This window comes from Amycolatopsis sp. PS_44_ISF1, assembly GCF_032335455.1.
GTDB lineage: Bacteria > Actinomycetota > Actinomycetes > Mycobacteriales > Pseudonocardiaceae > Amycolatopsis.
The window spans coordinates 637,524-694,430 of sequence record NZ_JANUXO010000004.1 but is presented as its reverse complement, the minus strand read 5'-3'; the positions used below and the strand labels follow the sequence as shown (position 1 = coordinate 694,430).

At 69.8% G+C, this 56,907-nt stretch carries 50 protein-coding genes (2 of these 50 running past the window's edge); 29 read left to right on the top strand and 21 right to left on the bottom strand.

Annotation, left to right across the window (positions count from 1 at the left end; genetic code table 11):
- Positions 1-593, top strand: partial view of an acyltransferase gene (locus tag NYF13_RS33040; RefSeq protein WP_315661849.1) — the 3' portion only. It extends 163 nt beyond the left edge of the window; the window shows 593 of its 756 coding nt (coding positions 164-756); its start codon lies beyond the left edge, outside the window; it ends in the stop codon at positions 591-593.
- A gap of 231 nt (positions 594-824) precedes the next feature.
- Here NYF13_RS33040 and NYF13_RS33035 read toward each other — a convergent pair whose 3' ends face one another.
- Together NYF13_RS33035 and NYF13_RS33030 are read right to left on the bottom strand one after the other, a co-directional pair.
- Positions 825-2,159, bottom strand: a complete 1,335-nt coding sequence (locus NYF13_RS33035) for an APC family permease (RefSeq protein ID WP_315661848.1) — start codon at positions 2,157-2,159, stop codon at positions 825-827.
- Positions 2,156-3,037 (bottom strand): carbon-nitrogen hydrolase family protein, encoded by an 882-nt coding sequence (locus NYF13_RS33030; protein ID WP_315661847.1) that lies wholly within the window; start codon positions 3,035-3,037, stop codon positions 2,156-2,158. Before NYF13_RS33030 ends, NYF13_RS33035 begins: the two co-directional genes overlap by 4 nt.
- A gap of 76 nt (positions 3,038-3,113) precedes the next feature.
- Between NYF13_RS33030 and NYF13_RS33025 the strand changes: the two genes are divergently transcribed.
- The gene (locus NYF13_RS33025) at positions 3,114-3,830 is read left to right on the top strand and encodes an FCD domain-containing protein (RefSeq protein ID WP_315661846.1); all 717 of its coding nucleotides are present in this window, start codon (positions 3,114-3,116) and stop codon (positions 3,828-3,830) included.
- Between the two features lie 570 nt (positions 3,831-4,400).
- Positions 4,401-4,745 carry a nuclear transport factor 2 family protein gene (locus NYF13_RS33020; RefSeq protein WP_315661845.1) on the top strand — a complete coding sequence of 115 codons (345 nt, stop codon included), beginning with the start codon at positions 4,401-4,403 and terminating at the stop codon, positions 4,743-4,745.
- Positions 4,746-4,909: 164 nt separating this feature from the next.
- Here the strand turns inward: NYF13_RS33020 and ilvA are convergent, their stop codons facing one another.
- Positions 4,910-6,166, bottom strand: a complete 1,257-nt coding sequence (gene ilvA / locus NYF13_RS33015) for a threonine ammonia-lyase IlvA (protein WP_315661844.1) — start codon at positions 6,164-6,166, stop codon at positions 4,910-4,912.
- Between the two features lie 120 nt (positions 6,167-6,286).
- Positions 6,287-7,711, bottom strand: a complete 1,425-nt coding sequence (locus tag NYF13_RS33010; protein ID WP_315661843.1) for a short-chain fatty acyl-CoA regulator family protein — start codon at positions 7,709-7,711, stop codon at positions 6,287-6,289.
- A gap of 228 nt (positions 7,712-7,939) precedes the next feature.
- Here NYF13_RS33010 and aceA point away from each other — a divergent pair, with 228 nt between their 5' ends.
- Positions 7,940-9,247 carry an isocitrate lyase gene (aceA, locus tag NYF13_RS33005; protein WP_315661842.1) on the top strand — a complete coding sequence of 436 codons (1,308 nt, stop codon included), beginning with the start codon at positions 7,940-7,942 and terminating at the stop codon, positions 9,245-9,247.
- 81 nt (positions 9,248-9,328) lie between these two features.
- Positions 9,329-10,936: a malate synthase A gene (gene aceB / locus NYF13_RS33000; RefSeq protein ID WP_315661841.1), complete on the top strand. Its 1,608-nt coding sequence runs from the start codon at positions 9,329-9,331 to the stop codon at positions 10,934-10,936.
- A gap of 440 nt (positions 10,937-11,376) precedes the next feature.
- Here the strand turns inward: aceB and NYF13_RS32995 are convergent, their stop codons facing one another.
- The gene (locus tag NYF13_RS32995; protein ID WP_315661840.1) at positions 11,377-11,910 is read right to left on the bottom strand and encodes a TetR/AcrR family transcriptional regulator; all 534 of its coding nucleotides are present in this window, start codon (positions 11,908-11,910) and stop codon (positions 11,377-11,379) included.
- A gap of 94 nt (positions 11,911-12,004) precedes the next feature.
- Here NYF13_RS32995 and NYF13_RS32990 point away from each other — a divergent pair, with 94 nt between their 5' ends.
- Positions 12,005-12,463 carry a nuclear transport factor 2 family protein gene (locus tag NYF13_RS32990; protein ID WP_315661839.1) on the top strand — a complete coding sequence of 153 codons (459 nt, stop codon included), beginning with the start codon at positions 12,005-12,007 and terminating at the stop codon, positions 12,461-12,463.
- Positions 12,464-12,609: 146 nt separating this feature from the next.
- Here the strand turns inward: NYF13_RS32990 and NYF13_RS32985 are convergent, their stop codons facing one another.
- Positions 12,610-13,890: a glycosyltransferase family 4 protein gene (locus tag NYF13_RS32985; protein ID WP_315661838.1), complete on the bottom strand. Its 1,281-nt coding sequence runs from the start codon at positions 13,888-13,890 to the stop codon at positions 12,610-12,612.
- Between the two features lie 79 nt (positions 13,891-13,969).
- Between NYF13_RS32985 and NYF13_RS32980 the strand changes: the two genes are divergently transcribed.
- Complete coding sequence (locus NYF13_RS32980; RefSeq protein WP_315661977.1) at positions 13,970-15,859, top strand: sugar-binding domain-containing protein; 1,890 nt, start codon at positions 13,970-13,972, stop codon at positions 15,857-15,859.
- Between the two features lie 631 nt (positions 15,860-16,490).
- Here the strand turns inward: NYF13_RS32980 and NYF13_RS32975 are convergent.
- The 4 genes from NYF13_RS32975 to NYF13_RS32960 all read right to left on the bottom strand — a co-directional run bounded on the left by NYF13_RS32975 (position 16,491) and on the right by NYF13_RS32960 (position 20,337).
- Positions 16,491-16,979: a glutathione peroxidase gene (locus tag NYF13_RS32975; RefSeq protein WP_315661837.1), complete on the bottom strand. Its 489-nt coding sequence runs from the start codon at positions 16,977-16,979 to the stop codon at positions 16,491-16,493.
- Positions 16,980-17,046: 67 nt separating this feature from the next.
- Entirely contained in the window at positions 17,047-18,561 is a 1,515-nt protein-coding gene (locus tag NYF13_RS32970; RefSeq protein WP_315661836.1) for a glycoside hydrolase family 57 protein, read from the bottom strand.
- Positions 18,558-19,328 carry a class I SAM-dependent methyltransferase gene (locus NYF13_RS32965; protein ID WP_315661835.1) on the bottom strand — a complete coding sequence of 257 codons (771 nt, stop codon included), beginning with the start codon at positions 19,326-19,328 and terminating at the stop codon, positions 18,558-18,560. Before NYF13_RS32965 ends, NYF13_RS32970 begins: the two co-directional genes overlap by 4 nt.
- 169 nt (positions 19,329-19,497) lie before the next feature.
- Positions 19,498-20,337, bottom strand: coding sequence for a DegV family protein (locus NYF13_RS32960; RefSeq protein WP_315661834.1), 840 nt, complete (start codon positions 20,335-20,337; stop codon positions 19,498-19,500).
- 243 nt (positions 20,338-20,580) lie between these two features.
- On the opposite strand from NYF13_RS32960, the gene NYF13_RS32955 reads away from it, so the two are divergent.
- The 4 genes from NYF13_RS32955 (at position 20,581) to NYF13_RS32940 (ending at position 24,224) form a co-directional block, all read left to right on the top strand.
- The gene (locus NYF13_RS32955; RefSeq protein ID WP_315661833.1) at positions 20,581-21,366 is read left to right on the top strand and encodes an electron transfer flavoprotein subunit beta/FixA family protein; all 786 of its coding nucleotides are present in this window, start codon (positions 20,581-20,583) and stop codon (positions 21,364-21,366) included.
- Positions 21,367-21,394: 28 nt separating this feature from the next.
- On the top strand, positions 21,395-22,354 hold the full coding sequence (locus NYF13_RS32950; protein WP_315661832.1) for an electron transfer flavoprotein subunit alpha/FixB family protein: 960 nt from the start codon (positions 21,395-21,397) through the stop codon (positions 22,352-22,354).
- 152 nt (positions 22,355-22,506) lie between these two features.
- A complete protein-coding gene (locus NYF13_RS32945; protein WP_315661831.1) occupies positions 22,507-23,289 on the top strand; it encodes a GNAT family N-acyltransferase in 783 nt (260 codons plus the stop codon).
- The gene (locus NYF13_RS32940) at positions 23,286-24,224 is read left to right on the top strand and encodes a lysophospholipid acyltransferase family protein (protein ID WP_315661830.1); all 939 of its coding nucleotides are present in this window, start codon (positions 23,286-23,288) and stop codon (positions 24,222-24,224) included. Before NYF13_RS32945 ends, NYF13_RS32940 begins: the two co-directional genes overlap by 4 nt.
- A gap of 208 nt (positions 24,225-24,432) precedes the next feature.
- On the opposite strand, the gene NYF13_RS32935 is transcribed toward NYF13_RS32940, so the two are convergent.
- A complete protein-coding gene (locus tag NYF13_RS32935) occupies positions 24,433-25,335 on the bottom strand; it encodes an NADP-dependent oxidoreductase (protein ID WP_315661829.1) in 903 nt (300 codons plus the stop codon).
- Positions 25,336-25,487: 152 nt separating this feature from the next.
- On the opposite strand from NYF13_RS32935, the gene NYF13_RS32930 reads away from it, so the two are divergent.
- The 4 genes from NYF13_RS32930 to mnmA all read left to right on the top strand — a co-directional run bounded on the left by NYF13_RS32930 (position 25,488) and on the right by mnmA (position 30,962).
- The gene (locus NYF13_RS32930; protein WP_315661828.1) at positions 25,488-26,774 is read left to right on the top strand and encodes a helix-turn-helix transcriptional regulator; all 1,287 of its coding nucleotides are present in this window, start codon (positions 25,488-25,490) and stop codon (positions 26,772-26,774) included.
- Positions 26,775-27,241: 467 nt separating this feature from the next.
- Positions 27,242-28,606: an MFS transporter gene (locus NYF13_RS32925; protein WP_315661827.1), complete on the top strand. Its 1,365-nt coding sequence runs from the start codon at positions 27,242-27,244 to the stop codon at positions 28,604-28,606.
- Positions 28,607-28,670: 64 nt separating this feature from the next.
- Positions 28,671-29,867, top strand: a complete 1,197-nt coding sequence (locus NYF13_RS32920; RefSeq protein ID WP_315661826.1) for a cysteine desulfurase family protein — start codon at positions 28,671-28,673, stop codon at positions 29,865-29,867.
- A 3-nt stretch (positions 29,868-29,870) separates the two neighbouring features.
- Positions 29,871-30,962: a tRNA 2-thiouridine(34) synthase MnmA gene (gene mnmA / locus NYF13_RS32915; protein ID WP_315661825.1), complete on the top strand. Its 1,092-nt coding sequence runs from the start codon at positions 29,871-29,873 to the stop codon at positions 30,960-30,962.
- Between the two features lie 8 nt (positions 30,963-30,970).
- On the opposite strand, the gene NYF13_RS32910 is transcribed toward mnmA, so the two are convergent.
- The 4 genes from NYF13_RS32910 to NYF13_RS32895 all read right to left on the bottom strand — a co-directional run bounded on the left by NYF13_RS32910 (position 30,971) and on the right by NYF13_RS32895 (position 35,140).
- Positions 30,971-32,248, bottom strand: coding sequence for a DUF222 domain-containing protein (locus NYF13_RS32910; RefSeq protein ID WP_315661824.1), 1,278 nt, complete (start codon positions 32,246-32,248; stop codon positions 30,971-30,973).
- A gap of 140 nt (positions 32,249-32,388) precedes the next feature.
- Positions 32,389-32,853, bottom strand: coding sequence for a GNAT family N-acetyltransferase (locus NYF13_RS32905; RefSeq protein ID WP_315661823.1), 465 nt, complete (start codon positions 32,851-32,853; stop codon positions 32,389-32,391).
- A gap of 430 nt (positions 32,854-33,283) precedes the next feature.
- Positions 33,284-34,327: an MBL fold metallo-hydrolase gene (locus NYF13_RS32900; protein ID WP_315661822.1), complete on the bottom strand. Its 1,044-nt coding sequence runs from the start codon at positions 34,325-34,327 to the stop codon at positions 33,284-33,286.
- 105 nt (positions 34,328-34,432) lie between these two features.
- Entirely contained in the window at positions 34,433-35,140 is a 708-nt protein-coding gene (locus tag NYF13_RS32895; RefSeq protein WP_315661821.1) for a scramblase, read from the bottom strand.
- A gap of 133 nt (positions 35,141-35,273) precedes the next feature.
- On the opposite strand from NYF13_RS32895, the gene NYF13_RS32890 reads away from it, so the two are divergent.
- Complete coding sequence (locus NYF13_RS32890) at positions 35,274-36,311, top strand: methionine synthase (protein ID WP_315661820.1); 1,038 nt, start codon at positions 35,274-35,276, stop codon at positions 36,309-36,311.
- Between the two features lie 3 nt (positions 36,312-36,314).
- Here NYF13_RS32890 and NYF13_RS32885 read toward each other — a convergent pair whose 3' ends face one another.
- Positions 36,315-36,875, bottom strand: coding sequence for a DUF1349 domain-containing protein (locus NYF13_RS32885; protein WP_315661819.1), 561 nt, complete (start codon positions 36,873-36,875; stop codon positions 36,315-36,317).
- An 86-nt stretch (positions 36,876-36,961) separates the two neighbouring features.
- On the opposite strand from NYF13_RS32885, the gene NYF13_RS32880 reads away from it, so the two are divergent.
- Genes NYF13_RS32880 through NYF13_RS32870 form a run of 3 tightly spaced genes read left to right on the top strand, consistent with a single transcriptional unit; the run spans position 36,962 to position 40,476 of the window.
- On the top strand, positions 36,962-37,663 hold the full coding sequence (locus NYF13_RS32880) for a hypothetical protein (protein WP_315661818.1): 702 nt from the start codon (positions 36,962-36,964) through the stop codon (positions 37,661-37,663).
- Between the two features lie 11 nt (positions 37,664-37,674).
- Positions 37,675-39,930, top strand: coding sequence for an NAD-dependent DNA ligase LigA (gene ligA / locus NYF13_RS32875; RefSeq protein ID WP_315661817.1), 2,256 nt, complete (start codon positions 37,675-37,677; stop codon positions 39,928-39,930).
- A 51-nt stretch (positions 39,931-39,981) separates the two neighbouring features.
- The gene (locus NYF13_RS32870; protein ID WP_315661816.1) at positions 39,982-40,476 is read left to right on the top strand and encodes a GNAT family N-acetyltransferase; all 495 of its coding nucleotides are present in this window, start codon (positions 39,982-39,984) and stop codon (positions 40,474-40,476) included.
- Positions 40,477-41,059: 583 nt separating this feature from the next.
- Here the strand turns inward: NYF13_RS32870 and NYF13_RS32865 are convergent.
- Positions 41,060-41,713 carry an amino acid-binding protein gene (locus NYF13_RS32865; RefSeq protein ID WP_315661815.1) on the bottom strand — a complete coding sequence of 218 codons (654 nt, stop codon included), beginning with the start codon at positions 41,711-41,713 and terminating at the stop codon, positions 41,060-41,062.
- 262 nt (positions 41,714-41,975) lie between these two features.
- Between NYF13_RS32865 and gatC the strand changes: the two genes are divergently transcribed.
- From gatC to NYF13_RS32845, 4 genes are read left to right on the top strand one after another with little or no spacing between them, the layout of a single operon-like run.
- Positions 41,976-42,275 carry an Asp-tRNA(Asn)/Glu-tRNA(Gln) amidotransferase subunit GatC gene (gene gatC, locus NYF13_RS32860; protein WP_315661814.1) on the top strand — a complete coding sequence of 100 codons (300 nt, stop codon included), beginning with the start codon at positions 41,976-41,978 and terminating at the stop codon, positions 42,273-42,275.
- On the top strand, positions 42,272-43,789 hold the full coding sequence (gene gatA, locus NYF13_RS32855) for an Asp-tRNA(Asn)/Glu-tRNA(Gln) amidotransferase subunit GatA (protein ID WP_315661813.1): 1,518 nt from the start codon (positions 42,272-42,274) through the stop codon (positions 43,787-43,789). Before gatC ends, gatA begins: the two co-directional genes overlap by 4 nt.
- Positions 43,786-45,291, top strand: coding sequence for an Asp-tRNA(Asn)/Glu-tRNA(Gln) amidotransferase subunit GatB (gene gatB / locus NYF13_RS32850; RefSeq protein ID WP_315661812.1), 1,506 nt, complete (start codon positions 43,786-43,788; stop codon positions 45,289-45,291). Before gatA ends, gatB begins: the two co-directional genes overlap by 4 nt.
- A 1-nt stretch (position 45,292) precedes the next feature.
- Positions 45,293-45,814, top strand: a complete 522-nt coding sequence (locus NYF13_RS32845) for a hypothetical protein (protein ID WP_315661811.1) — start codon at positions 45,293-45,295, stop codon at positions 45,812-45,814.
- Between the two features lie 633 nt (positions 45,815-46,447).
- On the opposite strand, the gene NYF13_RS32840 is transcribed toward NYF13_RS32845, so the two are convergent.
- Positions 46,448-47,653, bottom strand: coding sequence for a PQQ-dependent sugar dehydrogenase (locus NYF13_RS32840; protein WP_315661976.1), 1,206 nt, complete (start codon positions 47,651-47,653; stop codon positions 46,448-46,450).
- A gap of 58 nt (positions 47,654-47,711) precedes the next feature.
- Between NYF13_RS32840 and NYF13_RS32835 the strand changes: the two genes are divergently transcribed.
- Both NYF13_RS32835 and NYF13_RS32830 read left to right on the top strand, forming a co-directional pair.
- Positions 47,712-48,620 (top strand): 2-hydroxyacid dehydrogenase, encoded by a 909-nt coding sequence (locus NYF13_RS32835; protein ID WP_315661810.1) that lies wholly within the window; start codon positions 47,712-47,714, stop codon positions 48,618-48,620.
- 148 nt (positions 48,621-48,768) lie between these two features.
- Positions 48,769-49,344: a DoxX family protein gene (locus tag NYF13_RS32830; protein ID WP_315661809.1), complete on the top strand. Its 576-nt coding sequence runs from the start codon at positions 48,769-48,771 to the stop codon at positions 49,342-49,344.
- 778 nt (positions 49,345-50,122) lie between these two features.
- Here NYF13_RS32830 and ilvD read toward each other — a convergent pair.
- Positions 50,123-51,976, bottom strand: coding sequence for a dihydroxy-acid dehydratase (ilvD, locus tag NYF13_RS32825; RefSeq protein WP_315661808.1), 1,854 nt, complete (start codon positions 51,974-51,976; stop codon positions 50,123-50,125).
- A gap of 72 nt (positions 51,977-52,048) precedes the next feature.
- Positions 52,049-52,591 carry a PH domain-containing protein gene (locus NYF13_RS32820; RefSeq protein ID WP_315661807.1) on the bottom strand — a complete coding sequence of 181 codons (543 nt, stop codon included), beginning with the start codon at positions 52,589-52,591 and terminating at the stop codon, positions 52,049-52,051.
- Positions 52,592-52,923: 332 nt separating this feature from the next.
- Here NYF13_RS32820 and NYF13_RS32815 point away from each other — a divergent pair, with 332 nt between their 5' ends.
- The 4 genes from NYF13_RS32815 (at position 52,924) to NYF13_RS32800 (ending at position 56,873) form a co-directional block, all read left to right on the top strand.
- Positions 52,924-54,816 carry an acetolactate synthase large subunit gene (locus NYF13_RS32815; RefSeq protein ID WP_315661806.1) on the top strand — a complete coding sequence of 631 codons (1,893 nt, stop codon included), beginning with the start codon at positions 52,924-52,926 and terminating at the stop codon, positions 54,814-54,816.
- Positions 54,813-55,319 (top strand): acetolactate synthase small subunit, encoded by a 507-nt coding sequence (gene ilvN, locus NYF13_RS32810; RefSeq protein WP_086842284.1) that lies wholly within the window; start codon positions 54,813-54,815, stop codon positions 55,317-55,319. Before NYF13_RS32815 ends, ilvN begins: the two co-directional genes overlap by 4 nt.
- A 90-nt stretch (positions 55,320-55,409) precedes the next feature.
- On the top strand, positions 55,410-56,423 hold the full coding sequence (gene ilvC, locus NYF13_RS32805; RefSeq protein WP_315661805.1) for a ketol-acid reductoisomerase: 1,014 nt from the start codon (positions 55,410-55,412) through the stop codon (positions 56,421-56,423).
- Positions 56,424-56,597: 174 nt separating this feature from the next.
- Positions 56,598-56,873 carry a DUF397 domain-containing protein gene (locus NYF13_RS32800; protein ID WP_315661804.1) on the top strand — a complete coding sequence of 92 codons (276 nt, stop codon included), beginning with the start codon at positions 56,598-56,600 and terminating at the stop codon, positions 56,871-56,873.
- A gap of 5 nt (positions 56,874-56,878) precedes the next feature.
- Here the strand turns inward: NYF13_RS32800 and NYF13_RS32795 are convergent, their stop codons facing one another.
- Positions 56,879-56,907: the final stretch of a LysR family transcriptional regulator gene (locus NYF13_RS32795; protein ID WP_315661803.1), read on the bottom strand. 895 nt of this gene lie beyond the right edge of the window; 29 of the gene's 924 nt are visible here — the last part of the coding sequence; the start codon falls outside the window, past its right edge; its stop codon occupies positions 56,879-56,881.

Here is a 56,907-nt window from a genome sequence, read left to right as displayed (position 1 = left end):
TGAAGTTCCGCCTGGCCCACCCGCACATCATCCTGCGCGGCATGCTGTTCCTGGGCAAGGACGTCGAAATCCACTGCCGCCCCGGCTACGGGCGGCTGGAGATCGGCCGCTGGGTGCACATCGGCGACGGGAACGCGATCCGCTGCCACGAGGGGTCCCTGCGCATCGGCGACAAGTCGGTGTTCGGCCGGCAGAACGTGATCAACTGCTACCTCGACATCGAACTCGGCGCGGCCACCCTCGTCGCCGACTGGGTCTACATCTGCGACTTCGACCACGTCACCGCCGACATCCACGTGCCGATCAAGGACCAGGGCATCGTGAAGTCGCCGGTGCGCATCGGTCCGGACACCTGGCTCGGCACGAAGGTGAGCGTGCTCAAGGGCACCCGCATCGGACGGGGCTGCGTGCTGGGCGCGCACGCCGTGGTCCGCGGCGAGATCCCGGAGTACTCGATCGCGGTCGGCTCGCCCGCCCGAGTGGTCCGCAACCGCAAGGACGACTACGCCGCCGACGCCGCCCGCCGCGAAGCCGTCGCCGACATGGCCCGCAAGGCGAACAAGGCCCTGCAGAAGACTCTCGGCGAGAGCTGACGGACGCTGTCGCCGTCCAGCGGCGACAGGCCGGTGGGACGCTTCTCGCCGCCGAGCGACGAGGCTTGACCAGCGTTGTCGCCGTCGCCCGGCAAGCCCGCGGAAGCGCCGTCGCCGCCCAGCGGCGAGACCTTGGCGAACCCGGTTGCCACGCAGCGGCGAATCATCGTTCGCGCAGCTCGAAGCGCCTGTGCCGCCGGCGGGGGATGGTCACCGGCGGCCCGGGGCCGGTCACTCCTCGAAGGTGATCTCCGGGGGCGGCCGGCGGAACCCGCGGGTCAGGACGGTCAGGTAGACGATTCCGATCCCCAGCCAGACCAGCCCGAACACCAGCGCGATCCCGTCGAGGTTGACCAGCAGCCACAGGTCGATCACGGCGCCGATCGCGGGGACGACCAGCCACGTCAGCACGTTGCGCCGGTGCGTGGCGCGGTCGCGGATCCAGGTGGCGATCACGCTGACGTTGACCATGGTGAAGGCCGTGAACGCGCCGAAGTTGATGAACGACGTCGACGTGGTCACGTCCAGCGCCAGGGCGATCAACCCCACCAGCCCGGTCAGCCCGATCGCGAACGCGGGCGTGTGCAGCTTCGGCTGGAGCCGGCCGAAGACCCGCGGCAGCACCCCGTCCCGGCCCATCGCGTACATCAGCCGCGACGCGCTGGCCTGCGCGGCGATGCCCGACGCGAACTGCGCGACGACCAGACCGGCCAGGAAGAAGCTGGCGAACAGATTGCCGCCGATGTGCGTCGCGATCTCGAACGCGGCGGACGATTCGTCGGTGAACACGCTGCCCGGGTGCACGAGCTGGGTGAAGTAGGCGAGGACGATGAAGATGCCTCCGCCGATCAACGCGGTCAGCAGGATCGCCCGCGGGATGGTGCGCCGCGGTTCCACGGTCTCCTCGGTCAGCGTCGTGACCGCGTCGAAGCCGAGGAACGAGTAGGTCGCCAGCGCGGCCCCGCCCGAGATCGTCGCGAACGTGCTGCCCGGGTGGAAGAACGGGTCGCCGCTGGCGAGCGAATGCCCGTCGGAGACCACCTGCGAGATCGAGAGCACCACGAAGAACGCGATCACCAGGATCTGGAACGCCATCAGGACGAAGTTGGCCTTCTCGGCGATCTTGATGCCGAGCACGTTCAGCCCGGTGGTGAGCACGATGAACGAGATCAGCCACAGCCAGCCGGGCACGGACGGGAACTGCGCGGACAGGTAGGCGCCGCCGATCAGCCAGATCACCATCGGCAGGAAGAAGTAGTCGAGCAGCACGGCCCAGCCCACGAGGAAGCCGATCCGGGAGTCGATGGCCTTGCGCACGTAGGTGTAAGCGGACCCGGCGACCGGGTGGGTGGCCGCCATCTTGCCGTAGCTCGCGGCGGTGAACAGCATCGCGACCAGCGCCAGCACGTACGCCGAGGGGACGGAGCCCCCGGTTGTGGTCGCGACGACGCCGAAGGTGCCGAGCACGATCAGCGGCGCCATGTACGCGAGTCCGAAGAGGACGACGCCGGGCAGGCCCAGCCGTCGTTCCAAAGCGGCCCCGGGGGCCGTGCTCGACGTGCTCATCGGGCTCCTCCTTGTCGCGGACGCCACCGGTCCGGCTCGATCCGGCCTTGGTAGAGCGGCAGTTCCAGCGGCGCGTCGGCCGCCGTGAACTGGTCCCACATCCGGTTGACGCCCGCCGTGCCCTCTCGCCGCACGCGGGCGACGTCGTCCAGGTCGATCGCGTGCGCGAGCACGCCGGACGCCTCACCCGGCAGCTCGTCGAGCACGGTGCCCTCGGGGCCGACCAGGATGCTGTCTCCCACCCCGACCGGGGCGGCGGCATTCACACTGGCCACGAAGACCTGGTTGGTGATCGCGTTCGCGCGGGCGAGCACCAGTTCCTGCGGGCGGTCGCGCGTCGTGGTCTGCACGGGGTTGAGCACGAGCTCCGCGCCGAGCCAAGCGAGGTGGCGGGCGACCTCGGGAAACCAGGCGTCGTAACAGATGGAGAAGCCCAGACGGCCGACACCGGCCAGGTCGGCGACCACGAAGCGATCGCCGGGTACGTACGGCTCGTAAGGCCGCCACGGGAAGACCTTGCGATAGCTACCGGCCAGCTCGCCTTCGGGAGAGAAGACGAGGGCGGTGTTGAAGAGCTCCCCGTTTTCGCCGCGTTCGCAGACACTGCCGGGGGCGAGCCAGACGCCGAGGTCGCCGGCCAATTGCGCCAGCTCGCGGGTGCGCGGTCCGTCCAGCGGTTGCGCGGTGGCGTTCAGCTGCTCCGTGCGTTCTTCGACCGTGCCTTCGACGCCGCAGAGGTGTAGCTCAGGAAAGGCGATCAGGCGGGTCTCGGGGTGTTCGGCCAGCAAGGCGCGGACTTCGCCCGCGTACGCCTGCACGGTGTCGGTGTACGGACGTGGTGGCAATTGGGCGAGCGCTATCGACAGCGGGCGGGACATGGGCGAAAAGTAGTCCATCCCGAACACGCAAACAAGAGTGTTCACTTTGAGCATTTTTGTGCGCTATCGTCGGGTCATGGCTGCCGATCTGCGCGCGCCCGCGCTGACGGGCATCCGGCGCCTGTCCGCGCTCGACACGGTGCGGGCCCGCATCGCGCTGGCGATCGAGCTCGGCCTGCTCGGCCCGGGGGAGCGGTTGCCGCCCAACGACGAAATCGCCCGGGCGCTGGGCGTCGGCGCCATCACGGTGCGGCGAGCGCTGGTTTCGCTGTGCGAAGCCGGAGTGCTCGAACGCCGCCGCGGCCGCAACGGTGGCACCCTCGTCGCCGCGGACGCGCCCACGGGCCGGGTCGGCGAAGTCAAAGTCTACGAGGAGTCGACGGCCGAGGTGCGCGAGCTGATCGACCACCGCCTGGTGCTGGAGTCGGGGCTGGCCCAGTTGGTGGCCGTGCGCCGCCCGGACGAGTCGATCGGCCGGCTCGGAGACCTCGTCCACCGCATGGACGCCGCGACCGACTGGGCCGGGTTCCACGACCTCGACGCCGAATTCCACCTGGCCGTGGCCGCCGCCGCGGGCGGACCGGCGCCGGCGGTGCGCCAGTACGGACAGGTGCTGCGCGATCTGCACCGCTTCTACCTGCCCTATCCGCTGCCCGCGCTGCGGGCGTCCAACCGCGAGCACGAACTGCTCGTCCAGGCCCTCGCCGATCAAGAGCCGGAGACCGCGGCGCTGGTGACGCGCGCCCATGTGGATGAGCTCCACCGGACGATGTTCGTCGGCCTGGAGCGGTGAAACGTCGGCGTTTCAATTTTGCCGCGGAGTCGCCGATTCTGAACCAGGCGCAGGTCGGAGCCATTCCGGGGACCGAATCGAGGGTCGGGCTGACCTCCAACGGCTAGCTTCGAGGCAATCGGCCGCGGTGCCGGGTTTGGACTCACAGAGGCGAGACCACCGTCGTCGCCAGTTCTTGAATTCCGGGCTGCTGACTCTCAACCGGCTCTGGTCCAGATGCGGTCAGCCCGAGACGGGCACCAATCCGGCCAGCCCTGACGCCTTGCTTCGGCGGGCTCCTGCCGTTCGGCCACTGGCCTCTGCCGATCGGGCGATCCCCCGGCTGCCTGTGGTCGCGAAGCCGGGCCGCACGCCGAAGTTCCGGTATCTCGCGGCTGCGCCGTCGCCAAGCGGTGGCGAATCGGCGGTGCGTTGATGCCGATCGACGACGACGTGCACGGTTCGCTCTCGTCGCTGCCCAGCACCGAGGCCGCCGCGACCTTCTTCGACACCGGACGCACGACCCCGTTGTCGTGCCCCGGCCCACGGACGTGACGGAAATCGGCTCGACGTCGCCGCTACGTTCGCGACATGAGCGAAGCCCTGCGAAGGCACGTTGCTGCTTTCAACGACCGTGACCTCGACGCGCTGCTCGCCGGCTTCACCGAGGACGCCGCCTGGGTCACGGGCACCACGGTCGTCCGCGGGATCGTCGAGCTGACCACCCTCTTCGCCGACGCCATGACCCAGCTCCTCCCGACCCTGACCATCCAGCACGTCCTGACCGACGGCGACCGCGTAGCCGCCCAGCTGACCGAAACGCTCACCCATGACGGCGAGGAGCACACCTTCGCCATTGCGGGCTTCTACCGATTCCGCGACGGCCACATCGCCTCGGCGAAGATCTACCGTGAGGGCAGCGCGGAACTCGGCTGATCACCGCCGCGGAGGCCGACCCCAGGTGCGTCGGCCCCAGACCCGAGCAAGCACGCGGGGCACGCGGTCCCCTTCAGGCTGCCCAGCCTGAAGGGGACCAGCACGGTCAGGACAGGCCGGATCGGACCGGGACAGATCACCACGAGGAGCCAGGTCAGGCTGGTTCACAACAGGTAGTGGAACAACGGGCTCCCCGACTCGACTCGCTCCACCTGCAGCGGGCTGGCGGCCAGGCGCGCCAGCAGACCGGGCAGGTCCGCCGGCCGGGCGATCTCGATGCCGATCAGGGCCGGTCCGGTTTCACGGCTGTTTCGCTTGACGTATTCGAAGCGGGTGATGTCGTCTTCCGGGCCGAGGATTTCGTCCAGGAAACGGCGAAGCGCGCCCGGCTCCTGGGGGAAGCCGACGAGGAAGTAGTGCTTCAGACCCTCGTGCACCAGGGACCGTTCGAGGATCTCGCTGTAGCGACTGACGTCGTTGTTGCCGCCGGAGACGATGCAGACCACCGTCTGGCCGGGTTCGACCTGGACGGCGGTGCCCAGGGCGGCCGTCGCGAGCGCGCCCGCGGGCTCCGCGATCACGCCGTCCGACTGGTACATCGCGAGCATCTCCGTGCAGACCGCGCCCTCGGGCACCGAGGTCAGCTCGACGCCGCTGTCGCGCACCAGCGGGTACGTCACGGAGCCTGCGAGGCGGACCGCCGCGCCGTCGACGAACGAGTCCACCGCAGGGATCCGCACGGGCTCGCCCGCCTCGATCGCCGCCGCCATGCACTTCGCCCCCGCCGGCTCGACGCCGACGACCCGGATCTCCGGATGCCGTTCGCGTACCCAGGTCGAGACGCCGGCGAGCAGCCCGCCGCCGCCGACCGGCACCACCAGGACGTCCGGCACGAACCCGAGTTGCTCGACCACCTCCAGCGCCACCGTGCCCTGGCCGGCGACAGTGCGTACATCGTCGAACGCCGGTACCAGCGTGGCGCCCGTGCGTTGCGCGTCTTCGTTCGCGGCGGCGAAGGCGTCTTCGTACGTTTCGCCGACGACGATCACCTCGATGTGCGCGCCGCCGAGCGTCGCGATGCGCTCGCGCTTCTGCCGCGGGGTGGTGCCCGGCACGTACACGCGGCCGTTCGCCCCTAGACGGCGACACGCGTACGCGAGGCCCTGCGCGTGGTTGCCGGCGCTCGCGCAGACGACGCCGAGGGCGCGCGTGGCCTCGGCGAGCTGGACGATGAAGTTGTAAGCGCCGCGGATCTTGTACGAGCGGACGGTCTGCTGGTCCTCGCGCTTGAGCCAGACCCGGGCGTCCACCCGCGACGACAGCCGGGCGTTGGGTTCCAGCGGCGTCCGGGTGATCACGCCGGCCAGCCGGCCGGCGGCCTGCTCGACCAGTTCCGCGTTCACCGTGTCGATGTCATGCACCCGGCTGAATGTACTTCGCACCCCGCGGCCACGTCCGGGGCACCGCTGCTTTTGAGACCCCGCTGCCTCTCAGACCCCGCTGCCTCTCAGACCCCGCTGCCTTTGAGACCCCGGTGCCTCTCAGACTTTGGGCACCGCCGGGTACGGGACGAACGTGCTGGTGTTCTCGTCGACGGTCAGCGGCTTGCCGATCGCCGGGAACGCGCGCTGCGAGCAGGCCGGGCGTTCGCAGACTTTGCACCCCATGCCGATGGGTGTCGCGGCGGCGGGTTCGTCCAGGTCGAGACCGGTGGAGTAGACGAGCCGCCCGGCGTGGCGCAGTTCGCAGCCGAGGCCGACGGTGAAGGTCTTGCCCGGGCTGCCGAAGCCGCCGATGTTGCGCGAGACGGTGCGCGCGACCCAGAAGTACCGCTTCCCGTCGGGCAGGGCGGCGATCTGGGTCAGGATCTTGCCGGGCGAGGTGAACGCCTCGTAGATGTTCCACAGGGGACACGCGCCGCCCACGCGCGAGAAGTGGAAGCCGGCCGCCGACTGCCGCTTGGACATGTTGCCCGCCCGGTCCACCCGCACGAACGAAAACGGCACGCCGCGCTGCTTCGGCCGCTGCAGCGTCGACAGCCGGTGACAAGCCGTCTCGAAGCCGACGCCGTAGTGGTCGCAGAGGCGTTCGATGTCGTAGCGGAACTTCTCGGCCGTGGCCAGGAACTGGCCGTACGGCAGGATCAGCGCGCCGGCGAAGTAGTTCGCCAGGCCGACCCGCGCGAGCGTCCGCGCCGCCGGGCCGGAGAACGCCCACGAATCGGCCAGTTCGGTGATCAGGTCGTCGTATTCGAGCAGGGCGATCTGCGACGCCATCCGGAAGGCCTGCTGCCCGACGCGCAGGCTCGGTGCGAGCCGCAGCACCCGCGTCGCCGGTTCGTACCGATGCTGCTGGCCGGCGGATTCGTCGATGCCTTCGGCGGTGACGTCCACGCCGTAGCGCTGCCAGAGCCGTTCCTTCAGCGAGCTGAGCACGGCGCCGCGGCGCAGCGGGATCTCGGCGGCCATGCGCTCGGCGCGCTCGTCCAGCTCGGCCACGTAGTTCTCGCGCTCGTAGAAGAAGTCCCGCACCTCCTCGTGCGGCAACGCCGCGGCCGCGCTGCCGTGCAGGCCCAGGCCGTTTTCCGTGGTCAGCACCGCGGTGCTCTCCACGGCGTTGCGGTAGCTGCGGTGCAGCTTGACCAGCGCCTGGGCGATGGACGGCAAATTGGTCGCCAGCTCGTTCAGCTCACCGGTGGTGACGTCGAGGCCGAGGACCTCGTCGAGCAGGGCCTCCTTGACGTCGGCGACCAGGCGCGCGGTGTCGTTGTTGGCGAAGAACTCCGTGTCGACGCCGAACGCCTGGGTGATCCGCATCAGCACGGGCACGGTCAGCGGCCGCGAGTTGTGCTCGATCTGGTTGAGGTAGCTGGGTGAGATCTCCAGCACACGGGCGAGGTCGGCCTGGCTCATCGAGCGGCTCTCGCGCAGGTGCCGCAGCCGTGCCCCGGCGAAAGTTTTGTCCATGGGTGCTCCGTCCGGCCGGAAGGTTTCCGGGCCTGAACGATTACGTGAACGATCAAGCCCGTGAATTTTCGCCCGGTTGCCAATCCGTAATTCGCAACCTTCGCAAGATGCTACGCAAGCTTCACACAAATTGGCAAATTGGAGCTATAGCCGCTGCTCTTGTGCTCGTGTGAGGGTCATGGCCAGGCAAGGCGAGCAATCGCAAACTTCGCAACACGGGAGAGTCCGATGACCGAGCAGGCCAAGCAGCTCGAGCAGGCGGCGGCCGGACTGGCCGAGCAGTGGAAGACCGACCCCCGGTGGGCGGGCGTTCAGCGGACCTACTCCGCCGCGGACGTGGTGAAGCTGCGCGGCAGCGTCGTCGAGGAGCACACGCTCGCCCGCCGCGGTGCGGAGAAGCTGTGGAAACTGCTGCACACCGAGGACTACGTCCACTCGCTCGGCGCCCTCACCGGCAACCAGGCCGTGCAGCAGGTGCGCGCCGGCCTGAAGGCCATCTACCTGTCCGGCTGGCAGGTCGCGGCCGACGCCAACCTGTCCGGGCAGACCTACCCGGACCAGAGCCTCTACCCGGCCAACTCGGTGCCCGCGGTCGTCCGCCGCATCAACAACGCGCTGAGCCGCGCCGACCAGATCGCCTGGGCCGAAGGATTCGACAGCACCGAAACCGGCGGTGAGCCCATCGACTGGTTCGCGCCGATCGTCGCCGACGCCGAGGCCGGTTTCGGCGGTCCGCTCAACGCGTTCGAGCTGATGAAGGGCATGATCGCGGCCGGTGCCGCGGGCGTGCACTGGGAGGACCAGCTCGCGTCCGAGAAGAAGTGCGGTCACCTCGGCGGCAAGGTGCTGATCCCGACCAAGCAGCACGAGCGCACGCTGAACGCCGCCCGCCTCGCCGCCGACGTGTTCGACGTGCCGTCGCTGATCGTCGCCCGCACCGACGCGCAGGCCGCGACGCTGCTGACCAGCGACGTCGACGAGCGCGACCGCCAGTTCCTCACCGGCGGCCGGACCGCGGAGGGCTTCTACGAGGTCACCAACGGCATCGACCCGTGCATCGAGCGCGGCCTGGCCTACGCGCAGTACGCCGACCTGCTCTGGATGGAGACCTCCAAGCCGGACCTCGAGGTGGCGCGCAAGTACGCCGAGGCCATCAAGGCGAAGTTCCCGGACCAGATGCTGGCCTACAACTGCTCGCCCTCGTTCAACTGGAAGAAGCACCTGGACGACTCGACCATCGCGAAGTTCCAGCGCGAGCTCGGCCACATGGGTTACAAGTTCCAGTTCATCACGCTGGCCGGCTTCCACGCGCTGAACTATTCGATGTTCGACTTGGCTCACGGCTACGCCCGCGACGGCATGACCGCCTACGTCGACCTGCAGGAGCGCGAGTTCGCCTCCGAAGAGCGCGGTTACACCGCCACGAAGCACCAGCGCGAGGTCGGCACCGGCTGGTTCGACCTGGTCGCCACGGCGCTGAACCCGGAGAGCTCGACCACGGCGCTCAAGGGCTCCACCGAAGAAGCGCAGTTCTGAGCCCTGCTCCCCACCGCGGGCCGGCGGTCTCTCCCGCCGCCGGCCCGCCCCCCCATTCCTTCCCGTTCGCGGAGGTACGAGATGGCCGACAAGCTGAACTACCGCATCGAGGTCACCGGGCCCGCCGGTGACCGGTTCGCCGAGATCCTGACCCCGGCCGCGCTGGACTTCGTGGCCAAGCTCGACAACACCTTCGCCGGCCGCCGCCGCGAGCTGCTGGACGAGCGTCGCCACCGCGGCGAGCGGCTGCGGACGGGCGAGGAGAGGCTGGACTTCCGGCCCGAGACCCGCCAGATCCGCGAAGACGACAGCTGGCAGATCGCGCCGGTCGCGCCGGGTCTCGAAGACCGACGCGTCGAGATCACCGGCCCGACCGACCGCAAGATGACCGTGAACGCGCTGAACTCCGGCGCGAAGGTGTGGCTCGCCGACTTCGAGGACGCGACCGCGCCCACCTGGCACAACGTCGTCGACGGCCAGCTGAACCTGTTTGACGCCATACGCCGCAACATCGATTTCACCACCGAGGCGGGCAAGCGCTACACCATCGGCGAGGAGCCGGCCACGATCGTGGCCCGGCCGCGCGGCTGGCACCTGGTGGAGAAGCACATCCGCATCGACGGCCGTCCGGTCTCGGCCAGCCTCGTCGACTTCGGCCTGTACTTCTTCCACAACGCGCGCCAGCTGCTCGCCCGCGGCAGCGGCCCGTACTTCTACCTGCCGAAGCTCGAGAGCCACCTCGAAGCCCGGCTGTGGAACGACGTCTTCCGGCTGGCGCAGCAGGAGCTCGGCATCCCGCGCGGTTCGATCCGCGCCACCGTGCTGATCGAGACGATCACCGCCGCGTTCGAGATGGACGAGATCCTCTACGAGCTGCGCGAGCACGTGGCCGGGCTGAACGCCGGTCGCTGGGACTACATCTTCAGCATGATCAAGAACTTCTCCTCGCACGGCGCCGACTTCGTGCTGCCGGACCGCGCGCAGGTGACGATGACGGTCCCGTTCATGCGCGCGTACACCGAACTGCTGGTGCGCACCTGCCACCGCCGCGGCGCCCACGCGATCGGCGGCATGGCGGCGTTCATCCCGAGCAGGGACCCAGAGGCCAACGAACTCGCGTTGCAGAAGGTCCGCCAGGACAAGGAGCGTGAGGCCGGCGACGGCTTCGACGGTTCGTGGGTCGCGCACCCCGGACTGGTCCCGGTCTGCCGCGAGGTGTTCGACGGCGTGCTCGGCGGCTGGCCCAACCAGCTCGGCAAGCTGCGCGAGGACGTTTCCGTGACCGCCGAAGACCTGCTGGACGTGGCCAGCGCCGGCGGCGAGGTGACCGAGGACGGCGTGCGCGCGAACATCAACGTCGCGCTGCGCTACGTCGACTCGTGGCTGCGAGGCACCGGCGCCGCGGCGATCCACAACCTCATGGAGGACGCCGCGACCGCCGAGATCGCGCGCTGTCAGGTGTGGCAGTGGATCCGCAACGGCACGAAGCTGGAGGACGGCACCGCGCTCACCCGCGAGCTGGCCGCCGAGTTCCTGGAGGAAGAGCTGGCGAAGGTCCGCGCGGACCTCGGACCGGACAGCCGCCTCGCCGACGCCCACGCGATCTTCACCGAGACCGCCCTCGGCGAGAAGCTACCGAGCTTCCTGACGACGGGCGCGTACGCCCGCTACCTCACCGACGCCCGGTGAGCCGGCTCCGGCCGCCCCCGACCTGACCGGGGGCGGCCGGTTTCCGCACCGAATGGGACGGTGCGGTGACGGGTCCGGTGGCGGAGGCTCCCCGCCGCCGGACCCGAGTACTTTCCGGCGGAGCGCTGGTTGCCGCTGCCGTCGCCGCTGGCGGGCGATGGCCCTGAGCGGGGCGTGGCCGCTCTCCGGCGAGGGCTCCGACCTGGTCGTAGCCGCCCTACCGCAAAGGTGCCCGACCCAACTGGAAGCGACGACTTCCAGGAGCCGATCTCCGGACGTCCGAAATCGGAATCCCGCTGCGATCGGCCGTGAAGCGTCGCGGTGCTCAGCGCCGGGCCGCCCGTTCGGAGTCGGCTTGCAGGCACCCTCAGCGTCGCCTCCGAACGGCGGTGAAGCGCACTTGGTCTCCCCACTGTCGAGCCATTCATCGGCGAATCCACTCAGCGGCGGCGGCTCAGCAGCGTCTCCGCGGCGGCTCGGGCGGTGCGCGCCTCCCTGGCGTCCCCCGTGATCGCGGCGAGGACCGTGGCGCCCTCCACCAGTGCGAAGAGCTGATCGCCGAGTATCGGCGACGGGACGAGGCCGCGCAGATAGCCCCGCACCTCGTCCTTGTGCTTCCGGATGGCCGCCGCAACGCCAGAGGCGGGTTTGCCGAACTCGCCGAACGAGTTGACGAACGCGCAGCCCCGGAAGCCCGGCTCCCCGAACCACTCGTGCAGCCAGTCGAAGACGGCCAGCGGATCGTCGCCGCGGGCGCGGACGAAGTCGCGCAGGGACTGCCGCCAGCGCTCGTCGCGCTTCAGCAGATAGGCGGTGACGAGCTCGTCTTTCGACGGAAACACCTGGTAGAGCCGTTTGAGGGAGACGCCGGACTGCGTGCGCACGGCGTCCATGCCGACCGCCTGCACGCCGTGCGCGTAGAAGAGGTCTTCGGCTGCTGCCAGTAGCTTTTCGGTGGCTTCGGCGGTGTCCACGTCACGTTCCTCTGGTGCGGAGAATGAGCGTTCTCTATCGTACGTGATCAGCAGCGGGGAACGCTCGTTCTCTGCCGGTCCAGGAGGAGCCTCGATGACACCGCGCCCGCCGTTCCCGCCGTTCGACGAGAGCACCGCTCGCCGAAAGGTCCAGGCCGCCGAAGACGCCTGGAACACGCGTGATCCCGAGAAGGTCTCGCTTGCGTACACCGAGGACTCGGTGTGGCGAAATCGCGATGAGCACGTCGTCGGCCGCGCGCAGATCGTCGAGTTCCTCGGCGCGAAGTGGGCGCGCGAACTGGACTACGCGCTGCGCAAAGAGCTGTGGAGCTTCCACGGCAATCGCATCGCGGTGCGTTTCCAGTACGAGTCGCGCGACGCGTCGGGCCGGTGGTTCCGCAGCTACGGCAACGAGTTGTGGGAGTTCAGCGACGAGGGCCTGATGCGCCGTCGTGAGGCGAGCATCAACGACCGGCCGATCGCGGAGAGCGAACGGCGGATTTTCGGCCCCCGCCCGAAATCCGAGCACGGCCGGGAGTTCCCGGTCTTCTGAGCCGGCTCCGCACGATCGGCTGCGGGCGAATCCAGGTGCCCCTCGGGTCGACCTCCTACCAAGGCTTGGGTATCACGCCACCCTCCGAGAAGCCGTCCTGACCGGAAGGTTCAGCTTCATCGTCACTGCCGCGTCCGTTCTCGCCGCTATCTACCGGGCGCGAGCTGCGGTACTTGCAGCTCGAAAGCGTTGCCCGTGGCGATCTTCGGACGCCCCAGCTCGACCGGTTCCGACCGCCGTGCGCGGCGGTAGACCTCGGCCGTCGCCTCGGCGATGCGGCCCCAGTCGAAGTCCGCGGCCAGGCGCGACTGGGCCACTCGCGCCCGGCGGGTGGCCGCCGCGGCGTCGCCGAGGACCGCGGTGACCGCGGTGGTCAGGCCGGTGACGTCACCGGGCTCAAAGGCCAGGCCGGTCTCGCCGTCCACGACCACCTCGCCGAGTCCGCCCGCGGTCGAGGCCACCAGCGGCGCCTTCGCGGCGGCGGCCTCCAGTGCGACGATCCCGAACGGCTCGTACCGGCTCGGCAGCACCACGGTGTCGGCCGCGGCGAGCAGGGCGCGCAGCTCCCGGTCGGGCAGATGCCCGGTGAAGTCCACCGCGCGCCGGATCCGCAACCGGCGGGCCTGCTCCACCAGCTCTTCGTGGTGTCGCCCCTTGCCGGCGACGACCAGACGGGTGCCCGGAAAACGGCGACGGATCCGCGGTAGCGCAGTGAGCAGATCCTGCACGCCCTTCTCCCATTCGAGCCGCCCGAAGAACAACAGGAACGGCGCTCCGTCCGGGCTGTGCTGGGCGCGCACGCGCGCGACCTCGGCCGCGGACACGCGCCAGCTCCGCTCCTCGATCCCGTTGTGGATGACCGTGACGTCGGCGGCGTCGATCTCGAAGAGGTGCGCGACCTCTTTGCGCATCGCCTGCGAGCAGGTGATCACGGCGTCCGCACGGGTTGCCAGCCACCATTCGACGGAGTGCACCTGCTGGTTCAGCGAGTGCGAGAGCCAGCCGGAGTGCCGGCCGGCCTCGGTCGCGTGGACGGTGCCGATCAGCGGTACGCGCGCGGCTTCCGCGATCGCGATGGCGGGGTGCGTCACCAGCCAGTCGTGCGCGTGGACGACGTCGGGCGGCCAGGTGCGCAGCAGGTCCTGCGCCGCGCGGACCATCGCGTGCCCCATGGCGAGCGTCCAGGCCACGAGGTCGCGCTCGAAGGTCAGGTGCATCGGGTCCTCGGCCACGCGGATCACGCGCACGCCATCGGTCACGCGGTCGCTGCGCGGGTGCGTCGAAGCGTCGGTCCCGGCCGTGTGGCGACAGAGAACCACCACGTCATGGCCCTGTTCCGCGAGGTGGCGGGCCAGCGCGTGCACGTGCCGGGCGAGCCCGCCGATGACCACGGGCGGGTACTCCCAGGACAGCATCAGCACGCGCATGGGCCGAGGTTACTCGTCAGTCGGTTCCGGTGGGCGGCCTGGCTGCCGCCGTCGCCGATCTCTGCCACCATCGGTGGTGATGACTTCCGGTCAGCCCGAGTGGCATCCCAAGGACCCATCCCTGACGACGCCGTGGACCGGCCTCGTCGACCCCTCCGCGGTGCTCCCCGAATACCCGCGGCCGCAGTTGAGGCGGTCTCGGTGGCTGAATCTCAACGGCCTCTGGGACTACGCCGGGTGGCCGTTCTCGACGGACGAGCCGCGGCCGGTCGGTTACGGCGAGCGCATCCTGGTCCCGTTCGCGCCGGAGTCGGCACTCTCTGGAATCGCGCGGCACGACGAGGTCCTTTGGTACCGGCGGCTGTTCGAGGTTCCGGACGACTGGCGAGGCGAACGCGTTCTGCTTCATTTCGGCGCGGTCGACCAGACCGCGAAGGTGTGGGTGAACAACCAGCTGGTGGTCACCCACGAGGGTGGGTACACGGCGTTTTCGGCGGACATCACGGACGTCCTGCGGGCGTCGGGGCCCCAGGAGCTGACCGTGCGGGCGGAGGATCGCACGGATATCGCGCCGTTCCCGGTCGGCAAACAGCGGAATGAGCCCAGCGGGATTTGCTACACGCCGGCGTCCGGGATCTGGCAGACGGTGTGGGCCGAGCCAGCGCCCGCCACGCGGGTTTCAGAACTCGAGATTACCTCGGACCTGACTGGGTTTACCGTATTTCAGCAGGTCGATGGCGGTTCTCGGGTTGAGCTGGTGGTGTCGTCGCCCAACGGCGACGAGGCCGCGCGGGTCAGCGGCGTCGCCGGTCAGCGGCTACGGGCGGAGGTGCCGGACCCGCATTTGTGGACGCCGGACGATCCGCACCTGTACGACCTGACGGTCCGGCTCCTGGACCATCGAGGACAGACCCTTGACGAGGTCGCGAGCTATGGCGGGTTACGCACGGTGAGCGTAATTCCGGACGAGGCCGGCCGGCCGCGGATAGCGCTCAACGACCGCATCACCTTCCTGCACGGCCCGCTCGACCAGGGGTATTGGCCGGACGGCGTCTACACGGCGCCCACCGACGACGCCCTTCGATTCGACCTTGAGCAGACGAAGGAGCTGGGGTTCAACTTCGTCCGCAAGCACGTGAAGGTCGAGCCGGCGCGCTGGTACTACTGGGCGGACCGGCTGGGTCTGGTCGTCTGGCAGGACATGCCGTCGCTGGTGGTGTCGTTCGACGGTCCGCCGGGGCCCGCGCCCGACCCGGTGCCGGAGGGCCAGGAGCGGTTCGAGGCGGAGCTGCGGGAACTGCTCGCGCAGTTGCGGAACGTGACGTCGATCGTCGCGTGGGTCCCGTTCAACGAGGGGTGGGGCGAGTTCGACACCGCGCGCGTCGCCTCGCTGGTCAAAAGTCTGGACCCGACCCGGCTGGTAGTCGCGAACAGCGGCGTGAACTGCTGCTTCTCCCGCTCGGACGTGGGCGCCGGCGACGTCTACGACGACCACACCTACGTCGGTCCCGGCGAGCCGCGCGAACGGGACCATCGTGCCCTGGTGGACGGTGAGTACGGCGGGATCGGCCTGGTCCTGGACGGTCACTGCTGGCCCGGGCCGCCGCAGGCCTACGAAATGGTGCCGTCCCCGGCGCGGCTGACCGAGCGCTACGTCGAGGTCAGCGAACGGCTGGAACGGCTGGTCGGCGAACTCGGCCTGTCCGGCGCGATCTACACCCAGACGACGGACGTCGAGAACGAGGTCAACGGTCTGCTGACCTACGACCGCCACCGCGTCAAACTCGACGCCGCCCGGGTGGCGGCCCACAACCGCGCGGTCATCAGGCGCGGTTCCGACATGGCCGAGGGGGCGTCGCTCGGAAACGGCGACGGTCGAAAAGCGGGCTCGACCAGCCAATCCGCTGAGTGGTCTAAAACCGGCGACAGCCTGGACCTCGGTCCGGACGGGGGCTCTGGCGCAACCTGAAGCAGACGGCAGCCCGCCTGTAGGCCGGAAACGGCGACGGTCCGGATGTTGGCGAAGAAACGGTGAGAGGGCGGGAATAACGCCAACCAGTGTTCCCGCCCCCGCGGCAGACGGCCGCCGGGACCCTCGCCGGATCGGCGGCCGGATCACCCACGACCCGCCATCCGGACCGCGGCAACCGGGACCGGCAATCGCCATCGGCGATCGCAACCGGGACCAGGACCGGCTTCAGATGGCCCGCGACCGGCAACCATGATCGGCAACCACGACCACGACCGGGACCGGCTCCAGATGGCCGGCAATCGGCGACGGCCACCGGCCACCGGCGACCGGCGACCGGCGACCGGCGACCGGCGACCGGCGACCGGCGACCGGCGACCGGCGACCGGCGACCGGCGACCGGCGACCGGCGACCGGCGACCGGCGACCGGCGACCGGCGACCGGCGACCGGCGACCGGCGACCGGCGACCGGCGACCGGCGACCGGCGACCGGCGACCGGCGACCGGCGACCGGCGACCGGCGACCGGCGACCGGCGACCGGCGACCGGCGACCGGCGACCGGCGACCGGCGACCGGCGACCGGCGACCGGCGACCGGCGACCGGCGACGAAACCGGATCCGACCAGTCCTCAGGCCGGCAACGTCGCTTCGATCGCCTTCACCACGGTCTCGTCCTCCGGCTCGGTCCGGGGGCGGAAACGGCCCACCACCTCGCCGGCCGGGTTGATCAGGAACTTCTCGAAGTTCCACTGCACGTCGCCCGCGGTGCCCTCGGCGTCGGGGGTCTCGGTGAGCGAGGAGTACAGCGGGTGGCGGTTTTCGCCGTTGACGTCGACCTTCTCGAACAGCGGGAAGGACACGCCGTAGGTGGTCGAGCAGAACGTCTGGATCTCCTCGGCCGTGCCCGGCTCCTGGCCCGCGAACTGGTTGCACGGGAAGCCGACGACGGAAAAGCCCCGCTCGCCGTACTGCTCCTGCAGCCGCTCCAGCCCGGTGTACTGCGGGGTCAGGCCGCACTTCGACGCGACGTTGACCACCAGGAGCGTCTTACCCCCGAGCGCGCCCAGGGTGGTGTCTTCGCCCGAGAGCGTCTTCAGCGGAATCTCGTTGATGCCCATTTCCTCACTGCCTTCCCTTGATCGGCCGTTCCCTGATCGGCCTTTCCCCTGATCGGAGCACTTGCGGCTAAACCAGCAGGGCCCGCGCGTCCAGATGTCCGAACGGCCCGTCGTCGCGCCGGTATTCCGCCGCCAGTTCGGCGGCGCGCGTCCGGTTGCCCGCGCGCAGCAGCCCAGCGAGCGTGTCGAAGCGCTCGGTGTGCACGTGGGCGCGCCGGCGGGCGTAGTCGGCGGCGGAATCCTTCGTGACCATGAACGCCCAATCGCTCGAAAGCGCCAGCATCGCCTCCGCGACGGCCTGATCGGCCACCGGGTCGCGAACGGACCGGTCAAGCTTCGAGACGAGGTCCAGCAGCCGCGTCTGCAGGGCGGTGTTGTCCTCGACCATGTCCGCGACCTGCTCGCCGTCCCACACGCGCCAGTCCTTGCCGGACCCCCAGGACGAAACCGGCAGATCGATCGCCGGGCCCAGGTGGCCGGCGTCCAGCGCGCCCTTCAGCGTCGTCACGCGCACGCCCGCTTCGGGCAACGCGCGCAGCACGCCCTCCAGCCAGGCCGGGCCTTCGTGCCACCAGTGCCCGAACAGCTCCGTGTCGTACGCCGCGACCACCAGCGATTCGCGCCCGTGCTCCGCGCGCAGCGAGCGCAGCCGGGTGACGACCGTATCCACGAAGTCCTTGACGTGCAGGCCGAGCACGTCCGCGGCCAGCGCCGGATCGTACGGCGCCTTGTCCTGCGGCTCGACTTGCTGACCCGTGACGCGCGACGCCTTGAGCCCCACTTCGTGCGCCCACGAGTGGAAGTCGCGGTAGGCCGCGTGGCCCGGATAGCCCGCTTTCGGCGACCAGACGCGGTAGGTCACCTCCAGGTCGCGGCCGAAGCAGACGACGTCGGAGTCACCGACCGTGCGGGCCGACGAGGTGTGGCCGCGCAGCGACGGGCCGTCGACCAGGAAACGGTGAACGCCGACGGCTGCGTAATCCCGCTCCATGCCCGGCGCGTAACCGCACTCGGGCGCCCAGATGCCCTCCGGCCGCCGCCCGATGCGCAACGCCGTGTCGGCTAGGCCCTCGCGCAGCGCGAAGCGGCGTACGCGCTCGTCGAGCAGCGGCTGGAACGGGTGCGCCAACGGCCCACCCAGCAGCTCGATGGTGTCGCTGTCCACAAGTGACCGCAGGATCGGCGAGAACCCGTGCCGCCAGTGGGATTCCAGATCTTCGGTCGCGCGCACGGCCGTGCGGTGCTCCGCGGCGGCCAGCTCTCGCAGCAGCGGGTCGCCGCCCCACAGCGTCGACGCGTGCTGCGCGCGCAACTGCCAGTGGCCGAGCCAATCGTGGCAAGCGCTGATCGCGTACGGGTCGTCGAGCTGGGCCGCGAGCACCGGCGTCATCCCGAGAGTCAGAACGTCGCGTCGCCCCTCATCGGCGAACCGCCGCAGCAGGTCGATCATCGGCAGGTAGGAGTGGGCCCACGCCTGGTAGAGCCACTCTTCACCGACCGGCCAGCTTCCGTGGTGCGGCAGCCAGGGCAGGTGGCTGTGCAGAACCAGGCAAAAAGTGCCCTCGTGCTCGGTCGAGGTCATGCGCGCACCGCCACGGCGACCAGGTCGAGGCTGGCGTCGAGGTCGTCGGCGTGGACGGTGAAGTCCTCCGCGCGGATCGCGGCGACGTCCGCGAGCAGCGCCTCGGGCCAGACGGCCTGGCCGGGCAGCTCACCCATCACGACGTCCAGTTGCGCGTCGATGATCGAACCGCCGTGCTGCCGTTCCACCGCGCGCAGTCCGGCGCCGTGGTGCAGGCCGAGCAGTTCGACGTCGAAGCCCGCGGTGCGCAGCAGGCCGTCCAGTTCGGACGGTGCCAGCTCCCGGGTGTGGTACGGGTTCAGCGGGGTGTCGCGGTCCGGCGTGAAGGTGAGCCGGTTGGGGGTGGTGACCAGCAGCTTTCCGCCGGGCCGCAGCACCCGGTGGCATTCGGCGAGGAACCCGTCCTGGTCCCACAGGTGCTCGATCACCTGGAAGTTCGCGATCACGTCGACCGAGCCGTGGCGCAGCGGCAGGTACGCCAGGTTCGCGCGGGCCACCGAGACGTTCGGGTAGCGGCGGGCGACGTGTTCGGTGGTCGGGACGTCGTAGTCCAGGGCCAGCACCCAGCGCGCCCGCGTGGCGATCAGGCCCGCGCCATAACCCTCGCCGCAGCCCGCTTCCAGCACTGTGGCGCCGGCGCAATGGGGGAGCAGCGCTGCGTACGCGGCCTCGTGGCGGCGAAACCAATAATTTTCCTCGGGGATGCCCGGGACGGTCCGTTCGCCGGTGAGGTGGAGAGCCTCGGACCGGGTGGCTGGGGTGATCACCTGCGCGACCCTAGCGCGTGCCGTGTTCCGAGCGGCCCTTTCGTTCCTCACCCGGTCAGCGAATCCGTGCTGCCTCGGCCCGGCCTCGACGAGACCTGCGTGCCGCCCGGCTTTGACCTTCAGCGGGCGACACCGCCGTGACCGGCCGCACCGCCGCAACCGTGGCACCTCAGTTCAGCGGGGACACCGTGATGCTCATCGCGCCGGGGCCGACGTGGGCTCCGATCACCGTGCTGGCGTCGCCGACGATCACATCGGACACGCCCGGGATCTCCTCCTTCAACCGCCGGGTGACCTCACGTTCGTCGGAGCCGAACCGCGTGATCGCGAGGTCCACCTTCCGGTCGCCGGCGGCCTTGACCGCCAGCTCGACGAGCCGGTTCATCGCCCGCTTCGTGCCCGGGACCCGGGCGACCGGGCTGATCTCACCATTGCGGACGGTGAGCAGCGGCTTGATCGAGAACGCGGCACCCAGCAGCGACTGGGCGGCGCCGACGCGGCCGGAGCGGCGCAGGTATTCGAGGGTGTCGACGTAGATCAGCTCGGTCGCACCGCGGACGCGCCGTTCGGCGGCGTCGAGCACCCGGTCGAGCTGGCCCCCGGCACCGGCCACGCGCGCGGCGGACACCGACGCGAAGCCCAGGCTCATGCTGGCCGTGCCGCTGTCGATGATGTGGACCGGAATCCGGACCTGCTGGGCGGCCTCGCGGGCGGCCTGGACGGTTTCGGAGAGCCGGCCGGAGATGTGCATGCTGACGATCGCGGTCGCCCCGCGTGCGGCGGCGTCCTGGTAGGCCCAGAAGAACGCGCCCGGATCGGGTGGTGACGTGGTGACGGGGCGGCCGGCCTTCATGGTGTCGATGAGCTGGCCGCGATCGAACCGGCGCTCGTCGTCCGTGACGTCTTCGGCGTGCAGCTGGACCTGCACGACTCCGATGCCCCAGCGGGCGGCGAGCTGATCGGGCAGGCACGAGGTCGAGTCGGTGACTACGGCGATGTGCGCGGACATGGTGGGGGAGGTTAGTGCCTGGGGGCCTACTGCCCGTAGCCCACCATTGCTCCGATCGGGCGAGTGGTGTGCCGGGCGGGTTAATCGACCAAATACCAGGACGATAGTCCCACTAGATTGCTCATCCAGGTGAATGCGGTCACCTCAAGGGGTCCTGCCGCTCGAATGGCCCTAATCTACTGGCCAGTAGAGCACTGTCCCGCGGCCGGAGGCCGTCCCCTACCGGGAGGTCGAAGAAGACCCATGACGAACATCGTTGTCCTGGTCAAGCAGGTACCGGACACCTACTCGGAGCGGAAGCTCTCCGGTGCCGACAACACCCTTGACCGTGAATCAGCCGACGCCGTGCTCGACGAGATCAACGAGAAGGCCGTCGAAGAGGCTCTGAAGATCAAGGAAGCCGGCGAGGGCGAGGTCACGGTGATCTCCGTCGGTCCCGACCGCGCCACCGACGCGATCCGCAAGGCGCTGTCCATGGGCGCCGACAAGGCCGTCCACGTTTCCGACGAGGCGCTGCACGGCTCCGACGCCATCGCCACCGCCAAGGTGCTGGCCGCCGCGATCGGCAAGGTCGAAGGCTACGACCTGATCATCACCGGCAACGAGGCCTCCGACGGCCGCGGCGGTGCCGTGCCGGCGATCCTGGCCGAGCTGCTCGGCCTGCCGCAGCTGACCTACGTGCGCCAGCTCACCATCGAGGGCACCACCGTGAAGGCCGACCGCGAGACCGAGGACGGCATCACCCACATCGAGGCGAGCCTGCCCGCGCTGGTCAGCGTCGGCGAGAAGATCAACGAGCCGCGTTACCCGTCCTTCAAGGGCATCATGGCCGCGAAGAAGAAGCCAGTCGAGACGCTGACCATCGCCGACCTGGGCGTCGACGCGGGCGAGGTCGGCCTCGCCAACGCGTGGTCCAGCGTGGTCGAGTCCTCCCCGAAGCCGCCCCGCACCGCGGGGGAGAAGGCCGAGGACGAGGGCGACGGCGGCACCAAGGTCGCCGAGTACCTGGTCGCGCAGAAGCTCATCTGAGCCACGGTTTCCGAGGAGGATCGCAGAAATGGCTGAAGTACTCGTCCTCGTCGACCACGTCGACGGCGATGTCAAGAAGGTCACGCTCGAACTGCTGACCGCGGCCCGCGCGCTGGGTGAGCCCTCCGCCGTGGTGGTGGGCCCGACCGGCACCGCGGCCAAGGCCAAGACCGCGCTCGCGGGCCACGGCGCCGCGAAGGTGTACGTCGCCGAGGGCGACGCCGCCACCGGCTTCCTGGTGACGCCGAAGGTGGACGTGCTGGCGAAGCTCGCCGAGCAGGTCTCGCCGGCGGCCGTGCTCGTCGCGGCCAGCGCCGAGGGCAAGGAGGTGGCCGCTCGCGTCGCCGTCCGGCTCGGCTCCGGCCTGCTCTACGACGCCGTGGGCGTGAACGCCGACGGCTCCGTGGACCAGTCCATCTTCGGTGGCGCGTTCTCGGTGAAGTCCAAGTCCGCCAAGGGTTCCCCGGTGATCTCGGTGCGCCCCGGCGCGGTCGAGGCCGAGTCGGCCGAGGGTGCGGCGGCGGAAGAGACCGTGGAGATCCCCGAGCAGGACGCGGCGAAGTCGGCCAAGGTGACCGGCATCGAGCCGATCGTCGGCGGCGACCGGCCCGAGCTGACCGAGGCGTCGATCGTCGTCTCCGGTGGTCGTGGCGTCGGTTCGGCGGAGAAGTTCGACGTCGTGGAGAAGCTGGCCGACTCGCTCGGCGCGGCCGTCGGCGCCTCGCGCGCGGCGGTCGACTCCGGCTACTACCCGGCGCAGTTCCAGGTGGGCCAGACCGGCAAGACCGTGTCGCCGCAGCTGTACATCGCGCTCGGCATCTCCGGCGCGATCCAGCACCGCGCCGGCATGCAGACGTCCAAGACGATCATCGCCGTCAACAAGGACGCCGAAGCCCCGATCTTCGAGATCGCCGACTTCGGCATCGTGGGCGACCTGTTCAACGTCTCGCCGCAGCTGACCGAGGCGGTCGACAAGCGCAAGGGCTGACGTTCTTCCCGCTCCGAAGGCCGCCAGGGTCCGCCCTGGCGGCCTTCGGCGTTCACCCGCCGGGTGGGAAAACCCTCAATTAACTCAACGTGCACTGATCGGTCACTGATTCGCTCTCTCCGCGGTTTCCGGGCGGCGGGTACACCTTGACCATGACGTCGTCACAGCTCCTCGTCAGCACTGATCGGGCCGGTGCCGAGCTTCCGGCCGACGCGCCGCGCTACTCCCTCCTCGTCGCCCACGAAAACCAGGAAGTGGTCGCCGCGCAGAAGTTGCGGTACCAGGTCTTCGCCGAGGAAATGGGCGCCCAGCTCAACTCCCCGAGGCCCGGTCTCGATGTCGACCACTTCGACGAGTTCTGCGACCACCTCGTGGTGCGTGACGACCGGAACGGCGAGATCGTCGGCTGCTACCGGATGCTGCCGCCGGAGCGCGCCGTGCAGGCCGGAAGCCTCTACTCCGACGGCGAATTCGACCTGACCGCGCTCACCGGCCTGCGCCCGTCGCTCGTCGAGACCGGCCGCTCCTGCGTGCACCCGGACCACCGCAGCGGCGCCGTCGTCGGCCTGGTGTGGGCCGGCATCGCGCGCTACATGCTGCTTTCGGGGCACCGGTACCTCGCCGGTTGCGCCTCCGTCCCGCTGAGCGGCAACGGAAGTCACGCCGCGGGGGTGTGGGATCTGGTGCGCGCCAAGCACTATTCGGACGAGGCCACTCGCGTGTCCCCGCTGCGCCCGTGGCCGGTGGAGGGTGTCCTGCGCCCGGACCGCGCGGTGCTGCCGCCGTTGATCAAGGGCTACCTGCGGCTGGGCGCGAAGGTCTGCGGCCCGCCCGCGCTCGACGCCGACTTCGGCGTCGCGGACTTCTTCGTGCTGCTCGACCTGCACCAGATGGACGAGCGGTACCTCAAGTTCTTCCTTGGGGCCCAGTCGTGAGCCACGCCTGGATGCCGACGTCGCCGTGCGGCGACGGCTGCCTGACCGAGGACGGCCCGACGGTCGCCTTCCCGCGCCGCGTGCTGCGGTTCGGCTGCGCGATCTTCGTCGTGCTGGCGGCCCTGCTGACGGCGCCGCTGCTGCTCGTGCTGCGCGGGCGCGGCCGGGAACGCTTGGTGCGCACCATCTTCCGGTCCGTGCTGCGGTCTTTCGGGGTGAAGCTGAGGGTGCGCGGCGGGGCCGACTTCCTCGCCGCGCCCGCGGGCCGGGGCGCGCTGGTGGTCAACAACCACATCTCGTGGCTGGACATCGTCGCGATCAACGCCCTGCGTCCGATGCGCGCCCTGGCGAAGATCGAGATCGGCACCTGGCCGGTGCTGGGCCCGCTGGTCCGCCGGGGCGGCAGCATCTTCCTGGACCGCAACCGCCTGCGGACCCTGACCGCCACGATGGCGGAACTCGCCGGCGCCCTGCGTTCCGGCTCGCTCGTCAACGTCACCCCGGAAGGCACCACCTGGTGCGGCCTGGCCTCCGGCCGCTTCACCACGGCCACCTTCCAGGCCGCCATCGACGGCGGCGTGCCCGTCCGCCCGATCGCCCTGCGCTACCGCCTGGCGGACGGCCGCGAGACCAGCCGCCCGGCGTTCGTCGGCCCGGAGTCGCTCGTGGCGTCGCTGCGCCGAGTGGCCGCGCTGCGGGGACTGGTCCTGGAGGTCCGCATCTGCCCGGAAATCGCCCCTGGCCGGGCCGAGGACCGCCGTTCGCTCGCCGAGCTGGCGGAGGCTTCGGTGCACTCGGCCCTCGGCACGGTTCGCATTCCGTCCCAGCGTCGCCGCCGGACGGCGACACCCGGCTCGGCTGCCGGTCGCACGGTTGCGCTGAAAGTTTCCGCCGCCGCTGAGCCGGTCTCCACGGCTGCGTCGGTGACCCCCTAGCCGGCTCCGTCCGGCCTGGTGAACCTGCTCGGCAGGACTCGCGTCCTCCGAACTGCGGACTGTCCTGCGGTTCGACTGCCGGCGTGCCTACTTCTCCTGCGCGCCCTGTCCCGCCGCGCCTGACGCAACCCTGCACGGGCGATGGCTGCCGGCGCCGCCCGGCCGACTCCTCGTTCGGCCGGGCAAACCGGTACTGACCTGGGCGTGGTCAGGAAACGGCGAGGGTGATCTTCCCGCCCGGGTGCCCGTTCTGACTTTCGCGCAGGGCGTCGGCCGCGTCGGCCAGCGGGTAGCTCTTCCCCTGGGCGATCTTCAGACCCCGCTGGACGTGCTCCTGGATCTTGGCCAGCGCGTCCGTGCGCGGTCCGTCGCCGCCGGCGGAGAACGTCAGGCCGAGCTGGAACGCGGCCGCGTCCGCGATGGTCACCACCCGCTCCTGGGAGCCGACCAGCTCGACGGAGGCCGGCAGCACGCCGTGGCCGGAAGCGTCGAAGACGGCGTCGATGGCCCGGTCCGTCGCCTCGCGGACGCGCTCGGGCCAGCCCTCGCCGTAGAGGACCGGGATCGCGCCGAGCGCCTTGACCTCGTCGAGGCTGCGCTGGCCGGCGGTGCCAAGCACGGTTGCGCCGAGGGAGACGGCCGCCTGCGTGGCGAAACGTCCGACGGCGCCGCTCGCACCGTGGATCAGGAGCACCTCCCCGGACTTGACGCCGAGCAGGTCGAGCACCCGCAACGCAGTCTCGCCGGCCACCGGCAACGCGGCGGCGTCCGCCCAGGAAAGGCCCGATGGCTTGTGCGCGACCTCCTCGGCCAGCACGTACTCGGCGTACGCGCCGGTGGCCGCCCAGCCGAAGACCTCGTCGCCGACCGCGAAGGACGCGCCGTCACCGACCGCGTCGACGACTCCCGCCACCTCCAGGCCCGGGATCTGCTCACCGTCGGGCTTCTCGTCCTCGCTCATGCCGCCGCTGAGGATCTTCCAGTCGATGGGGTTCACGCCGACCGCGCGGACGGCGACGCGGACCTGGCCGGGGCCCGGCTCGGGCGTCGGCACTTCGCTCAGCCGCAGGACTTCCGGTCCGCCGTACTCGGTGAAGGTGATGGCTTGCATGGGTTCGTGTTCTCCTTCGGTTCAGGACGCTTCGATCGAACGTCCTGCCTGGAGTCAACTGTTCCTCACCCCCGTCCGAACCGCTCGGACGAGCAGGGTTCACTAGCCGGACGGGTAGCCGGGAGGACCCCGTCCGGTCCTACTGTGAACGCATGGACGAATCCTGGTCCGATCCGGCCCACGTGCTGGACGTCGTCACGCGCCTGATCACGGCACCCCGGCCCGAGTTGCTGCCGCGGTTCTCGCGCGAGCTCGCGGCCGTGCTGCCGCACCGGGCGGCGGCCATGCAGACCGGCGACTGCACGCGCAGCCCGTTCAAGGTCACCGGCGATACGACCATCACCGACGCCGTCACCAGCGTTGAGCTGGAGCACCTCGCCGACCTGGGCGTCGCGGGTGAGGCAGTGGTCGTCGAAGGTGTGCTGGCCGGGGTCGAGCGGACGCTCGTCCTGCTGACCTCGCGGCCGGTCGTCGGCAACGGGGCGGTGCTGGTGGTGGTCCCGGAGGGTGACGTCAGACCGGCCCGCGACCTCGGTCTGGCCGCCCGGCTGTGGGACTTGTCCAGCACGGATGCCGGCCAGCGGGCGGCCGACCCGGGTCCGGAGGTGCTCGCCACCAATCTCGCCGCGTCGGCTGCCCGTGCCCAGACCGTGACGGACCTCGGTCAAACCCACGCGGCGACGCTCGTCGCGCTGCTTTCAGTGCTCCGCTCCGGTCGGCTCGGCGACCGCGCCGCCCGTCAGACGGCAACCGACCTGGCCGCTCGCGCGCTGGTCGATCTGCGCGCGGTGACGAAGCGCGACCAAACGCTGTCGGCCGAGTCCGCTCGCGCCGCCTTCGCGGTGCTGTCGGAGCAACTCGCGCCCATCGTCGGCCACGCCGACGTCGCCGTCGACCTGGTCGAACCGAGCGAGGACCGCCGGCTGCCGCAGGACATCGCGCACACCGCCCGCACGGTGACGCGTGGCCTGGTCATCGCCGCGCTCGACCGCCCCGGCACGACGCGCGTCCGAGCCTCCTGGCGCTTCGACGGCCCAGCCCTCCGCATCACCGTCCGCGACGACAGCCCGGACGTCCCCGACGTCGTGGTCGACCCCGGCCTCACCGAGCGCATCACCCCCCTCAACGGCCACTGGGAGGTCGACACGGTCCCGGGCTGGGGTGCGACGATCACCGCCGTCCTGCCGCTGACCAGCGCCGAACCGCCGGAGCTGCGTCCGCTGGACCGGCTTAACCCGCGTGAGCTGGAAGTGCTCGCGGGCATCTCGGAGGGCCTGCGCAACCGCCAGATCGCGGACCGCCTGCAGCTCAGCGAGCACACGGTGAAGTTCCACGTCCGCAACCTGCTGGAGAAACTGAAGGTCACCTCGCGCGGCCAGGCCGCCGCCCTCGCCCACGACCTGCGACTGGAACCGGTCGCGGTGCACCGAACGGCGTGAGCCCGCCTCGGCCCGCAAGCCCTCGCTCTCCATCCAGTTTCGGACGCGCCGCCCACACTCGTTGCTGCCGGTCTCGCCATTCGGCTCATGCCCGACCTTCGGCCCCGTTTCATCCAGTCCTGTCCCGGCGCTTCGTCTGGTCGTCGCACGGCGAATCCCCTCGCATCAGTTCTGACCTGCGCCGCCCGGCTGAAGAGGCGCGTTCCGGCCACGGCGCGAGCCCCGTTGCCCGCCACAGGCGAACCCCGCGTTCTCCCCCTTTGCTCGCGTCCACACCCCCTTGGTCGCCTCGCTCACCTCGTCTGCTGACCCCTCCACGCATTCCATCCGCCTGGCTCACCCGGCCGAAACTCGCCCATCCCGGCTCCTGCGCGGATCGCGCCTGGCGCCAAGAGACCCCACCCGGCGCCAAGAGACCCCACCCGGCATTTGACCTTCACCGCACTGGAGGTTGCAGGCTGACGGTCGTGCCCCGGACGACCACCGCCTCGCCCCGAAGCAGCGTCCTGTGGAGCTGCGAACACCGGCTCACCACGATCGGCCTGCTACTGGTGGTCACCCTGGTCGCGTTCGAGAACATGGGCGTGGCCGCCGCGATGCCGACCCTCGTCGCGGACCTGCACGGCCTCGCGCTCTACTCCTGGCCGTTCACCACGTCCCTGATCGCCAGTGTGGTGGGCACAGTCCTGTCCGGTCGCCTGGGCGACCGCCGCGGCCCGGGTCCCGCCCTGATCGCCGGCCCGGTGCTCTTCGCCACCGGCTTGCTCGTCGCCGGCACGGCCACCGGTATGCCCGCGTTGCTGGCCGGCCGCGCCCTGCAAGGTCTCGGGTCCGGATTCCTGCTGGTCGCGGTGGCGCTGCTGATCGCCGCGACGTTCACCGACCGTGAACGACCGGTGATCTACGCCGCCAACGCCGCGGCTTGGGTCCTGCCCGCCGTGACCGGCCCGGCCGTGGCGGGCCTGATCACCGTCAGCATCGGCTGGCGATGGGTGTTCCTCGGCCTGATCCCGCTGGTCGCAATCGGGGTGGCGCTGCTCATTGTCGTGGCTCGTCGCCTGCCCGCGCACGTACCGACGGCCACCGCCCGACGCGCCGGGGTGATTCCCGCCGTGGTCGCGGCGCTGGCCGTGGCCGCCCTGAGCTGGGCGGCTCAGCATCCGTCACCGGCTGCCATCACCTACGGCGCCGTCGGCCTGGTCGCCTTGGCGGCCGCGTTGAAGAAGCTCCTCCCCGTCGGAACGTTGACTGCTCGTCCGGGTCTACCGACCGTCATCGCCTCCCGGGCCCTGCTTTCCGGGGCCTACGCAGGCATGGAGTCCTACCTGCCCCTCACCATGAGCACCGTCCACGGCTACGGACCCGCTCTGGCCGGCCTTCCGCTGACGATCACCGCGCTGGGCTGGGCGGCGGGTTCGGCGTTGCAGGGCCGATTCCTCGACTGGTCCCGCGAAGCTTCCTTGCGCACCGGCTTCGCCCTGGTCGCCGTGGGTCTGGCCGGCTTCGCGCTGGTCTCGCAGCCCTGGTCCCCGGCCTGGCTCGCGTTCGTCGTCTGCGCGGTCGGCGGGGCGGGCATGGGTCTCGCGATGCCGGCCATCTCGGTCCTGCTGCTCAGGTACTCGCCCGAGGGTGAACGCGGTTTCACCACCTCGGCCCTGCAGCTCGCGGACTGGGTCGGCTCGGCCCTCCTGATCGGCCTCGGCGGAGTGCTCCTCGCCGTGGTCGCGTCGGCCGTCCACCCCTCCACGGCGATGACGATCTTCGGCGCGGCTCTCGTCCTGCTCGCCGCACTGGGTGTCCGCCTGACCAGCCGCTGGCCGCAGAAGGTGTGACAGGCCACTTCGGTGACCAGGGTGGGCTTCGTCACCGGCTGGAGCGGACTACGCTGGGAAAGCGATGACCTATCTCGACCATGCGGCAACCACCCCGATGTTGCCCGAAGCCGTGGCGGCGATGACCGAGGCACTGTCCACCGTGGGCAATGCCTCCGCCTTGCATTCCTCCGGACGGCGAGCGCGCCGGGTGGTCGAGGAGTCCCGAGAACTGATCGCGGCGGCCCTGGGCGCTCGCCCCTCCGAGGTGATCTTCACCGCCGGTGGCACGGAGAGTGACAACCTGGCGGTCAAGGGCATCTTCTGGGCCCGCCACAACGAGCAGCCCGAGCGCCGCCGCATTCTGTGCGGTGCCGTCGAGCACCACGCTGTCCTGGACACCGTCGAATGGCTCGAAGCCGAGTGCGGCGCCGAGATCACCTGGCTCGAGGTCGACGACCAGGGTCGGGTCTCGCCGGACACCCTCCGCGCCGCCATCGAGTCGGCACCCGAGACCGTCGCCCTGGCCACGGTGATGTGGGCGAACAATGAGGTCGGCACCATCAACCCCATCGCCGAACTGGCCGGCGTGTGCTCGGAGTTCGACATCCCGCTGCACACCGATGCAGTCCAGGCGGTCGGCGCCACCCCCGTCGACTTCGCGGCCAGCGGAACAGCGGCGCTGACCCTCACCGGCCACAAACTCGGCGGTCCGTACGGCGTCGGCGCGCTTCTGCTCGGCCGCGACACCGCCTGCGTCCCGGTCCTGCACGGCGGGGGCCAGGAGCGCAGCGTCCGCTCCGGCACTTTGGACGTCCCGGCGATCGTCAGCTTCGCCGTAGCGGTCCGAGCGAGCGTCGAGGCCCGCGAAGAGTACGCGGCCAGGGTCGAAAAGCTCCGTGATGAGCTGATCGAAGCTGTCCTCCGCGAGGTGCCGGACGCCATCCTCAACGGCGGTTCCGGTCCCCGGTTGCCCGGCCACGCCCATTTCACCTTCCCCGGCTCGGCTGGCGACAGCCTTCTGATGCTGCTGGACGCCAAGGGAATCGAGTGCTCCACCGGTTCCGCGTGCACCGCCGGCGTCGCCCAGCCCAGCCACGTTCTGCTGGCCATGGGCGCCGACGCAGCCGCCGCGCGGGGCTCCCTCCGATTTTCGCTTGGCCACACATCGACACTTGACGATGTGACGTCACTCGCGCGTGAGATCGGCGGGGTCGTCGCCCGAGCCCGGCAGGCGGGACTCGCCGGCATGCGCAAGCAGACCCAGAAGCAAGAGGTGTAAGCAATGCGGGTACTGGCCGCGATGAGCGGAGGAGTGGATTCGGCCGTCGCCGCCGCGCGTGCGGTCGACGCCGGCCACGACGTCGTTGGCGTGCACCTGGCCCTGTCCGCCAAACCTGGCACCCTGAGGACCGGTTCGCGCGGGTGCTGCACCGTCGAGGATTCGCACGACGCTCGTCGAGCCGCCGACATCATGGGCATCCCCTTCTACATCTGGGACTTCGCCGAGCGCTTCACCGAAGAGGTTGTCGAGACCTTCGTCGGCGAGTACGCCGCCGGCCGCACCCCGAACCCGTGCGTCACCTGCAACGAAAAGATCAAGTTCGAGGCCCTGCTGGAGAAAGCGATGGCGCTCGGCTTCGATGCTGTAGCGACTGGCCACTACGCCCGACTCGCCGTGGTCGACGGCGAGCCGCAGCTTCGCCGCAGCGCGGACGAGGGCAAAGACCAGTCCTATGTGCTGGCTTCACTGACCCCGGAGCAGCTCAGCCACGCCATGTTTCCGCTCGGGAACTCCTGGAAGTCCGAGGTGCGAGCAGAAGCTGAGCAGCGCGGGCTTTCCGTTGCGAATAAGCCGGACAGTCACGACATTTGCTTCATCCCCGACGGCGATACACAGAAGTTCCTGGAGAATCGACTCGGTCAGCGGCCCGGAGAATTGGTCGACGCGGACACCGGTGCTGTGCTCGGGCAGCACACCGGTGTCCATGGGTTCACGGTTGGACAGCGCAAGGGGCTGGGCATCGAGGCTCCGGCCTCTGACGGCCGGCCGCGGTATGTCCTCTCGTTAGAGCCGGTTTCGGGCACGGTAAAGGTCGGCTCGTCGACTGGGCTCGGTATCGATGTAATCGAAGCCGACCGGGCGATCTGGCCCAGTGGACAGGCCATCGACGGTCCGACCGAGTGCGTTGTTCAGGTGCGCGCGCACGGCGGCATCGCCGAAGCAATCGCCGAGTCTGACCGTGAGCGAGTCAGCATCCGACTGCGCGAGCCATTACGCGGTGTCGCGCCAGGGCAGGTTGTCGTGCTTTATCGGCCGGACGACCAGCTCGGTGACCTCGTGCTGGGTAGCGCCAAGATTTCCAGTACGCGTTGATCGGCCAATCAGGCGCCCAGCCTCGTCTCGCCGAGCTCGTCGGAACTGGGACGCTGCTCGTGCAGCGGAGATGGGATGCTTTCGATAGAGTGGCCGGTCGGTGTAGTGACTACGAGCTTTCCGTCGGCGCGCACGCGGTAGTCCCAATCGACCCGGTCCTTGAGGTGCCTGTGTCGGAGGCAGTAACTCAATATGCTGTCGGTATCCGAAGCTGATTTGGCGGATTCCACCGCGGTGCTTTCCGTCACGCATGACTGCGCCGGCCTTGAGCAGCCGGGGTGACGGCATTCGCGGTCTCGAATTCTTGCGAACTCGTCGACATCGGCACTTGGGCGGTAGCGAAACCTGCCGACTTCGATGACTTGCCCGTTGAGGGGGTCGGTGATCAGCCGTCTCAGCGTCGTGTTCGGCCCAGCCGCGATGTGGCGAGCGACCTCGGCTGGGACGTGGCCGTGACCAGTCAGCTCGACAGGGTTGCTGTTGAGGCCCAGGTAGGTCTGCAGATCGACGTACAGATAGGCTTCCGTGCTTTCGCTGGTGCCGCCCTTGGCGGTGAGCAGTAGGTCGAGTGCGACGTCCGTGCGGATCTGGTCGAGAGTACGTTTCTCGTTACCGGTCTGGAGGGAGCGCGCGATCTTGTCGATACGCAGGTAGGCGGCGTTGACCTTTTCCGCCGGAGCAGCGTCGACGGACAGGGTCGCGACGCCGTCGTCCTGCTGGTGAAGCGAGACTTTGCGTTCGCTCCGCCTCCGCATAGCGCGGTTCGCTGCACCTTCTGGGTCGGCTTTCATGGCGGCGTAAACGGTCGCCTTGCGGATCTGCGTGGGGTTCTTGTCGGAAATTCTTTTCTCGAGGACGATGTCGACGAGCCGGGCATTGTGGTCGGTCAACCACAGTGTGCCGTCGGTGACCTTCATGGCGCGATAGAGGTCTAGTGACCCATTGTCCATCAGGCGGAGCGTACGTGGAAGGCGGTTGGTCAGGGCTTCTGCGGCGGAGATCATCGCGCCTGCCCGGTTGTCGGTGATGCACAGGACCAGCGCTAGCTCGGCGGCGAGCTCGCGGCGGTCCGATCTTCGCTTTCGCAGGCCGGCCACGCAGTGGAGCTGTAGCGCCTGAAGGCGTGCTATTTCTGAGCTCGCGCTTCTGGTGATCTGCATGAGCTGGTCCGGGTGCAGTTGCTCGAACATCTCAAGGTTGGTTTGCATCGCGCGTAGCAGGAAAGTGGGGTCGATTCTTTCGGTGGGCTGTTCAGTGCTGGCCTTCGGTGGCTCCGAGTGGTTCATGGTGGCGACCATACGCACGGCACGACGACTTGGCACGAAAAACATGGTGCGAAAGGTCCCCTCGTGACACTTGCTTGTCGTTGTCCGGGGTTTGTGGCGCGGGGGACCGTCGAAACCTGGCCAAATATGTCCTAAGTGGACTATAGAGAGGACTGGAGGTTGAGCTTGAAGCCCGTGTGGCTGGCGACGAAGCCGAGGCGTTCGTAGAACTTGTGCGCCTCGGTGCGTCTCTTGTCGGAGGTAAGTTGGACGAGCTCGCAGTCGCGACGTTTGGCTTCCTCGATGGCCCATCGCATCAGGTGGCCGCCCAGGCCGGTGCTTCGGTGATCGCGGTGGACACGGACGGCCTCGACCTGTCCGCGGAGGGCGCCGCTTCGAGTGAGACCGGGGATGATCGAGAGTTGCAGGGTCCCGACCGGTTCATCGTCCAGGGCCGCGACCATCAGCAGTTGGTTAGGATCCGCGGTGATGGCGTCGAAGGCTTGCAAGTACAGGTCGAGGTTGTCGGTCGAATCCCTGGTGGCGCCGATCTGGTCGTCGGCGAGCATTCGGACGATTGCCTCAACGTCGTCGCGCCGGGCTCTCCTGATTTCGATGTCGGGCATGGGATCAGTATTCCATCGATCGAGTGAACCGTTCGCGGGCGAGATCGTTGGGATGAGGGCGGCAATATACGAATCAGGGTGACGCGGCGGAGTCCCCGGTACATTCGCCGGTGGGCGCAGTGGGTTGCTCGGTCGATCTCTCACGTGAAGACTCGTAGTCGTCCAGTGGCGACCGCCTCTCAGCCCGTATGACCGCGCCTGGTGCCTTCTCGGGTCGCGAAGAGCTGGTCGGACTGCGGTGAGTGGGGCCTTAGGTGGCCATCGTGGATGGCGAACGGCTCCTGGCGAGCATCCAGGAACCGCCGCTGGGGATTCAGTGTTGTCTGAATGGAGTTGATCCGGATATCGCTGCGGTGCCGACTGGCGGATGTCGTCCAACGTCGGCGGTGCTCGCAGTGGCCGCGGGTCCGATTGGCTGAGCCCGCGTGATTTACACGGTCTTGTAGTGGCGAATCCCGTCGACCTGCTGGGCGACAAGCTTGTTCTGCGAGACGAGCAGGTCAAGGTGGGCGCCAGTCTCCAGGACGGCCAGCATTTGGTTGAAGGCGTCCATTTCGGACAACTTGCGGCCTCGCCGCGTCCAGCCCAGTCGGTTCGCAGTGTCGTACGCGGTGGTGGCCCCGGCCTCCACCTGGGCAGCCATGGTCTCAAGGCGCCGCCGGTGGTGTTCGAGGAGTTCGTCGATGCGGCTGTGCACGCTGTCGGTGACCGGGCCGTGGGCGGGCAGCAGACGCCGGTCGGGCAACGCGCGGACGAGTTTCAGCGAGTTGAGGTAGTCGTTCAAGGGCAGCTCGGCGGGGACGGGCTGGAAACCGATGGACGGGGTGATGTGGGGGAGGACGTGGTCACCCGAGAACAGCAGGCCGGCGGCACCATCGACGAAGATCATGTGACCGCTGGTGTGGCCGGGGGTGTGGATGACCTCAAGCTGGCGGTCCGGCAGCACGGAACGGCGGCCGGGGGTCAGCCACTCGTCGGGGCTTTCCCACAGGTGGGCCTCGGTGTGGCGTGGTGAGTGACCGAACAGTTGCCCGAGAGCGGTCACGACGGTGTCGGCCCCGCTGCTGCGAAGAAGCTCGATCTGGGCCTGCATCGGGAACTCGTCCGGGTTGGCCGAAGCCTTCAGCGACGGTTCCTCCAGCTGGCCCAGGGAGATCTTGGTGCCGAACTCCCGCCGCAGTGCCACGGCCTGGGTGTAGTGGTCGCGGTGGACATGGGTGATCAGGAACTCGCGCACGTCGCCGAGTTCGGCGCCGATTGCCTTGAGCGCATCGGTGAGCAGCTGGCGGGCTTCGGGGAGGGACCAGCCGGAGTCGATCAGGACGAAGTTGGTTTCATCGGTGACGGCGTAGACGTTGACCGCGCGGAGCGCGTCGTTCGGTAACGGCAACGGGATGCGGTAGACACCGGCGGCCACCTCGTAGACGCCGGGCTCAGTCCAGTTCCGGCTGCTGTCTTCGGGCAATGGCTCCACGGCGACCTCCGTCCGGACAGGACTCCGCTGTCCTGGCCTTTTCCTCACATTGGGCCGTTACCGCCCCCGTGTCCACCTGGTCGGAATGAGAGACCGGTCACTCGGTCAGGTGATGGCCCGGGCGAGAGCGGTGTCGATGGTGAGGGTGGTCGCGACCACCATGCTGGCCAGCGGCTCAGGCAGCTGAAGTGGGATCTCGACGACGTAGGTTCGTGGGGGAAGGTTGCTCGCTGATTTGGGCGGTGATTGCCGGACGCGGGCGACCTCGGCGTTCGTCTGGTTCTTGATCGCGATGTCGCCTGTTCGCCAGTCCGCGGCGACGACCCTGCCGACGATGCTGCCGCCGGCGACGAAGGTGAAGCGGGACTTGCCGGACGTGGGCTCGCAGAGGATTTCGCCGATGGGGGTCTCGTCGGCGCGGGTCACCAGGAAGCGGGGGCGCGGGTCCTTCGCCGGCCTCGTCACTTTCAGGACAGTGCTGTGGTTGGCGTCGCGGACCTCGAACTTGTGGGTGACGTACTGGTCGTACTTCGGCAGCAGGCGAGCGGCCTTGAGCAGGAAACCGTGGCTGACGTCGGCGACACCGCCGACGCGGGTGCCGTGCTGGTCGTAGACGCCGTACTCCTGGCTGGTCCCGAAGGCCTCCGGCTGGCGGCTGACCAGCAGCACCGGCTCGGTGAACAGTGTGCCGCCGTACGATCGGACGGGTGAACGCCGCTCGGGGATCCGTGGCTCGCCGTCCCATTTCTGCGGTCGGCCGGGACTCACCTCGTCGGGGAACCTGCCCGGCGGTGGCGGCGCGGAACTCGTCATGACGATCCAGGGTATCTCTGTCCTCACGAATTCGGGGCTGACAAAGGGATATGCGGCGAATGTCCGGCTACCGCGAGTACCCGAGAACGGCCCGGTGGGGGACACCGCGGCCGGCTCGGCGAGAATCCCCGTCGTGACTGAACGAGCTTGGCCTGCGGGCGCCGCCACCGCGATCGGCTCGATGCCGGGGACGGACCCGGCCGAAGCGTCGGCCGTCGTGTTCGGCGAGCTTCCCGACTTTCCGCACCTGCCCGAACTCCCGGCGCGCGGCGTGGGCGCAGACATCCTCGGCCGCACCGCTGCCTTGCTCGTCGACCTCGCAGTCGAGGTGGTGCCCAGCGGCTACCGCGTCGCCGCGCGGCCTGGGCACGAGCACCGCCGCGGGCGTGACCTGCTGCAGTGGGACCTGGACGCCCTCCAGGAGGCTAAAGAGAAGGCCGGCGGCACGCCGCCGGTGATCAAAACGCAGATCGCCGGTCCGTGGACGCTCGCCGCCGGGGTCGAGCTTCCCCGCGGGCACCGGGTCCTCACCGATCGTGGGGCGTTGCGTGACTTCACCGCGTCGCTGCTGGACGGTGTGGCCGAGCACGTCCGTGAGCTGACGGCGCGGACCGGCGCGCCCGTGGTCGTGCAGCTTGACGAGCCGTCGTTGCCCGCCGTGCTTGCCGGTGGCCTGTCGACGCCTTCCGGCTACGGCAACGTCGCGGCCGTGGCCGAGCCGGAGGCGCGGGACCTCCTGGCCACGGTGATCGACAGCATCCACGGCGTCACCGGGCAGCCCGTGGTCGTGCACTGCTGCGCGCCCCAACCGCCGATCTCGCTGCTTCGGGCGGCCGGCGCGGATGCGATCGCGTTCGACTTCACGCGGCTCAGCGGCTCGTCCGCCGCCTTCCTGGACGAGATCGGCGAAGCGTGGGACAGCGGAACTGTCCTGTTCCTCGGCCTCGTACCGGCGACGGACCCGGGTGCGCCGGTGGCCTTGCGCGACGTCGCCGCGCCCGCGTTCAAACTCGTCGACCGGCTCGGCTTCAACCGGGACATCCTGGTCGAGCGCGCCGTCCCGACCCCGGCCTGCGGCATGGCGGGTGCGACGCCGGAGTGGATGCGCACCGCGCTGGCGCTGGTCCGCGACGTCGGGAAGGCATTCTTGGAGCCGCCCGAGACCTGGTGAGCGTCAGCCGGGGGTGATGACGCAGGAGTCGAAGCGCACGCTGAAGCCGGGCCCCTGCGGCGACGCCGCCATCACCCCGGCGAAAACCGGGGTGTCCGGCGGGAAGTACGCCAGCCGGGTCATCCGTGTCGCGGGAGCGCCGTCGAGACCGTACTTGACCGTCACCGTGTCCCCGGCCCGCTCGGCGGCGATTGTCACCGAGACGGGGGAGACCGGCAGCGAGACGACCGACCAGTCCGACACCTCCCGTGTCACCACAACGCTCAGCAATTGCTCGCCATCGACGTACTCGATGCCCGTCTTGAGCCACGTCGTCTCGTTGACTCTCAGCAGCAGCCCTGCCTGGTCGTAGAGGTGGGTGTACTCGCCGGAGAACGTCGCGGTGGCCGTGAAATCGCCCGAGACCGTGCGGCCGAGCGCGTGACCGGTGTCGCGGACGAAGCCGTAGTGCGTGGTGCGCCAGAAGTCCGTGTCCGGCGCTGTTCGGACGGCCAGACCGTCCGAGCCGCCGAAGTGCGGGGGAGGGTTCAGCCACTGCCAGCCGGTGGTGCCGAATGCGTCCATGCCACCGAGTCTGCCGACCCGCGGACGGCCGGAGCGCCGGACTTGTAGCGTGTCGGGAGACCGACCGAGACGGGGATTTGCCGATCATGCGCCTGTTCCGCCGCCGTGACCGCAGCGGCTCCGACCTGCCCGACCCGCGCACGCCGTGGCCCGACCAGTCCGTGCCCGCCGACGCCGAAGCCGCGGCCCAGGCGTTCTGGCAGGCCTGGTTCGAGCTGCTTCCGCAGATCAGCGCGGCGCTGGGCGACCGTGAACCGCACCGCATCGAGCACGACCTGTGCGGGCTGGTCGAGGCGTTGCACCCGCGCCTGCACTTCGCGCTGGAGCGGGGCCGCCGGTCGATCTACGCGCTCGTCATCAGCGGCCAGGAAGACCCGGAGCTGCGCCCTTACACCGACGCGTGGAAGGCCGCCGGCCCGCCCGACGACGCCATCTGGGAGTACCACGACTCCGTCCCGCCGGTGCCGGACCCGAGCGAGGTGACGGTGAACCTCGGCGAGCACCGGATCAGCCTGGCCGACGTGCGCGTGGTGGCGCAGGTGGACGAGCAGGTCGTCGACGTCGCCGTCTACCACCCGATGCTGGGCGAACTGGACGACGCGGCCCGCACCACGATGACCTTCCTCCCGCTCGACGCCACGCTGGGTGAGCGGCTGGCCGCCGAACGGCTGCGCCGCGTCGAAGCCGCCCTGGCCGAACCCGAGGCCACGATCACCCTCCTGCAGCTCCGCGAGCTGGTCCAGGCCCTCGACGAGCGACCGGGCGAAAGTGTCGGTGGCTCCGGCTAGGGTTACCACCCGTGAGCAGCGATCTCCCCCAGAACCAGCTGGCCGCCCCCGCCGAGGCGGCCGAGGACGTCACCGACGTCCCCGCCGACGTGCGCGATCGGCACGCCGTCCTCGCCGAGGAGATCCGCGGGCACCAGTTCCAGTACTACGTGCGGGACGCGCCCCTGATCTCCGACGGCCAGTTCGACGCGCTCCTGGCCGAGTTGCAGCGCCTCGAGGACGAGCACCCGGCGCTGGTCACGCCGGATTCGCCGACTCAGAACGTCGGCGGCACGTTCTCCACCGAGTTCACCGCGCACGATCACCTCGAGCGCATGCTGAGCCTCGACAACGTGTTCGACACCGACGAGTTCCGCGCCTGGGTCGAGCGCGTGGAGAAGGAGATCGGCGCCACCGAGTACCTGGCGGAGCTGAAGATCGACGGACTGGCGATCAACCTGCTCTACGAGAACGGCAAGCTCACCCGTGGCCTCACCCGCGGCGACGGCCGCACGGGCGAGGACGTCACGCTGAACATCCGCACCCTCGAGCAGGTCCCGGACGTATTGGCCGCCTCCGACGAGTTCCCCGTGCCGGCGTTGGTCGAGGTGCGTGGCGAGGTGTACTTCCGCGTCGAGGACTTCCTGGAGCTCAACGCGAAGATGGTCGAGGCGGGCAAGCCGCCGTATGCGAACCCGCGCAACACTGCCGCCGGCTCACTGCGTCAGAAGGACCCCAAGGTCACGAAGGCCCGGCGGCTGAGGCTGATCTGCCACGGCCTCGGCAAGCGCGCGGGCTTCGAGCCGATCACGCAGTCGCACGCGTACGACGCGTTGGTCGCGTGGGGGCTGCCGGTTTCGCCGCACACGCGCGTGCTGCACACGGCCGAGGAGCTCACCGAGCACATCGCGTACTGGGGCGAGCACCGGCACGACGCGGAGCACGAGATCGACGGCGTGGTGATCAAGGTCGACCAGGTCTCGTTGCAGCGCCGGCTGGGCACTACCTCGCGCGCGCCCCGGTGGGCGATCGCGTACAAGTACCCGCCGGAAGAGGCCATCACCACCCTGCTGGACATCAAGGTGGGCGTCGGCCGCACCGGGCGGGTGACGCCGTTCGCCCTCACGGAACCGGTCAAGGTCGCGGGCTCCACGGTCGGCCGGGCCACGCTGCACAACCAGGAGGAGGTCAAGCGCAAGGGCGTCCTGATCGGCGATCGCATCGTGATCCGCAAGGCGGGCGACGTGATCCCCGAGGTGCTCGGACCGGTCGTGGACGCGCGTACGGGTGCGGAGCGCGAGTTCGTCATGCCCACGCACTGCCCGGAATGCGGCACCGAGCTGGCGTATCAGAAAGAGGGCGACAAGGACATCCGCTGCCCGAACACCCGATTCTGCCCGGCGCAGCTGCGGGAACGGCTGTTCCACCTGGCCGGGCGCGGGGCGTTCGACATCGAGGTGCTCGGCTACGAGGCCGCCGTCGCTCTGCTGGACGCGCGCGTGGTCGCGGACGAGGGCGACGTCTTCGACCTGGACGAGGACTCGCTCGCCGAGGTGGAGCTGTTCCGCACCAAGGCGGGTGAGCTGTCGGCGAACGCGCACAAGCTGCTGTCGAATCTCGACGTGGCGAAGGACCGGCCGTTGTGGAAGGTGATCGTCGCCCTGTCGATCCGCCACGTCGGGCCCACGGCGGCGCAGGCGCTGGCGCGTGAGTTCGGCTCGATCCAGCGCGTCGAGGACGCGTCGGAGGAGGAGCTGGCGGACGTCGACGGAGTCGGCCCGACCATCGCCCACGCCGTGCAGGAGTGGTTCGAGGTGGCCTGGCACCGGGAGATCGTCGAAAAGTGGCGAGACGCCGGGGTGCGGATGGAGGAAGCGCGAGACGACTCGATCCCGCGTCACCTCGAAGGGCTTTCCATCGTGGTGACCGGCTCGCTCGACGGATTCTCCCGCGACGAGGCCAAGGAGGTCATCATGGCCCGCGGAGGCAAGGCGGCGGGCTCGGTGTCGAAGAAGACGGCGTTCGTCGTGGTGGGGGAATCGCCCGGGTCCAAGTACGAGAAAGCCGTGCAGCTGAAGGTGCCGGTGCTCGACGAGAACGGGTTCCGGGTACTGCTGGACCGCGGGCCGGAGGCGGCGGCCGAGGTGGCGTTGCCGCCTGGCGACGACGAGGCGGCCGGCGCTGATTCCGGCGCTACTGATTCCGGCGCTGCTGGGCCGGATGCTGATTCCGGTTCGGACTCGGGTTTCCGCCCGGCGCTGGGCACGGAACCGGCCGCCGGCTCGTAGCCTAGCTGGGGGCGGTCGCCGGAGACACAGCCTGAGGGATGGAGCAGGACGATGACCGATTACGAGATCCGCCCGCCGCGCAGCGACGAGTTCGCCGCGGTGGGGGAGGTCACCGTCGAGGCTTATCGGCTTGGCGGCCTGCTCGTAGCGGACGTCGGCTACGAGGACGAACTGCGCGATGTCTCCCGTCGTGCGGCCCACACGGAGCTGCTGGCCGCCGTCGCCGTTTCCGGGCAAGTGCTCGGCTCGGTCGCGGTGGTCCACCCGGGCACGAAGTACGCGGAGGTTTCACGACCGGGTGAACTGGAATTTCGGATGCTGGCAGTGGCGAGCACGGCGCGAGGGCGTGGAATCGGCGAGGCCCTGACGCGAGCCGTTCTCGAACGCGCGCGTGAGCTGGGCGCCGGTCGGGTTGTGCTGTGCAGCCTCGAGAGCATGAGGACCGCGCATCGTCTATATGAGCGCATCGGCTTCCGCCGGCTCCCGGAGCGGGACTGGGAGCCGTTCCCGGGTACTGCCTTGATCGCCTACGGCTACGATCTCTAGCGCGTTCTGGTTCCGACTCCGGTTGGTTGCCGCTCACCGGCAACCAAGTGTTTGGCGTGCTCCGGGTCCCTCCCGCCGTCCAGCGGTGACGCTTCGCCGCGAATCGGCCGCCGCTGGGACAGCTGTCACTCGTTCGAGTAGCGATACTCCCGCCGCCAGTCGGCTCGCCGCCGCTCTCTGGCGCAGGGGGCCCTGCATCTTGCTAAGGCGGTGGGAGATAAGCCGTCGCCGTTCGGGAACTTCGGGCAGGGTAGCTCGGCATGTCGCGAATACCCCCGGACCCGCTGGTCGGCCAGTGGCGGCGATCCACGAGCCGGCTTCGCCCCATGGGGGCAACGGCTGGTCGGTGCTAGGTGGCCACTCGTGGCGAGGCGCCGCTCACCGTCCGGCGGCGACAGTTCGGACTCCGCCGAGGTGGCTGATGGCCGTTTGCCAGGTCGCGGCTACGGCCGATGGGCGCTCGCCTTCTTGTGGCAACAGACAGGCGCCGGTTGCCGGTTTCCAGTGATGGCGACCGCGATTGCCGCTGAGGCGCGATGGCGGATCGGCATCCGCAAACGGCGCGTGACCTGGGTAGTCGCCGTCAGCCGTCCAAGACGACGGCGACGATTCCGGCGAAGTGGGCCAGGCGGGCGACCTCGGCGGCGCGGAAGTTCGGGCCACCCGGACGGGCGACGAGCAAAACCCGGCCCGGCTTGCCCAGCGGTGTGGCCGCCAGTTCGGTGCCGAGTTCCTTCCACGTCTCCGGGATCCAGTCCTCTTCGCCGTCCAGCACGGTGGCGCGTTCCAGCGGCAGCCACGGCAGGTCGGTGAACGGGTTCTCCGGTGCGGCGCTCGACGAGGCGAGCCGGCGCGTGCCCGCGGAAGAATGTTCGACGACCACCGCCCAGCCCGCGCGGATGATCTTTGGCACACCCTCGGCCAGCAGGTCGAGGCCGGACTTGGGCCGCGCCGCGATCTCCTCCACCAGCTCGAGTTCGCGATGCGTGTCGAGCACCCCCGCGTACGGGCGCACCGCGTCCACCTCGACGCCTTCGATGCTCTCGGCCGCGGTGATGAGCGCGTCCGGAAGGCGGCCGGACGGCAGTTCCACCACCAGGTCGTCGATGGCGATCCCGCCGCCGCGTTCGACCACGTCGACGCTGAGGATGTCGGCGCCGACCGTGCCGAGCGCCGTCGCGACGGCGCCGAGGGTGCCGGGTGAGTCCGGAAGCTGGACCCGGAGCAGGAACGACACCGCGCGCCCCTCTCTCCTCAGGCGTTCCAGCCTTGCCGTGGAACGCGCGTGCCGGCCGCCGATTGTGACAGACCGGGTAGTACCGGCCGCCGATTGTGACAGACGGGGCAAGCGGCGGAGACCGCTGTCCGCCGGGCGGGACGCCGCCGGGGGTCTTCACCCGGGCCCGTCCGGCGATAACCCGGTCGAGCTCGCCGACGCCGCCACCATAGACTTGCAGCTTCCGACCGCACCCGCACAGCACAACCCGGGAGTTACCCGCGTGCCCAACATTTCCCGAGACGAGGTCGCGCACCTCGCCAAGCTGGCCAGGCTGGCCGTGACCGACGACGAACTGGACGTCTTCGCGGGCCAGCTCGACCAGATCCTGGACTCGGTGGCGAAGGTGAGCGAGGTCGCCACGCAGGACGTCCCGCCGACCTCGCACGCCGTCCCGCTGACCAATGTCTTCCGTGACGACGTGGTCCAGCCCGGCCTCACGCAGCAGCAGGCGCTAGCCGGCGCGCCGGCCGCCGAAGAGGGCCGGTTCCGGGTGCCGCGGATTCTGGGGGAAGAGCAGTGAGCGAACTCGTCAAGCTGACCGCCGCCGAGCTGGCGGCGAAGATCCACGCGCGGGAGGTGTCCGCCGTCGAGGTCGCCCAGGCGCACCTGGACCGGATCACCGCGGTGGACGAGCACATCCACGCGTTCCTGCACGTCGACGCCGAGGGCGCCCTGGGCGCGGCCAAGCAGGTCGACGAGCGACTGGCCGCCGGCGAGCAGCCCGCGTCGCCGCTGGCCGGGGTGCCGCTGGCGCTCAAGGACGTCCTCACCACCAAGGGCATTCCCACCACGGTCGGCTCGCGCACGCTCGAGGGCTGGCTCCCGCCGTACGACGCGACGGTCACGCGCAAGCTGCACGAAGCCGGGGTCGTCATCCTCGGCAAGACGAACATGGACGAGTTCGCGATGGGTTCGTCCACGGAGAACTCGGCGTTCGGCCCGACGCACAACCCGTGGGACCACGCGCGGATCCCGGGCGGCTCCGGCGGCGGCTCGTCCGCTTCGATCGCCGCGTTCGAGGCCCCGCTCGCCATCGGCACCGACACCGGCGGTTCGATCCGCCAGCCCGGTGCCGTCACCGGCACTGTCGGCGTGAAGCCGACGTACGGGGGCGTCTCGCGTTACGGCCTCGTCGCCTTCTCGTCGTCGCTCGACCAGGCCGGCCCGTGCGCGCGCACCGTGCTGGACGCCGCGCTGCTGCACGAGGTCATCGCCGGGCACGATCCGATGGACTCGACCTCCATCGATGCCCCGGTACCGCCCGTCGTCGCCGCTGCGCGCGAGGGGGCCAACGGCGACCTCAAGGGCGTCCGCGTCGGCGTGGTCAAGGAGTTCGACGGCGACGGTTACCAGGGCGGTGTCCTGCGTTCGTTCCAGGCCGCGGTCGAGCAGTTGCGCGCGCTCGGCGCCGAGGTCGTCGAGGTCTCGTGCCCGCACTTCGTCTACGCGATGCCCGCGTATTACCTGATCGCGCCGAGTGAAGCGTCTTCGAACCTGGCCCGGTTCGACGCCATGCGCTACGGCCTTCGCGTGTCCGACAACGGTTCGCACAGCGCCGAAGAGGTCATGGCGCTGACGCGTGAGAAGGGCTTCGGCGCCGAAGTGAAGCGTCGGATCATGCTCGGCACGTACGCGCTGTCGTCGGGTTACTACGACGCCTACTACGGCTCCGCGCAGAAGGTCCGCACGCTCATCACGCAGGACTTCGCCGCCGCCTTCGGCCAGGTGGACGTGCTCGTGTCGCCGACCACGCCGACCACGGCGTTCAAGATGGGCGAGCGCGTGGACGACCCGATGGCGATGTACCTCGCCGACCTGTGCACCATCCCGTCGAACCTCGCGGGCAACGCCGCGATGAGCGTCCCGAGCGGACTGTCCGACGAGGACGGACTGCCGGTCGGCCTGCAGATCATGGCCCCGGCGCTCGCCGACGACCGGCTCTACCGCGTCGGCGCCGCTTATGAGGCCGCGCGCGACGCCGCCGCCGGCGGGTCGCTCGTGCACAAGGTCCCGGAGCTGGGAGGAACGAAGTGACTGCCGTGGCCGAGTTGATGGACTACGCCGACGTCGTCGAGCGGTTCGACCCGGTGCTCGGGCTCGAGGTCCACGTGGAGCTCAACACCAAGACGAAGATGTTCTGCGGCTGCGTCAACGAGTTCGGTGGTGAGCCGAACACCAAGGTCTGCCCCACCTGCCTGGGCCTGCCCGGTTCGCTGCCGGTCGTCAACGGCAAGGGCGTGGAGGGCGCGATCCGCATCGGGCTCGCGCTCAACTGCGAGATCGCCGAGTGGTGCCGGTTCGCCCGCAAGAACTACTTCTACCCGGACCAGCCGAAGAACTTCCAGACCTCGCAGTACGACGAGCCGATCGCCTTCAACGGCTACCTCGACGTCACGCTGGACGACGGCGAGGTGGTGCGGGTGGAGATCGAGCGCGCGCACATGGAGGAGGACACCGGGAAGTCGCTGCACGTGGGCGGCGCGACCGGCCGGATCCACGGCGCGGACTACTCGCTGCTGGACTACAACCGCGCGGGCGTTCCCCTGATCGAGATCGTCACCAAGCCGATCGAGGGAACCGGGGCTCGGGCGCCCGAGGTCGCGCGGGCGTACGTCAGCGCGCTGCGTGACCTGCTGAGCGCGCTCGACGTGTCCGACGTCCGGATGGACCAGGGCTCGCTGCGCTGCGACGCGAACGTGTCGCTGATGGACAAGGACGCCACCGAATTCGGCACCCGGACCGAGACCAAGAACGTCAACTCGCTGCGCAGCGTGGAGCGCGCCGTGCGGTACGAGATGACGCGCCAGGCCGCCATCCTGGCCGGTGGCGGTTCGATCAAGCAGGAGACGCGGCACTTCCAGGAGGCCGACGGCACCACGTCCGGCGGGCGCACCAAGGAGACCGCGGAGGACTACCGGTACTTCCCGGAGCCCGACCTGGTGCCCATCGCCCCGTTACGCGAATGGGTCGAGCAACTGCGCGCGACGTTGCCGGAGATGCCGTCCGAGCGGCGCAAGCGCATTCAGGCCGAGTGGAGCCTGTCCGACGAGGCGCTGCGCGACCTGCTGAACGTGGGCGCCGTCGACCTCGTCGCGGCGACGGTCGAGGCCGGCGCATCGCCGGACGAGGCCCGCGGCTGGTGGGTCAACACGCTGGCCCAGGAGGCCAACTCGCGTGAGGTGGAGCTCGCCGACCTGGCGATCACGCCGGAGCAGCTGGCCGAGGTCATCGCGCTGGTTTCTTCCGGCGAGCTGACGAACAAGCTCGCCAAGGAGGTCGTCCAGGGCGTTCTCGCGGGCGAGGGTTCGCCGCGCGAGGTCGTGGAGAAGCGCGGGCTGAAGGTCGTCTCCGACGATTCCGCGCTGCTCGCCGCCGTGGACGAAGCATTGTCCGCCCAGCCGGACATCGCGGAGAAGATCCGCGGCGGCAAGGTCGCCGCCGCGGGTGCGATCGTCGGCGCGGTGATGAAGGCGACCAAGGGCCAGGCCGACGCCAAACGGGTTCGCGAGCTGATCATCGAGCGCGTCGGCTCCTGAGTTGTCGTTCTCCGTCAAACGCGTCACCTGGCGCGAGTGGCTCGGTCTGGGGGCCGGGCTGCTCGCGCTGGCGTCACTCTTCCTCCCGTGGGCGACGCTGACCGCGGACGCGGCCGCCCCCGACGTGCGCGCCGCTTTTGCCTCGCTCCCTCACGGCGACGTCGTGCGGTCGGCGTGGAACTCGGACTTCTTCGCGTGGTTCCCGCCGTTCGTGCTGCTGCTCGCCGGTGTGGCCGTGGTGCTTTTCGGGCAGGTGAAGAAGGTGCGGACCAGCGGCCTGCCGCACCTGTGGCTGGTGGTCGGCCTCGGAGCGCTGCTGCTGATGGTCGTGGGCTGGACCACGCTCACCTGGATCTTCGACAGCGATCAGCGCGCCTTCCTGCAGACCGCCGGCATCGAGATCAACGCCGGGGCCGGACGGTACTTGGGGCTGCTGTTCGCGGTGGTCTCGGCGGTGGCGGCCGTGCTGGACATTCGCGCCGCCCGCGTGGAGGCCCGGGCTCCGCGCCCTCGTCGTTCCTGAGCGGCGATGCGCTTTTCTGCCTGGCTGACGACATGGTCGGTCTTTTCGTCGTTGATCAACGAGACCGTTGTCGCCTCTAGTCGGGCTCGGCCTGAGCGGTCGCGCCGAGCTGCCTGGTCCTGGCTACGCACAGCCGTGGTCACTCGGCGGCGACGCCTCTGACCAGCGGCGACGTTGCCGTTGCCGACGGATGCCGACAAGCCGGTGATAGCGGGCGACTAGGGCGCACCTGCTGCGTCGTCACCGGCTGGCGAGAGCTGAGGTGTCGCCAGCCGGCGACGATCCGTCGGGCCGCAAAACCGGCTTCACGATCAATGGGCCACGCTTGGACGGCCGCCGATTTGGGTCATCCGAGGGTGAGACCAACCTGCCGTCTAGCAAAACTTGCCTCCAGCCGCGGATAGCCAAATTCGTTTTGGATTGGCGACGAACCCGCGCTGGCCGTTGATCGGTAGCGCATAGGTCGCGGCTCGACGACGAAGCTCAAGGGTCGTCGCCAGTTGGCTACGGGGGAAGCATTCGGTCGTCGATCGCTGAAAAAGGCGGAGTTCGGCACCAGGCGATTCGCGTCCTGACCAGGCATTCGCCGCTGGCGAGCGACAGGGGTGCGACCCAGGCGGGGGTGGCAACGACCTAGTCCTTGCCCTGGCCACCGTTGGTCTGACTGATGGTGATGAGCACCACGCGGTCGTCGCTGGAGACGGGTTTGCCGCCGTCCTTGTTGGTGGTGCCGGCGACGGCCAGCTGGGGGTTGATCATGCCCATGCCGGCGAGGCGGCCGTAGGTCGTCGGGGGCTTGCCCTTGCTGTCGAGGCTGACCGTGGGACTGCCGGTGACGGCGCCGTCCGCGTTGACCGGCAGGTTCTGCAGGCCGCTCGCCGAGCCGACGGCCAGGATGCCGTTCGCGTCGATGAAGTCCGCGCAGCCCGCCACGCCCGGCTTGTCCGGCCACGTCCACGCGGGCACCGCGAGCGGTTGGCCCGCCTGGACCCGGTAGACGGCGTCGGCGTTGCCCGGCTGGTCGGTGACCCACAGGCGCTTGCCGTCGGCGGTGCCGCAGATGCCGCCGGGGGAGTGGAGGCCGGAGGCGAACACCGCGGAACCCGGCGTCGGGTTGTCGGCGGAGGGCTTGCCGGAGGTGTCGATCCGGAGGATCTTGCCCGCCAGCGAATTGGTGTCGGCGGATGCAGACGGGTTGCCGGCGTCGCCGGTCGCCACGAGGAGGGCGCCTTTGCCGTCGTTCGCCAGGGCGCCGCGGTTGCCAGTCGTGCCCTTCGGGATGCCGGTGAGCACAGCCTTCGGCGGCTGACCCTTCGCGAAGCGCACGACGCGGTTGTCCGTGTCCGTTGTCACGTACGCGAACACGAGCTGGTCCTCGACGTAACTGGGCGAAAGCGCGAGCCCGGTCAGTCCGCCGTCACCGGTCGCCTGCACGTCGAGCTGTTCGAACGGCGTCGCGTCGCGGCCCGCGGTGGCGAGGAGGACGCGTCCGGATTTCCGCTCACCGGCGAGGGCGCTGGGCGTGGTGCCGTCGCCGGGCAGGCCGGCCACGGTCGCGACGGTGTCCAGGCAGGTGGCGATCACGGCCTTGTCGAAGTCCTTGCAGCCCTGCGGCGGCGGAACCGGTGTGGGCGCCGGCTGCGATCCACCGGGTTTGCCCGGGTCGGTGCCGGAATCGCCTGGGCCCTGGACCTGGGGGGGCGATTCGGGACTGGGAGCGGGCGCGGGGCTGAAGGTCTGGCCCGCCGCGCTGTCGTCGAATCGGGCGCAGCCGGAAAGCAGGAGACCGCCGCAGGCCAGCAGGGCCAGCGGCGAGGACCACCGGTACCGGGTACGCACGGTGACCCAGCCTAGGTGGCGCCGCGTGAGCCACGGGTAAGTGGTTACCGTGGTGATCATGACCGTAACCGTGCTGGTCCCCGACGACGAGGGCGTCGCCGCGCTCTCGGAGGTCCCGCTCGTGCAGGCCGTGCGCTACCAGTGGGGCGACCCGGCGCCGGCGGAGGCCGCCAAGGCGGAGGTGCTCATCCCCGGCCGTCACCGCGCGGGCGCGCAGCTGTGGCGCGAATTGCCGAACCTCAAGCTGATCCAGCTGCTGACGGCGGGCGCCGAGGACTGGATCGGCAAGGTCCCCGATGGCGTGCTCCTGTCCACCTGCCGTGGCGCGCACGGCGGCAGCATGGCCGAGTGGGTCGTCGCGGTGCTGCTGTCGTTGTACCGGAATCTGGACGTCTTCGCCGATGCGCATCGGGAGGCCCGCTGGACCCGATTCTCGGCCGACACGCTGCAGGGCAAGCACGTGCTGGTCATCGGCGCCGGCGACCTGGGCCGGCAACTGCGGCGGCGGCTCGAACCGTTCGACGTGCGCTGCACGATGGTCGGCATGTCCGCGCGCGAGGGGGTGCACGGCGTCCGGGAACTGCCGGACCTGTTGCCGGTGCACGACGTCGTGGTGCTGATGGTCCCTCTCACATCGCGCACCCGTGGCATGGTCGACGCGGAGTTCCTCGCCGCGATGCGGGACGGCGCCGTGCTGGTCAACGCCGCGCGTGGTCCCGTGGTGGCCACCGACGCGCTGGTCGCTGAGCTGACCGCCGGACGGTTGCGCGCGGCTCTCGACGTCACCGACCCTGAACCGCTGCCTCCGGGACACCCATTGTGGACGGCGCCAGGACTGCTGCTGACGCCGCACATCGGCGGAATGGTCAGTGGGGGGCGACGCCGTTCGTACGCCGTGGCCGCAGCCGAGATCGCGCGGTACGCCGGGGGCGAATTGCCGGACAACCTGGTGCACGGGGAGTACTGATTTCGTCCGCTTGACGCCGTGCCCTCGGGAGCTTGAGCGGTGTCGGGTGCGGCGTGGGACGGCTCCGAGGAGCGGAGCCGGGCAAAAGGGGCCCCTGACCTCGGCGTGCTTGCTCGCGGCCGGGGGCCAGATCGCCTAATCTTCGCGCGTGACCAGTCAAGGGGACGACTACCAGACCAGTCTGCTGTCCGGGGTGGAGGACAAGAGCAGCGCCGACTTCGACGAGCCGCGCCAGGCCGGACTCGGCCTGGGTCTGCTGGTCCTTCGGCTCGGGCTGGGCGTGATCATGGGCGCGCACGGGCTGCAGCACCTGTTCGGCGCCATCGGAGGACCGGGGGTCGGCGGGTTCGCGCACGTGCTGGAGATGTTCGGCTACCACAAGCAGACCACCTTGCTCTCCTGGATCACGGGGGTCACCGAGGTGGCGGGCGGGGCGCTGGTGCTCGTCGGCCTGTTCACGCCACTCGCGGCCGCCGGTCTGCTCGGCGTCGCGGTCAACATCGTCTACGCGAAATTCCACGGCGGCTTCTTCGAGGGGAACGGCAGGGGCTTCGAGTACGAGTTGCTGCTGGGCCTCGCCGCGCTGTCGCTGATCTTCACCGGGGCCGGCCGGATCTCGCTGGACAAGAACACGCCGTGGCGGAAACGGCCCTTGCCGCTGGGACTGGTTTCGCTGCTCCTCGCTGCGGCCGCGTCGGTGGTGGTCATCGTCCTCACCCGGTGATCCGGTGACCCGCTGCTGGCGGGCGGAGACGAGTGAGGGGACCGTTCACTACGAGTGAACGGTCCCTTTTCGCATCCGCGTGGACGAGCCAGACCGATCGAACCGCCCCGGCCGACGACGCGGGGGTGGCCGAGGAGGCTCGTCGTCGTTGGATGAGCGATGGATGGTCGCTCGGTGGCTAACCCGGGGTGTAGTCGCTGGGTGGCCGGGCCAGGGGATGGTCGCCGGGTGGCGAAGCCGGGGTGTGGTCGCTGGGTGGCCAGGCCAGCAGATGTCGCCGGGTGGCGAAACCGAGGATGGGCGCTGGGTGGCGGGGCCAGAGGATGGTCGCTGGGTGGCGAGGCCGGGGGGCGCTGGGCGGCCAGGTGAACGGATGGTCACCGGGTGGCGAGGCCGGGGGGCGCTGGGCGGCCAGGTGAACGGATGGTCACCGGGTGGCGAAATCAAGGGATGGCCGTTGTGCAGGCGAGGGCAGCGGGTAGTCGTGGGGCGGTAGCAGCTGGTGGCCGCTTAGTGGCCAGGACAACGGACGGCGCTAGGTGGCGAGATCGGCGGGGTAGCCGTTGGGCGGCGATGCCAGCTGGGTGGCCGCTCGGCGGCGAGGCCGATGGGTGGCCGTTGGGCGAGTGAGTCAGTGGGCAACCGGATCGACCGGTGGTCGTTGGGCGGCGAAATCGGCCGACCCTTACGAGGCAGCCGGGGTGGCCGAGGCGGGCGGTCAGTCAGGACAGCGAGATCCAACCTGACCGACCCGAGCGACCCGGCCGCCCCGGTCAGGTCACTTGTTCGGGTCGCGCACCGCGCCCGTGTCCGCTGAAGTGGCCATCCGGGCGTACGCGCGCAAGGCCGCGGTGATCGGGCGCTGGCGGTCCTTCGGCTGCCACGGACGTTCGGCGGCTTCCATCTTGGATCGGCGGTCGGCCAGGATCTCGGGGTCGACCAGGAGTTCCAGGCGGCGTTCGTGGATGTCGAGGACGATCTGGTCGCCGTTTTCGACCAGTGCGATCAGGCCGCCCGCCGCCGCTTCGGGGGAGATGTGGCCGACGGAGATGCCGGCGGAGCCGCCGGAGAAGCGGCCGTCCGTGATCAGGGCGCACTTCTTGCCGAGGCCCGAGCCCTTGAGGAACGCCGTCGGGTGCAGCATCTCCTGCATGCCGGGGCCGCCGGCCGGGCCCTCGTAGCGGATCACCAGCACCTCACCGGGCTGGATCTCCTTCTTGAGGATCGCCGACACGGCCTCTTCCTGGCTTTCCAGCACCCGCGCCGGGCCCTGGAAGTGCCACAGGTCCTCGTCGATGCCCGCGGCCTTGATGACCGCGCCGTTTTCGGCGAGGTTGCCGCGCAGGATGGCGAGGCCGCCGTCCTTGGTGTACGCGTGCTCGACGTCGCGGATGCAGCCGCCTGTCGCGTCGGTGTCGAGCGAGGACCAGCGGTTGTCCGTGGAGAACGCCTTCGTGGTCCGCACGCCGCCGGGCGCCGCGTGGAACAGCTCCAGTGCCTTCTCCGACGGGGACGCGGCGCGAACGTCCCATTCGTTCAGCCAGGAGTCGAGGTCGGGCGAGTGCACCGAGTGGACGTCGGTGTTCAGCAGTCCGCCGCGGTGCAGCTCGCCGAGGATGGCCGGGATTCCGCCGGCGCGGTGGACGTCTTCCATGTGGTAATCCGAGTTCGGCGCCACCTTCGACAGGCAGGGCACGCGGCGGCCGATCTCGTCGATCTCGCTGATGGTGAAGTCGACCTCGCCCTCCTGGGCGGCGGCGAGGATGTGCAGGACGGTGTTCGTCGAACCGCCCATCGCCATGTCCAGCGCCATCGCGTTCTCGAACGCCGCCCTGGTGGCGATCGAGCGTGGGAGGACCGACTCGTCGCCGGGGCCATCGGGTGCGTACCAGCGCTTGCACAGCTCGACCACGGTGCGGCCGGCGCTTTCGAACAGGTCGCGGCGCGCGGCGTGCGTGGCCAGCGTGGAGCCGTTGCCTGGCAGGGAAAGCCCGAGCGCCTCGGTGAGGCAGTTCATCGAGTTCGCGGTGAACATGCCCGAGCAGGAGCCGCAGGTCGGGCAGGCCGAGCGCTCGACCTCGGCCAGCCCGTCCTCGTCGACCTCGCTGCTGGCGGAGGCGGAGATGGCGGTGATCAGGTCGGTCGGCGCCTGCGCGACCCCGCCGACCACCACGGCCTTGCCCGCTTCCATCGGGCCGCCGGAGACGAACACGGTCGGGAGGTTCAGCCGCATGGCGGCGTTCAGCATGCCCGGGGTGATCTTGTCGCAGTTGGAGATGCACACGAGCGCGTCGGCCTGGTGCGCGTTGACCATGTACTCCACGGAGTCCGCGATGATCTCGCGCGAGGGCAGCGAGTAGAGCATGCCCGAGTGGCCCATCGCGATGCCGTCGTCGACGGCGATCGTGTGGAACTCGCGGGCGATGCCGCCCGCTTCCTTGACCGCTTCCGCGACGATCTCGCCGAGGTCCTTGAGGTGCACGTGACCCGGCACGAACTGCGTGTAGGAGTTGGCGATGGCGACGATCGGCTTGCCGAAGTCGCTGTCGGTCATTCCGGTCGCCCGCCAGAGCGAGCGCGCGCCCGCCGCGTTGCGGCCGTGGGTGGTGGTCCGGGAACGGAGGTGCGGCACGGCGTTCTCCCAGGTCAGAAGGCTGGTCCAGGCGGGGTCACGAGACCGCCCCGCAAACTGGTCCTACCAATTCTACTTACCGGGGTCGGCTTCGGGTTCGGAGGTCTCCGCGGGAGTGGTTCCGGTGGTGGTCTCGGCCGCACTCGCCGCGCTCGCGGCCGAAGCGGTTCCGTCCGGGTTCGCGGTCCGGACGTCCTCGTCGCCCAGCACTCCGCTCGGGTCCTGGACCGCGCCCTCGCTGACCAGCGCGAGCACGGGCAGGTGCCGGGTCCGCACGGTCGGCAGCGCGACCTGCGTGTCGTCCTGCAGCACCGCGCGCACCCGGGACTTGCCGGTGATGGCCAGCCCCTTGAGCGCCGACCACGGCAGGTCGCGGTGACCGAACACGGTCCGCACGGCGAGGCCCCGCCTGGTCGCGACGGTTCGCCAGCGCGCGACGAAGACGAACAGGCCGAGCGGGAACACGTACAGCCATTGCAGTCCGCCGATCTCGCCCAGTGCGATCGGCGTCACACAGACGGTCAGGAGCCCGATCGCCAGGTACGCCGTGCTGGGGATCTTGAAGACGGCCTTCCGGCCCTCGTCCACGGTCTGGTCCTGCTCTTTTCCGTCCACCCGAGAATGGTGCACCGGCGCTCGCGCGGGCGTGCGCGCGGGTCCGCGGGGGTGGCCGTGAACAGTACTGGCCGTCCAGCATGCGGAATCGCTGTCCCGCAGAGTTGACACTTGCGCGGCGGCCGGTCTAACGTCAGCGCCGTGACAACGCAGACCGGCCTCGTACTTCCTCAGCGCGTCGACGCTTAGGAAGAGTCCGCTGCGTCGACGCGCGACCCTCGTGCGACCTTACGGTCGGCGGGGGTTTTTTGTTGCGTGAAACCGGTTCCCGACCGGTGTAGGGCCCCAGTCAACCCGAACGAGCGACACCGAGAACCCACGAGGCAGAACCGATGACCAGTGCCACGTCGCGCAGCGACGCGAAGCCCGGGCCCACCGCGCCCGGTGTCCCCGGAGCACGTCCGAAGCCGGCGCCGCCGGCGGGAACCCCGGTAAGGGTCACGGGCGCGCAGTCGCTCGTGCGCTCGCTCGAGGCGGTCGGCGCCGAGGTCGTGTTCGGCATCCCCGGCGGAACGATCCTCCCCGCGTACGACCCGCTGCTCGACTCGACGAAGGTCCGGCACGTCCTCGTCCGGCACGAGCAGGGCGCCGGGCACGCCGCGACCGGGTACGCCCAGGCCACCGGCAAGGTCGGCGTCTGCATGGCGACCTCGGGCCCCGGGGCCACGAACCTGGTCACCCCGCTGGCCGACGCGAACATGGACTCGGTCCCGATCGTCGCCATCACGGGGCAGCAGAGCCGTTCGCTGATCGGCACGGACGCGTTCCAGGAAGCCGACATCTGCGGCATCACCATGCCCATCACCAAGCACAACTTCCTCGTCACCGACCCGGCGGAGATCCCGCGGGCCATCGCCGAGGCGTTCCACCTGGCGGCGACCGGCCGGCCCGGACCGGTGCTGGTGGACATCCCCAAGGACGTGCTCCAGGAGATGACCTCGTTCTCCTGGCCCGCGGAGCTGCGGCTGCCGGGTTACCGCCCGACGCTGCGGCCGCACGGCAAGCAGGTCCGCGAGGCGGCGAAGCTGATCGCGCAGGCCCACCGGCCGGTGCTGTACGTCGGCGGCGGCGTGATCAAGGCGGAGGCCTCCGAGCAGCTGCTGGAGCTGGCCGAGCTGACCGGCATCCCGGTCGCGACCACGCTGATGGCGCGCGGCGCGTTCCCGGACTCGCACCGCCAGCACGTCGGCATGCCCGGCATGCACGGCGGGGTCGCCGCGGTCGCGTCGATGCAGCGGGCCGACCTGCTGATCGCGCTCGGCGCCCGGTTCGACGACCGGGTCACCGGGCAGCTCTCGTCGTTCGCGCCCGAGGCGAAGGTCGTCCACGCCGACATCGATCCGGCGGAGATCTCCAAGAACCGCAAGGCCGACGTGCCGATCGTGGGCGACTGCAAGGAGATCCTCGGCGAGCTGACCGCCGCGGTGCGCGCCGAGTTCGACCACGGCCACCGCCCCGACCTCACCGGCTGGTGGACGCAGGTCGATTCGTGGCGCGAGGACTACCCGGCCGGGTACGAGTGGCCGGACGACGGTTCGCTGGCGCCGCAGTACGTGATCGAGCGGATCGGTGAACTGGTCGGCCCGGACGCGGTCTTCGCCGCGGGCGTCGGGCAGCACCAGATGTGGGCCGCGCAGTTCATCAAGTACGAGCACCCGCGCACCTGGATCAACTCCGGTGGCCTCGGCACCATGGGCTACGCCGTCCCGGCCGCGATGGGCGCGCAGTTCGGCCTGCCCGGCACGCCGGTGTGGGCGATCGACGGCGACGGCTGCTTCCAGATGACCAACCAGGAGCTGGCCACCTGCGCCATCGAGGGCGCGCCGATCAAGGTGGCCGTGATCAACAACGGCAACCTCGGCATGGTCCGGCAGTGGCAGAACCTGTTCTACTCCGAGCGGTACTCCAACACCGACCTCGGCACGCACAAGCACCGCATCCCGGACTTCACCCTGCTGGCCGAGGCGCTCGGCTGTGCCGGCCTGCGCTGTGAGACCAAAGAGGACGTCGACGCCACCATCCGCCGCGCGATGGAGATCAACGACCGCCCCGTCGTGATCGACTTCGTCGTGGGGAAGGATGCCCAGGTGTGGCCGATGGTGGCCGCGGGCACCGGGAACGACGAGATCATGTCGGTCCGCGGCATCCGGCCGCTGTTCGACGACGACGACGTTTCGCCGGAGGTGGCCGAAACCGTCGCGGCCGCGGAAGGAGAGGACCGATGACCGTCCACACGCTCAGCGTGCTGGTCGAGAACAAGCCCGGTGTGCTCGCCCGGGTCTCCGGACTGTTCTCCCGCCGCGGCTTCAACATCGAGTCCCTCGCCGTCGGGCCCACGGAGAACCCCGAGGTGTCCCGCATGACGATCGTGGTCGCCGTTGAGGAGCTACCGCTCGAACAGGTGACCAAGCAGCTCAACAAGCTGGTGAACGTGATCAAGATCGTGGAGCTGGAGCAGTCCACGGCGGTGCAGCGCGAACTGCTGCTCGTGAAGGTCCGGGCCGACAACACCGTGCGCAGCCAGGTGCTCGAAACCGTCCAGCTCTTCCGTGCCAAGGTGGTGGACGTGTCCCCGGAGGCGCTCACCGTCGAGGCGACCGGGACGTCGGACAAGATCGGTGCGCTGCTGCGGATGCTCGAGCCGTACGGCATCCGGGAGCTCGTGCAGTCCGGGATGGTCGCGGTCGGCCGCGGCGCCCGATCGATCACCGCCACCTCGCCCCGCTGAGCAGCGTTCCCCGGGGCGGGAACCCCACGGCGGGCAGGCCGGCGCCTGCCCCCAGACGTGCAGAAGTCAGGAAAGGAAGTAGTACCCCCCATGGCAGTGGAAATCTTCTACGACGACGACGCGGACCTTTCGATCATCCAGGGTCGCAAGGTCGCCGTGATCGGCTACGGCAGCCAGGGCCACGCCCACTCGCTGAGCCTCCGCGACTCCGGCGTCGACGTCCGCATCGGCCTGCCGGAGGGGTCCAAGTCCCGGGCGAAGGCCGAGGAGCAGGGACTTCGCGTGCTGTCGGTCGCCGAGGCTTCCGCCGAAGCCGACCTGATCATGATCCTCGCGCCGGACACGAAGCAGCGCGTGATCTACACCGAGGAGATCGCGCCGAACCTGAAGGACGGCGACGCGATCTTCTTCGGCCACGGCTTCAACATCCGGTACGACCTGATCAAGCCGCCGGCCGACGTGGACGTCGCCATGGTCGCGCCGAAGGGCCCGGGCCACCTGGTCCGCCGCCAGTTCGTCGACGGCAAGGGCGTGCCCTGCCTGATCGCGGTGGAGCAGGACGCCACCGGCGGCGCGCAGGCGCTGGCGCTGGCCTACGCCGCGGCCATCGGCGGCGCGCGGGCGGGCGTCATCAAGACGACCTTCACCGAGGAGACCGAGACCGACCTCTTCGGCGAGCAGGCGGTGCTCTGCGGCGGTGCCTCCGCGCTGGTGCAGACCGGTTTCGAGGTGCTGACCGAGGCGGGCTACGCCCCGGAGATCGCCTACTTCGAGGTGCTGCACGAGCTCAAGCTGATCGTCGACCTCATGTACGAGGGCGGCATCGCGCGCCAGCGCTACTCCATCTCCGACACGGCCGAGTACGGCGACCTCACCCGCGGCCCGCGCGTGATCTCGCCCGCGGTCAAGGAGGAGATGAAGAAGATCCTGGGCGAGATCCAGGACGGCACCTTCGCCCGCGAGTGGGTGGCCGAGGACGAGGCCGGCCGGCCGAACTTCGTCAAGCTCGAGGAGCAGGGCAACCAGCACCCGATCGAGGCGACCGGCAAGAAGCTGCGCGACCTGATGTCCTGGGTGGACCGGCCGATCACCGAGACCGCCTGACCGGCTCCCGGTTCGTTCGAGGTCGGTCCGGCGCCCCGCTGGTCGCGGGACGCCGATGACTGCCTGACCGGCTCCCGGTCGTGAACGGCCCCTTCACCCGATCCGGGTGAGGGGGCCGTTTCCGTCCGCGTGGCTGTCCCTTGTAGCCGGTGAACCGGTGGATACGCTGGTGCCATGACTGATCAGCCGGTCGATGACAAGACGCACATCCGGCACGAGCTGGACCTGGCCGACGCCGAATGGATCCGCGCCGAGCCGGAGGGCGTCACCCTCGAGGAGTGCGCCGAGTACGCCTTCGTGCCCCACGCCGACGGCGTCATGTACGTGGCCATGCGCAAGTCCGCCCAGCCGGACGGGGTCACGCTCGTGTTCACGCCTTCGGAGTGGGACGCGTTCGTCAAGGGAGTCCGTGACGGCGAGTTCAACCTGCCCGAGGACCTCCCGAAGTAGCCGGCTCACGTTCCGCTCGGGCGTGGTGCCAGGT

Bases quoted from the DNA above. Each gene is read 5' to 3' on its own strand.
- NYF13_RS33035 (WP_315661848.1), bottom strand. From the start codon at position 2,159: ATGAGCACGTCGAGCACGGCCCCCGGGGCCGCTTTGGAACGACGGCTG.
- NYF13_RS33030 (WP_315661847.1), bottom strand. From the start codon at position 3,037: ATGTCCCGCCCGCTGTCGATAGCGCTCGCCCAATTGCCACCACGTCCG.
- NYF13_RS33025 (WP_315661846.1), top strand. From the start codon at position 3,114: ATGGCTGCCGATCTGCGCGCGCCCGCGCTGACGGGCATCCGGCGCCTG.
- NYF13_RS33020 (WP_315661845.1), top strand. From the start codon at position 4,401: ATGAGCGAAGCCCTGCGAAGGCACGTTGCTGCTTTCAACGACCGTGAC.
- NYF13_RS33010 (WP_315661843.1), bottom strand. From the start codon at position 7,711: ATGGACAAAACTTTCGCCGGGGCACGGCTGCGGCACCTGCGCGAGAGC.
- aceA (WP_315661842.1), top strand. From the start codon at position 7,940: ATGACCGAGCAGGCCAAGCAGCTCGAGCAGGCGGCGGCCGGACTGGCC.
- aceB (WP_315661841.1), top strand. From the start codon at position 9,329: ATGGCCGACAAGCTGAACTACCGCATCGAGGTCACCGGGCCCGCCGGT.
- NYF13_RS32990 (WP_315661839.1), top strand. From the start codon at position 12,005: ATGACACCGCGCCCGCCGTTCCCGCCGTTCGACGAGAGCACCGCTCGC.
- NYF13_RS32985 (WP_315661838.1), bottom strand. From the start codon at position 13,890: ATGCGCGTGCTGATGCTGTCCTGGGAGTACCCGCCCGTGGTCATCGGC.
- NYF13_RS32980 (WP_315661977.1), top strand. From the start codon at position 13,970: ATGACTTCCGGTCAGCCCGAGTGGCATCCCAAGGACCCATCCCTGACG.
- NYF13_RS32975 (WP_315661837.1), bottom strand. From the start codon at position 16,979: ATGGGCATCAACGAGATTCCGCTGAAGACGCTCTCGGGCGAAGACACC.
- NYF13_RS32970 (WP_315661836.1), bottom strand. From the start codon at position 18,561: ATGACCTCGACCGAGCACGAGGGCACTTTTTGCCTGGTTCTGCACAGC.
- NYF13_RS32960 (WP_315661834.1), bottom strand. From the start codon at position 20,337: ATGTCCGCGCACATCGCCGTAGTCACCGACTCGACCTCGTGCCTGCCC.
- NYF13_RS32955 (WP_315661833.1), top strand. From the start codon at position 20,581: ATGACGAACATCGTTGTCCTGGTCAAGCAGGTACCGGACACCTACTCG.
- NYF13_RS32950 (WP_315661832.1), top strand. From the start codon at position 21,395: ATGGCTGAAGTACTCGTCCTCGTCGACCACGTCGACGGCGATGTCAAG.
- NYF13_RS32945 (WP_315661831.1), top strand. From the start codon at position 22,507: ATGACGTCGTCACAGCTCCTCGTCAGCACTGATCGGGCCGGTGCCGAG.
- NYF13_RS32935 (WP_315661829.1), bottom strand. From the start codon at position 25,335: ATGCAAGCCATCACCTTCACCGAGTACGGCGGACCGGAAGTCCTGCGG.
- NYF13_RS32930 (WP_315661828.1), top strand. From the start codon at position 25,488: ATGGACGAATCCTGGTCCGATCCGGCCCACGTGCTGGACGTCGTCACG.
- NYF13_RS32920 (WP_315661826.1), top strand. From the start codon at position 28,671: ATGACCTATCTCGACCATGCGGCAACCACCCCGATGTTGCCCGAAGCC.
- mnmA (WP_315661825.1), top strand. From the start codon at position 29,871: ATGCGGGTACTGGCCGCGATGAGCGGAGGAGTGGATTCGGCCGTCGCC.
- NYF13_RS32910 (WP_315661824.1), bottom strand. From the start codon at position 32,248: ATGAACCACTCGGAGCCACCGAAGGCCAGCACTGAACAGCCCACCGAA.
- NYF13_RS32905 (WP_315661823.1), bottom strand. From the start codon at position 32,853: ATGCCCGACATCGAAATCAGGAGAGCCCGGCGCGACGACGTTGAGGCA.
- NYF13_RS32895 (WP_315661821.1), bottom strand. From the start codon at position 35,140: ATGACGAGTTCCGCGCCGCCACCGCCGGGCAGGTTCCCCGACGAGGTG.
- NYF13_RS32885 (WP_315661819.1), bottom strand. From the start codon at position 36,875: ATGGACGCATTCGGCACCACCGGCTGGCAGTGGCTGAACCCTCCCCCG.
- NYF13_RS32880 (WP_315661818.1), top strand. From the start codon at position 36,962: ATGCGCCTGTTCCGCCGCCGTGACCGCAGCGGCTCCGACCTGCCCGAC.
- NYF13_RS32870 (WP_315661816.1), top strand. From the start codon at position 39,982: ATGACCGATTACGAGATCCGCCCGCCGCGCAGCGACGAGTTCGCCGCG.
- NYF13_RS32835 (WP_315661810.1), top strand. From the start codon at position 47,712: ATGACCGTAACCGTGCTGGTCCCCGACGACGAGGGCGTCGCCGCGCTC.
- NYF13_RS32815 (WP_315661806.1), top strand. From the start codon at position 52,924: ATGACCAGTGCCACGTCGCGCAGCGACGCGAAGCCCGGGCCCACCGCG.
- ilvN (WP_086842284.1), top strand. From the start codon at position 54,813: ATGACCGTCCACACGCTCAGCGTGCTGGTCGAGAACAAGCCCGGTGTG.
- ilvC (WP_315661805.1), top strand. From the start codon at position 55,410: ATGGCAGTGGAAATCTTCTACGACGACGACGCGGACCTTTCGATCATC.
- NYF13_RS32800 (WP_315661804.1), top strand. From the start codon at position 56,598: ATGACTGATCAGCCGGTCGATGACAAGACGCACATCCGGCACGAGCTG.